The sequence below is a fragment of the Methanolacinia paynteri genome (genome assembly GCF_000784355.1).
GTDB classification, from domain to species: domain Archaea; phylum Halobacteriota; class Methanomicrobia; order Methanomicrobiales; family Methanomicrobiaceae; genus Methanolacinia; species Methanolacinia paynteri.
In genome coordinates this window covers 168,692-224,455 of sequence record NZ_KN360939.1, presented here as the reverse complement: position 1 = coordinate 224,455, position 55,764 = coordinate 168,692, and the positions used below count along the sequence as shown (strand labels likewise).

At 48.3% G+C, this 55,764-nt stretch carries 59 protein-coding genes and 1 tRNA gene (1 of these 60 running past the window's edge); 37 read left to right on the top strand and 23 right to left on the bottom strand.

Annotated elements, in window-relative coordinates:
- The 3 genes from METPAY_RS10955 to METPAY_RS10940 form a co-directional block, all read left to right on the top strand.
- Positions 1-198 (top strand): 4Fe-4S binding protein (locus METPAY_RS10955; protein ID WP_048152453.1); only part of this gene is annotated, 198 nt, incomplete at its 5' end.
- Positions 199-709: 511 nt separating this feature from the next.
- A complete protein-coding gene (locus tag METPAY_RS10945) occupies positions 710-904 on the top strand; it encodes a type II toxin-antitoxin system HicA family toxin (protein WP_013328415.1) in 195 nt (64 codons plus the stop codon).
- Positions 904-1,113, top strand: coding sequence for a type II toxin-antitoxin system HicB family antitoxin (locus METPAY_RS10940; protein ID WP_013328414.1), 210 nt, complete (start codon positions 904-906; stop codon positions 1,111-1,113). Before METPAY_RS10945 ends, METPAY_RS10940 begins: the two co-directional genes overlap by 1 nt.
- Positions 1,114-1,141: 28 nt before the next feature.
- Here the strand turns inward: METPAY_RS10940 and METPAY_RS10935 are convergent, their stop codons facing one another.
- Entirely contained in the window at positions 1,142-3,397 is a 2,256-nt protein-coding gene (locus METPAY_RS10935) for a hypothetical protein (protein ID WP_048152448.1), read from the bottom strand.
- A 162-nt stretch (positions 3,398-3,559) separates the two neighbouring features.
- On the opposite strand from METPAY_RS10935, the gene METPAY_RS10930 reads away from it, so the two are divergent.
- Positions 3,560-4,078 carry a hypothetical protein gene (locus tag METPAY_RS10930; protein WP_048152446.1) on the top strand — a complete coding sequence of 173 codons (519 nt, stop codon included), beginning with the start codon at positions 3,560-3,562 and terminating at the stop codon, positions 4,076-4,078.
- 187 nt (positions 4,079-4,265) lie between these two features.
- Here the strand turns inward: METPAY_RS10930 and METPAY_RS10925 are convergent, their stop codons facing one another.
- The gene (locus tag METPAY_RS10925) at positions 4,266-4,817 is read right to left on the bottom strand and encodes a winged helix-turn-helix transcriptional regulator (RefSeq protein WP_245611627.1); all 552 of its coding nucleotides are present in this window, start codon (positions 4,815-4,817) and stop codon (positions 4,266-4,268) included.
- 198 nt (positions 4,818-5,015) lie between these two features.
- Between METPAY_RS10925 and METPAY_RS15000 the strand changes: the two genes are divergently transcribed.
- The 8 genes from METPAY_RS15000 (at position 5,016) to METPAY_RS10885 (ending at position 11,149) form a co-directional block, all read left to right on the top strand.
- The gene (locus METPAY_RS15000; RefSeq protein ID WP_048152441.1) at positions 5,016-5,210 is read left to right on the top strand and encodes a hypothetical protein; all 195 of its coding nucleotides are present in this window, start codon (positions 5,016-5,018) and stop codon (positions 5,208-5,210) included.
- Positions 5,211-5,783: 573 nt separating this feature from the next.
- Entirely contained in the window at positions 5,784-6,893 is a 1,110-nt protein-coding gene (locus tag METPAY_RS10915) for a hypothetical protein (protein ID WP_169743666.1), read from the top strand.
- 11 nt (positions 6,894-6,904) lie between these two features.
- The gene (locus METPAY_RS10910) at positions 6,905-7,429 is read left to right on the top strand and encodes a hypothetical protein (RefSeq protein ID WP_084600833.1); all 525 of its coding nucleotides are present in this window, start codon (positions 6,905-6,907) and stop codon (positions 7,427-7,429) included.
- A 412-nt stretch (positions 7,430-7,841) separates the two neighbouring features.
- Positions 7,842-8,123 carry a hypothetical protein gene (locus METPAY_RS10905; RefSeq protein WP_157199069.1) on the top strand — a complete coding sequence of 94 codons (282 nt, stop codon included), beginning with the start codon at positions 7,842-7,844 and terminating at the stop codon, positions 8,121-8,123.
- A 22-nt stretch (positions 8,124-8,145) separates the two neighbouring features.
- A complete protein-coding gene (locus METPAY_RS10900) occupies positions 8,146-9,018 on the top strand; it encodes a hypothetical protein (RefSeq protein ID WP_048152429.1) in 873 nt (290 codons plus the stop codon).
- A gap of 203 nt (positions 9,019-9,221) precedes the next feature.
- Positions 9,222-9,797 carry a Yip1 family protein gene (locus METPAY_RS10895; RefSeq protein ID WP_048152426.1) on the top strand — a complete coding sequence of 192 codons (576 nt, stop codon included), beginning with the start codon at positions 9,222-9,224 and terminating at the stop codon, positions 9,795-9,797.
- A gap of 148 nt (positions 9,798-9,945) precedes the next feature.
- Entirely contained in the window at positions 9,946-10,524 is a 579-nt protein-coding gene (locus METPAY_RS10890; RefSeq protein ID WP_048152423.1) for a Yip1 family protein, read from the top strand.
- 64 nt (positions 10,525-10,588) lie between these two features.
- Positions 10,589-11,149 carry a Yip1 family protein gene (locus METPAY_RS10885; RefSeq protein ID WP_084600829.1) on the top strand — a complete coding sequence of 187 codons (561 nt, stop codon included), beginning with the start codon at positions 10,589-10,591 and terminating at the stop codon, positions 11,147-11,149.
- A 147-nt stretch (positions 11,150-11,296) separates the two neighbouring features.
- Here METPAY_RS10885 and METPAY_RS10880 read toward each other — a convergent pair whose 3' ends face one another.
- Both METPAY_RS10880 and METPAY_RS10875 read right to left on the bottom strand, forming a co-directional pair.
- Positions 11,297-11,512 (bottom strand): type II toxin-antitoxin system HicA family toxin, encoded by a 216-nt coding sequence (locus METPAY_RS10880; RefSeq protein WP_048152416.1) that lies wholly within the window; start codon positions 11,510-11,512, stop codon positions 11,297-11,299.
- Positions 11,509-11,745: a type II toxin-antitoxin system HicB family antitoxin gene (locus tag METPAY_RS10875; RefSeq protein WP_048152413.1), complete on the bottom strand. Its 237-nt coding sequence runs from the start codon at positions 11,743-11,745 to the stop codon at positions 11,509-11,511. The genes METPAY_RS10880 and METPAY_RS10875 overlap by 4 nt, the downstream gene beginning before the upstream one ends.
- Before the next feature lie 111 nt (positions 11,746-11,856).
- On the opposite strand from METPAY_RS10875, the gene METPAY_RS10870 reads away from it, so the two are divergent.
- Entirely contained in the window at positions 11,857-12,525 is a 669-nt protein-coding gene (locus tag METPAY_RS10870) for a class I SAM-dependent methyltransferase (protein WP_048152410.1), read from the top strand.
- Positions 12,526-12,600: 75 nt separating this feature from the next.
- Positions 12,601-13,425 (top strand): aspartate/glutamate racemase family protein, encoded by an 825-nt coding sequence (locus METPAY_RS10865; protein WP_245611625.1) that lies wholly within the window; start codon positions 12,601-12,603, stop codon positions 13,423-13,425.
- A gap of 37 nt (positions 13,426-13,462) precedes the next feature.
- Here METPAY_RS10865 and METPAY_RS10860 read toward each other — a convergent pair whose 3' ends face one another.
- The 3 genes from METPAY_RS10860 to METPAY_RS14330 are packed head-to-tail and all read right to left on the bottom strand — an operon-like array spanning position 13,463 to position 17,621.
- Entirely contained in the window at positions 13,463-15,532 is a 2,070-nt protein-coding gene (locus METPAY_RS10860) for a copper-translocating P-type ATPase (protein ID WP_052418787.1), read from the bottom strand.
- Between the two features lie 11 nt (positions 15,533-15,543).
- Positions 15,544-15,903: an SHOCT domain-containing protein gene (locus tag METPAY_RS10855; protein ID WP_048152408.1), complete on the bottom strand. Its 360-nt coding sequence runs from the start codon at positions 15,901-15,903 to the stop codon at positions 15,544-15,546.
- Positions 15,904-15,926: 23 nt separating this feature from the next.
- Positions 15,927-17,621, bottom strand: coding sequence for a sensor histidine kinase (locus tag METPAY_RS14330; RefSeq protein WP_052418786.1), 1,695 nt, complete (start codon positions 17,619-17,621; stop codon positions 15,927-15,929).
- A gap of 217 nt (positions 17,622-17,838) precedes the next feature.
- Between METPAY_RS14330 and METPAY_RS10845 the strand changes: the two genes are divergently transcribed.
- Both METPAY_RS10845 and METPAY_RS10840 read left to right on the top strand, forming a co-directional pair.
- Positions 17,839-18,546 (top strand): aspartate/glutamate racemase family protein, encoded by a 708-nt coding sequence (locus tag METPAY_RS10845; protein ID WP_048152406.1) that lies wholly within the window; start codon positions 17,839-17,841, stop codon positions 18,544-18,546.
- A gap of 70 nt (positions 18,547-18,616) precedes the next feature.
- Positions 18,617-19,069 carry a pyridoxamine 5'-phosphate oxidase family protein gene (locus METPAY_RS10840; protein ID WP_048152403.1) on the top strand — a complete coding sequence of 151 codons (453 nt, stop codon included), beginning with the start codon at positions 18,617-18,619 and terminating at the stop codon, positions 19,067-19,069.
- Here METPAY_RS10840 and METPAY_RS10835 read toward each other — a convergent pair.
- Positions 19,066-19,449, bottom strand: a complete 384-nt coding sequence (locus METPAY_RS10835) for a DUF3795 domain-containing protein (RefSeq protein ID WP_048152400.1) — start codon at positions 19,447-19,449, stop codon at positions 19,066-19,068. The two genes, METPAY_RS10840 and METPAY_RS10835, sit on opposite strands and share 4 nt — an antisense overlap.
- Before the next feature lie 429 nt (positions 19,450-19,878).
- Between METPAY_RS10835 and METPAY_RS10830 the strand changes: the two genes are divergently transcribed.
- Complete coding sequence (locus tag METPAY_RS10830) at positions 19,879-20,562, top strand: hypothetical protein (RefSeq protein ID WP_048152397.1); 684 nt, start codon at positions 19,879-19,881, stop codon at positions 20,560-20,562.
- Positions 20,563-20,601: 39 nt separating this feature from the next.
- Here the strand turns inward: METPAY_RS10830 and METPAY_RS10825 are convergent, their stop codons facing one another.
- Positions 20,602-22,224, bottom strand: a complete 1,623-nt coding sequence (locus METPAY_RS10825) for a GAF domain-containing protein (protein ID WP_048152394.1) — start codon at positions 22,222-22,224, stop codon at positions 20,602-20,604.
- Positions 22,225-22,413: 189 nt separating this feature from the next.
- Between METPAY_RS10825 and METPAY_RS10820 the strand changes: the two genes are divergently transcribed.
- From METPAY_RS10820 to METPAY_RS10805, 4 genes are all read left to right on the top strand, one after another.
- Positions 22,414-23,094 (top strand): DUF169 domain-containing protein, encoded by a 681-nt coding sequence (locus tag METPAY_RS10820; protein ID WP_048152391.1) that lies wholly within the window; start codon positions 22,414-22,416, stop codon positions 23,092-23,094.
- Between the two features lie 3 nt (positions 23,095-23,097).
- A complete protein-coding gene (locus METPAY_RS10815; RefSeq protein ID WP_048152388.1) occupies positions 23,098-23,943 on the top strand; it encodes a DsrE family protein in 846 nt (281 codons plus the stop codon).
- A 10-nt stretch (positions 23,944-23,953) separates the two neighbouring features.
- Complete coding sequence (locus METPAY_RS10810) at positions 23,954-24,283, top strand: DUF5400 family protein (RefSeq protein WP_048152385.1); 330 nt, start codon at positions 23,954-23,956, stop codon at positions 24,281-24,283.
- 364 nt (positions 24,284-24,647) lie between these two features.
- Positions 24,648-25,061, top strand: coding sequence for a winged helix-turn-helix transcriptional regulator (locus tag METPAY_RS10805; protein ID WP_048152382.1), 414 nt, complete (start codon positions 24,648-24,650; stop codon positions 25,059-25,061).
- A gap of 93 nt (positions 25,062-25,154) precedes the next feature.
- Here the strand turns inward: METPAY_RS10805 and METPAY_RS10800 are convergent, their stop codons facing one another.
- Positions 25,155-25,535 carry a winged helix-turn-helix transcriptional regulator gene (locus METPAY_RS10800; protein WP_048152379.1) on the bottom strand — a complete coding sequence of 127 codons (381 nt, stop codon included), beginning with the start codon at positions 25,533-25,535 and terminating at the stop codon, positions 25,155-25,157.
- Between the two features lie 110 nt (positions 25,536-25,645).
- Between METPAY_RS10800 and METPAY_RS10795 the strand changes: the two genes are divergently transcribed.
- The 3 genes from METPAY_RS10795 to METPAY_RS10785 are packed head-to-tail and all read left to right on the top strand — an operon-like array spanning position 25,646 to position 28,918.
- Positions 25,646-26,242 (top strand): DUF2115 domain-containing protein, encoded by a 597-nt coding sequence (locus METPAY_RS10795; RefSeq protein ID WP_048152375.1) that lies wholly within the window; start codon positions 25,646-25,648, stop codon positions 26,240-26,242.
- Positions 26,243-26,285: 43 nt separating this feature from the next.
- Positions 26,286-28,454 carry an adenosylcobalamin-dependent ribonucleoside-diphosphate reductase gene (locus tag METPAY_RS10790; RefSeq protein WP_048152531.1) on the top strand — a complete coding sequence of 723 codons (2,169 nt, stop codon included), beginning with the start codon at positions 26,286-26,288 and terminating at the stop codon, positions 28,452-28,454.
- Positions 28,454-28,918 carry a DUF2115 family protein gene (locus METPAY_RS10785; RefSeq protein WP_048152372.1) on the top strand — a complete coding sequence of 155 codons (465 nt, stop codon included), beginning with the start codon at positions 28,454-28,456 and terminating at the stop codon, positions 28,916-28,918. Before METPAY_RS10790 ends, METPAY_RS10785 begins: the two co-directional genes overlap by 1 nt.
- 58 nt (positions 28,919-28,976) lie before the next feature.
- Here METPAY_RS10785 and METPAY_RS10780 read toward each other — a convergent pair.
- The 4 genes from METPAY_RS10780 to METPAY_RS10765 all read right to left on the bottom strand — a co-directional run bounded on the left by METPAY_RS10780 (position 28,977) and on the right by METPAY_RS10765 (position 35,285).
- Positions 28,977-29,058, bottom strand: a tRNA-Leu gene (locus tag METPAY_RS10780).
- Positions 29,059-29,094: 36 nt separating this feature from the next.
- Entirely contained in the window at positions 29,095-30,390 is a 1,296-nt protein-coding gene (locus METPAY_RS10775) for a 4Fe-4S binding protein (RefSeq protein ID WP_048152370.1), read from the bottom strand.
- Positions 30,391-30,482: 92 nt separating this feature from the next.
- The gene (locus METPAY_RS10770; protein ID WP_048152367.1) at positions 30,483-31,121 is read right to left on the bottom strand and encodes a class I SAM-dependent methyltransferase; all 639 of its coding nucleotides are present in this window, start codon (positions 31,119-31,121) and stop codon (positions 30,483-30,485) included.
- 291 nt (positions 31,122-31,412) lie between these two features.
- The gene (locus tag METPAY_RS10765) at positions 31,413-35,285 is read right to left on the bottom strand and encodes a DNA-directed DNA polymerase II large subunit (protein WP_048152364.1); all 3,873 of its coding nucleotides are present in this window, start codon (positions 35,283-35,285) and stop codon (positions 31,413-31,415) included.
- A 95-nt stretch (positions 35,286-35,380) separates the two neighbouring features.
- On the opposite strand from METPAY_RS10765, the gene METPAY_RS10760 reads away from it, so the two are divergent.
- Both METPAY_RS10760 and METPAY_RS10755 read left to right on the top strand, forming a co-directional pair.
- Positions 35,381-36,103, top strand: a complete 723-nt coding sequence (locus tag METPAY_RS10760) for a DUF5714 domain-containing protein (protein ID WP_048152361.1) — start codon at positions 35,381-35,383, stop codon at positions 36,101-36,103.
- 1 nt (position 36,104) lies between these two features.
- Complete coding sequence (locus tag METPAY_RS10755; RefSeq protein WP_245611623.1) at positions 36,105-36,866, top strand: thymidylate synthase; 762 nt, start codon at positions 36,105-36,107, stop codon at positions 36,864-36,866.
- 45 nt (positions 36,867-36,911) lie between these two features.
- On the opposite strand, the gene METPAY_RS10750 is transcribed toward METPAY_RS10755, so the two are convergent.
- Positions 36,912-37,424, bottom strand: a complete 513-nt coding sequence (locus tag METPAY_RS10750) for a HEAT repeat domain-containing protein (protein WP_048152360.1) — start codon at positions 37,422-37,424, stop codon at positions 36,912-36,914.
- A gap of 135 nt (positions 37,425-37,559) precedes the next feature.
- Between METPAY_RS10750 and ilvD the strand changes: the two genes are divergently transcribed.
- The gene (gene ilvD / locus METPAY_RS10745; protein ID WP_048152358.1) at positions 37,560-39,203 is read left to right on the top strand and encodes a dihydroxy-acid dehydratase; all 1,644 of its coding nucleotides are present in this window, start codon (positions 37,560-37,562) and stop codon (positions 39,201-39,203) included.
- A 444-nt stretch (positions 39,204-39,647) separates the two neighbouring features.
- On the opposite strand, the gene METPAY_RS10740 is transcribed toward ilvD, so the two are convergent.
- Positions 39,648-40,079, bottom strand: coding sequence for a C-GCAxxG-C-C family protein (locus METPAY_RS10740; protein WP_048152356.1), 432 nt, complete (start codon positions 40,077-40,079; stop codon positions 39,648-39,650).
- A gap of 95 nt (positions 40,080-40,174) precedes the next feature.
- Here METPAY_RS10740 and METPAY_RS10735 point away from each other — a divergent pair, with 95 nt between their 5' ends.
- Positions 40,175-40,444: a hypothetical protein gene (locus tag METPAY_RS10735; RefSeq protein ID WP_157199067.1), complete on the top strand. Its 270-nt coding sequence runs from the start codon at positions 40,175-40,177 to the stop codon at positions 40,442-40,444.
- Positions 40,445-40,446: 2 nt separating this feature from the next.
- On the opposite strand, the gene METPAY_RS10730 is transcribed toward METPAY_RS10735, so the two are convergent.
- Positions 40,447-40,770, bottom strand: coding sequence for a zinc ribbon domain-containing protein (locus METPAY_RS10730; protein WP_052418784.1), 324 nt, complete (start codon positions 40,768-40,770; stop codon positions 40,447-40,449).
- 45 nt (positions 40,771-40,815) lie between these two features.
- The gene (locus METPAY_RS10725) at positions 40,816-41,337 is read right to left on the bottom strand and encodes a zinc ribbon domain-containing protein (protein ID WP_048152351.1); all 522 of its coding nucleotides are present in this window, start codon (positions 41,335-41,337) and stop codon (positions 40,816-40,818) included.
- A gap of 495 nt (positions 41,338-41,832) precedes the next feature.
- On the opposite strand from METPAY_RS10725, the gene METPAY_RS10720 reads away from it, so the two are divergent.
- On the top strand, positions 41,833-43,332 hold the full coding sequence (locus METPAY_RS10720) for an MFS transporter (RefSeq protein WP_048152348.1): 1,500 nt from the start codon (positions 41,833-41,835) through the stop codon (positions 43,330-43,332).
- Between the two features lie 94 nt (positions 43,333-43,426).
- On the opposite strand, the gene METPAY_RS10715 is transcribed toward METPAY_RS10720, so the two are convergent.
- The 4 genes from METPAY_RS10715 to METPAY_RS10700 all read right to left on the bottom strand — a co-directional run bounded on the left by METPAY_RS10715 (position 43,427) and on the right by METPAY_RS10700 (position 48,452).
- The gene (locus tag METPAY_RS10715; RefSeq protein ID WP_048152524.1) at positions 43,427-44,509 is read right to left on the bottom strand and encodes an FmdE family protein; all 1,083 of its coding nucleotides are present in this window, start codon (positions 44,507-44,509) and stop codon (positions 43,427-43,429) included.
- Between the two features lie 282 nt (positions 44,510-44,791).
- Positions 44,792-45,295, bottom strand: coding sequence for an acetolactate synthase small subunit (gene ilvN / locus METPAY_RS10710; protein ID WP_048152344.1), 504 nt, complete (start codon positions 45,293-45,295; stop codon positions 44,792-44,794).
- Positions 45,296-46,990 (bottom strand): biosynthetic-type acetolactate synthase large subunit, encoded by a 1,695-nt coding sequence (ilvB, locus tag METPAY_RS10705; protein WP_048152342.1) that lies wholly within the window; start codon positions 46,988-46,990, stop codon positions 45,296-45,298. It lies immediately after the preceding gene.
- Complete coding sequence (locus METPAY_RS10700; RefSeq protein WP_245611622.1) at positions 46,962-48,452, bottom strand: 2-isopropylmalate synthase; 1,491 nt, start codon at positions 48,450-48,452, stop codon at positions 46,962-46,964. The genes ilvB and METPAY_RS10700 overlap by 29 nt, the downstream gene beginning before the upstream one ends.
- Positions 48,453-48,789: 337 nt before the next feature.
- Here METPAY_RS10700 and ilvC point away from each other — a divergent pair, with 337 nt between their 5' ends.
- The 3 genes from ilvC to METPAY_RS10685 all read left to right on the top strand — a co-directional run bounded on the left by ilvC (position 48,790) and on the right by METPAY_RS10685 (position 50,440).
- Positions 48,790-49,779 (top strand): ketol-acid reductoisomerase, encoded by a 990-nt coding sequence (gene ilvC / locus METPAY_RS10695; protein WP_048152336.1) that lies wholly within the window; start codon positions 48,790-48,792, stop codon positions 49,777-49,779.
- A 69-nt stretch (positions 49,780-49,848) separates the two neighbouring features.
- Complete coding sequence (locus tag METPAY_RS10690) at positions 49,849-50,043, top strand: hypothetical protein (protein WP_048152333.1); 195 nt, start codon at positions 49,849-49,851, stop codon at positions 50,041-50,043.
- Positions 50,044-50,116: 73 nt separating this feature from the next.
- Positions 50,117-50,440: an acylphosphatase gene (locus METPAY_RS10685; protein WP_048152330.1), complete on the top strand. Its 324-nt coding sequence runs from the start codon at positions 50,117-50,119 to the stop codon at positions 50,438-50,440.
- A gap of 334 nt (positions 50,441-50,774) precedes the next feature.
- Here the strand turns inward: METPAY_RS10685 and cas1 are convergent, their stop codons facing one another.
- Positions 50,775-51,710, bottom strand: coding sequence for a CRISPR-associated endonuclease Cas1 (gene cas1, locus METPAY_RS10680; RefSeq protein WP_048152329.1), 936 nt, complete (start codon positions 51,708-51,710; stop codon positions 50,775-50,777).
- Positions 51,711-51,951: 241 nt separating this feature from the next.
- Here cas1 and METPAY_RS10675 point away from each other — a divergent pair, with 241 nt between their 5' ends.
- From METPAY_RS10675 to METPAY_RS10655, 5 genes are all read left to right on the top strand, one after another.
- Positions 51,952-52,758 (top strand): ABC transporter substrate-binding protein, encoded by an 807-nt coding sequence (locus METPAY_RS10675; RefSeq protein WP_048152522.1) that lies wholly within the window; start codon positions 51,952-51,954, stop codon positions 52,756-52,758.
- A 142-nt stretch (positions 52,759-52,900) separates the two neighbouring features.
- Positions 52,901-53,611 carry an amino acid ABC transporter permease gene (locus METPAY_RS10670; protein WP_048152326.1) on the top strand — a complete coding sequence of 237 codons (711 nt, stop codon included), beginning with the start codon at positions 52,901-52,903 and terminating at the stop codon, positions 53,609-53,611.
- Positions 53,608-54,360, top strand: a complete 753-nt coding sequence (locus METPAY_RS10665; protein WP_048152323.1) for an amino acid ABC transporter ATP-binding protein — start codon at positions 53,608-53,610, stop codon at positions 54,358-54,360. The genes METPAY_RS10670 and METPAY_RS10665 overlap by 4 nt, the downstream gene beginning before the upstream one ends.
- 7 nt (positions 54,361-54,367) lie before the next feature.
- Positions 54,368-55,036 carry an amino acid ABC transporter permease gene (locus tag METPAY_RS10660; RefSeq protein ID WP_048152320.1) on the top strand — a complete coding sequence of 223 codons (669 nt, stop codon included), beginning with the start codon at positions 54,368-54,370 and terminating at the stop codon, positions 55,034-55,036.
- Positions 55,037-55,397: 361 nt separating this feature from the next.
- A protein-coding gene (locus tag METPAY_RS10655) for a phenylacetate--CoA ligase family protein (protein WP_048152317.1) crosses the window boundary here: on the top strand, positions 55,398-55,764 show its 5' end (the start). Its footprint extends 926 nt past the window's final position; 367 of the gene's 1,293 nt are visible here — the first part of the coding sequence; its start codon is at positions 55,398-55,400; its stop codon lies off the right edge, out of view.

Below are 55,764 nucleotides of genomic sequence, written 5' to 3'. Positions count from 1 at the left end.
TCGAAGCCGGACCGCACGTGGGAGATCGACAGGTTCAGGTGCATCATTTGCAACTCGTGCGTCGAGGCCTGCCCGAAGGACTGCCTCTCGACTTCAAACGTGTATAAGGAGCCTGTTCTCTCCGGCCCGGTGAAGGATAAGGTGATTGGACCTGAGGTTGTTGAGGCTGAAAAAGAGGCTCCTGCGGGAGCTGAGTGATTTTTTAATTCTTTTTTTTGATTTTGTAACAGGTATCTCTCGATCACGTCTTTGGCAATCCCTCGCCACCCGACCCCTGAGCGAGAGATGCGGCAGATTCATAACGTGAAACAAGTTACCTCCAAAAAAAATTCTGTGTTATACGATTTATAGTTCTTTTAGTTGTGAGAAGAGATCATCCCTCCCTGGCGGGACTGGCGGAAGGACGGCGGGAAAAATAAATTAAGATCTCCTCTGCACAGGCGGAGATTTTTTGGAGCCGGAGGGATGCTTGTCCGTCCTTCAAAAACCAATTTTCAAAAATGGTGACCGGAGGTCGCCCAAGGAATCGATTGGGCTGATAGCCCTTCGGTCAGCGACATATCTCGATCGAGTGAGAGTTGAAGGGACGATTGCGATAACCATAATATCCTTTGAAATAGCGTGTATTGTCCTGCAAATAATCGAAATGATAATCATATCTCGGAATTAATGGAAAGATGATCAAAGTTCAGTGACCGGGGGCGAAGATATGAAGGTTAGGGAAGTCATAAAGATTATAGAAGTAGAGGGATGGTACCTTGTATCTGTAAGGGGAAGTCATAGGCAGTACAAAAATCCCAATATCCCCGGAAGAATAACGATTCCGGGCAACATGAACGATACCCTCGCACCCGGTACACTAAACAGCATATTGAAACAGGCAGGAATAAAGGAGAGAAAATAATGTTCAGGTTTCTGATTATTATCGAAAAGGCGGACGGAAATTATTCCGCATATTCCCCGGACCTTCCGGGATGTGTTGCGACCGGCAAAACCCGCGAGGAGGCGGAGAAGAATATGCACGAGGCGATTGCGTTTCACATTGAGGGGCTGAAAGACGACGGGCTCCCGATCCCCGAGGGGAAGTCTTCGGCGTCGTGGGTTTTGGTTTGAGTTGAACTAAAAAATAAAAAGAAAACTATTATCTGTCCTGACTATTGAAACTAGGGATTATGACTCCTTTTGGATATGATTTCGTCTTTTGATCAACATAGAAATATTTGCCAATGTCTATGATTTTTTCATTGAAAAGTATTTCTTTGGTTAATATGAAGATTGGATAATCTATCTCTTTTAATTCTAAATAAGTAATTAATTGATTAACTTCTGTTGAGTTTGCTCCTTTTAATGTAGAAAATATAATAAAATCAGCTCTCAATTTTTCTCTGATATTGAGAATTCTGTCAATTTGATTTTCTTCAAATCCGCGATCTGCTTTTACTTCAGAAATGCCTATCTTTTTTCCGAAAGTAAAAAGAATATCAATTTCTCCAATTGGTTCATTCTTTTCCAAAATTTCAACATCAAACATAAGTCGAATTCCAAGCCATTTTTGATGATGAATAAGATGAGATGTTAATAATACAGGTAGGACTCCTTGATCAACAGCATTACATATAAGCTGATTTAACTTAAAGGAGTCTTTTAAAGCTTTTTCTTCATTGTATATTGGAATTCTCAAGCTATTATTACAACAATAACACTTCAAATCATCTTTTAGATCAGAAATGGGATACCACAAACGAGAACCACATTGTTTGCATAACATTCCTTTTCCTCGTAAAAGCAAATTGGATGAATATAATTTTTCAATATTAGATTGAAAGGATTTTTTATCTTTAATTTTCTCATAACCTCCCGCACGAGAATAAAAATCATCTACAGTATAATCAGGTTCTGATTTAATTGGCGCAATATCTTCAAATTTTTCTTTAATTAGTTCTTCTAATATTTCATCATCAATTTTACATTTTAATTCTATAGATAAATCTTTTACAATTCTTTCAATTCTTTTAGGAGCGATTTCAACAATTAAATCATAAATCACCTCATCTTTTAGAATTTCAATATTATCATACCCCCCTAAGAGATTGATAACTTGTTTAGTAACTTGTGAATTTTTTGTTTCATTGTAAGTTAGATCTCTCTCAGCTAATATTCCATTAAAAATTTGGATTTCTGATGGAATTTTTAATATCTCTGATAACGGGGATTCTTCATATGGAACAAATTTTTCGAGTAATATTGCAAATCCCCTCGAACCAACTTTGGCAAAATACTGCTTAGAATGAGGATTATCTTCTTTGAATAATCTACCGAGATTTGTACTCTGAGGTAAAATTGTCTCTTCAATTCCATTAATTTCAAGTGCAATATTTACATTAAACCCGGATTTTGAAAATAGCTTCTCTTGTGGATGAATGATTCTCACATGATCATCATTGAAAGCGATGTTTTGTAAATATTCAAAACAGTCCCAACCGCCATATGAACCGTTAAAATAGTATCTATCAGGATTTATTTCTTCAAATTTTTCACATATTTGTTTTAATTTTTCTCTAAGTTCATCACTTTCTGAAAAAATACAAAAGTTACTAAATTGTTTGATTTGATTAAGATACTCATCAAATGATTCGATAGAAATCCAAAATAATTCTGAATATGGATATGTTGCTCTTGTGTTCCAGAAATATATTATACTGTCTAATTCATTTGGATTTCCAAATATAATTGCAGGTTTTTGATAAAAATAGCCCTTTTGATTATTGTTTATTGTGAAAACACTATCCAAAGGGTATGGCCGGTATATTAAGTTGTTAATGTACAGTATATTTGAATTATTCTCTCTAATTTTGAAAATGTTGAGATTACCAAATCTTATTGGGGCGTTATCGATTTCTATCCCTTGAAAAAGAGGATTCCTTTTAATATTGTTTTCTTCTTCCACTGAGTATGAACCAAGATTTACAAAATTTACCGAGTTCTCAGGTTTTTTAGAATTACTATTGCATAAAATAATTTTTTTAACCCTTTCAAGAAATACAGATTTTGCCAGATCTGGGATATTGTCTAAAACGCTGATTGGAATTGTATAATGGCCTAAATTAAAATTTTCCTTTGCTTTTGGGTCAATGACTCTAATCTTAAATTTTTCTAATAACAACTCATTTTCACGTTTTGAGTAATTTATGATAATATCAGGATCATGATATTTTATAAAGTCAAGAGTATTTTGAGAAAATAATTTGTCATCATTTAAGAGAATTAGGTTATAAAATCCTCCAATCTCTTCTGTGAATACATTGTTGATATGGCAAAAAAGGCCGAAATCATTGTCAATGATGCAGAGTTTTTTAATAGGCCTGACTTTTGTGGTTATGGTTTCAATTCTCGACATTATTCAATCACTTGTTAAACTGTAACTCAAACTTCCAAAAAGATCACCCGTGGAGTAACTAAACCAGGGATAAATGTGTTTCCAACAAGAATTTCTGTATTTTGGATCATCTCATTCGAAGGAGTTATTAGCCTATAATGTATTAAAATAATTCAATAGAATATGAATCCTGAGAATTCAGCAGATCCCGATGATGAGTCAGAGTTATTGAAGCCTGACCCTCCCGAGATTATTGAAGCAAATGAAAAATTCATTGAGATTTCGAGTAATCTTCTAGCTAAAGGAATTGATTTTGTCAAATGGACTACCACAATTTCAATTGGTGCGATAATTTGGATTGCAAGTAGTTCTAATGATAATAAATGGATTGTTTATTCTCTTGGATTTTTTATATTAGCAATAGTCATTGCAATTTTAATTGTTTATTACGTTTTCTCGTACTGGTCTTGGCAGGTTAAATCTAGTCAAAAATTGTTGAAATTATTAATCTCCAACGAAGAGAAATATCAAAAATCTCTTAAAATAACTAGGCCAAAAATCCTCTATAATATATTTGATTATCAAGAATCTAGGATTAAAGAGTCTAGATTTCGTGACCCATATTTTTTTGAGATGTTAATTGTGCTTCATTTATGTGCCATAATTGGAGGATTGATTTTTTATTTACGCTCTTTTTTTTAGATCCATTTCAATGAATTTCTTTCATATTTAAAAATCCAAAGGAAGAAATTCAAACCCCCGAACCGCTACGGACCGGCCCCTCCAGCGCCTTCGACCAGCAACCCTGGCATCAGCGGCGGAGGGTTTGTGAAAAATACTGAAGCCAGATTTTTCCTCACATGAAACAGCCAAGATCCCGTCATATGGATTATTTGGAGAAGTAATCTTTCAGATCATTTTCAAAAGTGGGATTCAGGGAATATTTCTTATATTTTCCTTCAGGGGAAGATTGAACAATGCCGGATTTTTGAAATTTTTTAAGGTGCCAGTGTATTGTACTCTTATTCATATCATGCTTCTCTGCGAGATCCATATTCGTAATACCAGGATTTTCCATAATACTTAACAGAAGTTTTCTCCCCGTCTCATTTCTCAGGTGTGATGCAAGTACTTTTTGCTGTTCATCAAAAATTCCGGAATTCTCGAAAATCCGTATAAATTTCCCGGATTTCACTAATGTAACTTTACTATCGGAGATCAGTTTCCCAATATGATATTTCGTCGAACCCCTGTTTATCCCAAGATTATTTGAGATGTCTGCAATTGAGCAACCTGGATTTTCAGATATAAAGACAAATATGTCTTTTCGGTTCTGGTTGTCAAAAAGATCCTCAAGCCTTCCCAGTATTACCGGAATAATTTTTATAGTTCCGAAAATTGCCGCCAGAATTCCGGCAATAAATGAGACCTTAATCAACAATGGAAGCTCCCAGAATGTAATGGTAGAATCGGCACCGCCTGAATCAATAAGTCCCTTATCAATGAGATCCTGGTTGTCTTCGTGGGATTTTACAATATAATCCTCTTCTGCAGCCTGAACTCCGGTGGCCATAAAAATTAAAAGAATGTAAAAAAAAAGAATGAATTTTGATACATTCTGCATGGATAACAATTCTATATGAGATTATATATAATAATCTTCTCTGCCGATAACACTGTAGCCATAGACTTCATAGTACCAGGTACCTTGTGCAATGCCGCCGGAATTGCAGATATCAATGTTGATCCTCCCGTCATCAGGTCTTCCATCGTCATCGTCAAAAAATACCCCAAGACACTGGTTGTCGGGAGTGTAGATCTTCAGCCTCAGTGAGTCCGTGGGATCGGCCCAGTTGAGGTCGACGTTGAGTACGGTTATCTGGGAATTGACATATTTTGTGTGCCAGTTAGTCTCGCCCTGTGTAATCGTGTCGAGGACGTATTTCGGACCAAGGTTTACGCCGGAATCTCTTGCAGGCGATATAATGTAGTCCCCGAATTCGCCTATGAGATCCTGATCTGATTTCTCTTCAATAGCCGCGCCGGATGCAAAAGATACGCAGCAAAGTATGATTAATGCAGCAATTAAAATCTGTTTTAACGTAAAATCACTCTCCTGATTTCTATGATTAATCTGTTGGAAAAAGACGTTATTTACGTTTTATGTCCAAATCGTCAAACTGAAAGGAGTTAGTTGCATGATTTGGACATAATCAATATATCGCGTAAAACGAAAAGTCATCCATGTAGCATCTAAAAGATGTTGCAGGGGGTTTTGCCCGGACCGATCAAGAACGGCTTAACCCCTGCGTGCCCGGGGGCATAAATGCATTAGGGCTTCCAAAATATATGAAACCTCTGGATTGACTGTCTCCGGGGGCATGAAAAAGAAATGGAGACGAAAAATATGAAAATGAAAAAAACAATGCGGGCTTTGAGCCTGCTCATGATAGTGGCACTCGCCGGAACAATGTTCGTTTCGGTTGTTAGTGCAGAATCTACAGAATTTGCAAAAGATTTTGTCACACCTTCATTAGATCTGGAATCTTCTGTCCCACTGAAAGAAGTTAATCTACCCCTGAGTCCTATTTCAGATGAATCAGTCCTTTCTATATCTCCGGGATCGATTATTTATCATACAGATGATGGTTTGACAAAAGTATTCGATCAAGAGGGAAAAGCATTATTCTATGCAAATGATAAAGATTCAGCGATGATCCCCACATCGGCAGGTGTCATAAAACCGGCAACATTTATTCATTTAGTTCCGACTGAGTCTCATTCATATCACAAAGGAAATCAAACTTTTGTAACTGATGAAAAAGGAAATTTGATACTTACTATAATCAATGAGAAAGCAATCGAACGATCTGGAACAGAAATTCAGTCAAATTCTAGGTCTAATGAATGGATAGAATGGGCTGAAGACGCTTCAATTAGTTCATTAACCCAGTTTGATGCATATTGGTATGTTCCAGACCATCCTCCAAGTTCAGAGAGCCTTGAGGTGATTTATTTGTTTAATGGCATTAGTCCTTATGGTGGGGGACCAGGAATAGTTCAGCCAGTACTGGAATGGAATCGTCCTGACACAGGCACATACTGGACAGCAGCAGCATGGGGCGCTACTCCATTAGGTGAGGATGATATTGGCAGCAGGATACAAGTTTCAGAAGGTGATCTGTTGAAAGGTCGATTGTATTGGAGTGATACTTACGATCAATGGTATGTACAGCTATCTGATCTAACAACAGGAACATCTTCAACGGTTTGGACTAACGTAGTTTCAGGCCATACCAACCTGGAAGCCTATGTTACCCTGGAAGGTTATTATTTTGATGACAATACAGATGTGCCTGGGGATACTGAGTTCTATAACATGGTATTTAAAAATGGAGGCAGTACAGTAACAATGTCATTCAGTGAATATTATGGATCAATGGCGCAACAACTACTGAGCGGGCTGGATGTAAACATCATATCCGGAACTGATGTAGAATTAAAAACAGCCAATTGAAAGTGAAAATAATGAAAATCTCTTTTTTTATTTTACTTCTGATGTTGCTTTTAATAGGACATGCCGCATGTTGTATTGATCAGGAAAGTAAAGGGCCAGACCAGCCTGTCATAAACAACACAACCAAATGTAATCTTTCCGACGAATGGATCTCCGGGGTTAATGTTTCGACTGTCCCCTACCTTGGCTCTGAATCGATTCGTACAAATGCATCTTTTGTAGCACGGATTGCCCTGTGCGATAAAAATGTGGCAGAAATGCTCAGTCATGGGAGCGGTATCAAAGGAGTAATTGATTTTATGCCATCCAGACCAAAAGGATGGAACCTGAGTTGCGGACCAACGCTTTGGGTTGTTTACCGGGGCATTGATGTTTATTTCTATGTCAATGAAACGCAGGAAATTGTTGAGAGATTTGAGGTTGTTATACCCGGAGATCTTTATGGAAAGGAACGACTGGAAAACTATACCAGCCTTATCGATGGGAATGGTACCGCTGTTTTTGCATTCAATAGTAGTGATATATGGTTTCCATAAATAAAACACAGATCACCATTATGCTTAATTAAATTCTCAAAATAAATTTTTGAAACGTTAGAATTAGTCTCTTGGCCAGTAAATTAAGACAATATCATAATGGAATTCCCCAAGTTAGTTTCGTCAGTTAATGCTGAAGTAAGAATGAATGATAATTTTACAGAATTCTGATTTGGGATCAAAGATTTCCGACTGGAAATGAACAGTTCGACGATTTGGACATAATCAATTTATTTCCCAAAACAAAAAGTCATCCATGTAGCACCTAAAAGATGTTGCAGGGGATTTTGCCCGGACCGAACAAGAACGGCTTAACCCCTGCGTGCCCGGGGCATAATGTAGCCAGGCTCAAAAACTAATTGAAACCTTTGATAGTCCTGTCTCCGGGGGCATGAAAAAATGGAGACGAAAAATGAAAGTTAAGAAAGGTATGCAGGCTTTGAGCCTGCTGATAGTTTTGGCACTTGCCGGGGCTGTTTTTGTACCGGCCGCCAGTGCATATGATAATAGTGGAAGTGAAAATTTGGTAACTTATGAATACGGTGAAAAAGTTGCAGAAGCACATTTAACCCAAATGTCTACAGACATTAGTAAATATTCTGCCTGGAATCGTGTAGACTTAACTCAAAATATAACTACAGCAAGTAATATTGCGTTTGGAAATAATGCAATAGCTGTTTATACACAGCCCTAAATCCATTTTTTTTGGAGGTATTATGGATATTATAACAGGAGTTTTTGGGGGAATTCTGGATTATCTCGTGAATTCTCTTATTCTTACCAGCATTATCTTTGCAGCGTTTTCAGTTTTAGTATACCTGATTTTGACAAGGATTAAAAATGAAAAATTTCAGCTGATTACAGGCATAACCCTGGGATTTTTCCTTATCGCATTATCCGCATTTGCTGCCGGAGGATTTGCAGGCTCCGCACTCCTTGTTATGGGAACGGCTTTTGTAATGGTATCACCTGCTGTTGCATTCAGGGAATACCTGAATAAAAAATATCTGCTTCCTGTGGTTTTTTTGGTAGCTCTGACTTATCCTATGTACTTCCTCACAACACAATACATGTGTGATTATTATTATCCATATCTTTGGATTTTTGGAAATTTTTCCGGCACTTTAATTCTTTCAGTCTCAGCGGTAGCTCTGCTGATATTTATTCAAAGATACTATGAAAATTTTAAATTTGATAAGCGTCTTTTGGTGCTTCTGCTGCTCTTAATTCCAGGGATCATTTGGTTTGGTGTTTCTGTTGCAGCTGCATCTCTTTCAGCATTGATACTTATTTTGTTAAATGAACTACAGAAGGAAGGTTATAAGATATCCGATCTGAGAATTCTGGAAGTTATGATATTTGCAACATTTCTTGTTTTACTTCCCTGGCCTTTTCTTACAACTCTCCCCTGTGTCCTGAACATTTTTCCTTTATGGATAATTCCGGTCATTGCAACGTCTTTAGTATCGGCCACTATTATATACTGCCTGAGATCGAAAATATCCGGGAAATGGATTGAGAGCAGTGCGTTTGTGCTGGGGTTTGTTATTTCTACAATATTTGTATATTTTACAGAATTCTTTCTATAAAAGGAATCAAAGCATGGAAAGGATTGTATTTTTTTAGAAATCCACTTCCCGGAGACAAAATGATATGTATCCTGAACCCATTCGACAGATATCATTTTTCCGCGTAAAACCCCCACGGGCGAGCAGGTATAGATTAAAAATCCGGGAGTCATTTTAAAGACATTCTCAGATTAACCAGGATGGAATGATATAAATTAAATTTAATGAAATATTCAGGCATTATGATCGACAGCATTGTTACAAAAATAAAAGGAATGCTTTTGGACCCCGTCGAAACACTCCAACAGTCAAAAGATGAGGAGCCAAAAGCGGTATTAGCCTACTATGTCGTTCTTGTCATAATCAATTCGATATTCTATACGATTATGTCAATAGTGGGATTGAATCCCGTCTCCGACACAATACCGGGTTCGGGGAACATATTCTTTATATTCGGATTCGCCATTTTCAGCTCCTTTATCCTGGCTGTTCTGTTTGTAGCATGGCTTCACGTCTGGGTGTATATTCTCGGCGGACGAAAGGGGATCTTTCAGACTGCAAAGACTTTTGTATATGCCGGCACCCCGTATTTTCTTTTGGGATGGTTACCGTATATCGGCTTTATCTTCCTTATCTGGTCGTTTATTCTCAGTATCCTGGGAATCCGGGACCTGCATGAGATTAGTGTTGCGAGAGCTGGAGTCGCTCTTGCAATCGCGATTGTGGTACCGCTCGTCCTCCTCGTCATCCTTGCGATGATTTTATTCGTCTCGTATATGACCGTAGCAAATATTGCATAAACTCCCGAATCTTTTTTTTGTTGCCGGAAAATTCAAAAAAATGTTTTTTCTTTTCAAATATTAATTTTGAACGATTATTAGAGATTTTTTTTCAAATCATAACAAAATAAAATGATTTAAATTGAACTTATGAGAATATTCACAAATTATGACAGATGTAGAGAGCATCGTTGCAAAAATAAAAGGAATTTTTTTAAATCCTGTAAAAACTTTCCAGGAGTCGCGGGATGATCCGCAGGGAATGATAATCACCTATTTCGCCGCCATTCTCCTGGTCAATTCGTTATTGCATACAATTGTCATATACCTGCAGGCTGGCTCGTACATGGGGGGACTTTCTCCGTGGGGACCGGGAGGCGTTTTCTTTATATTCGTCTTCGCGGTTTTAAGCTCCCTTGTCATGTCGGCCCTTTTTGTCTTGTGGCTTCACCTCTGGGTGTATATTCTCGGCGGACGGAAGGGGCTCATCCAGACTGCAAAGGCTTTTGTCTATGGCGTCACCCCCGGGTTTCTCCTCGGGTGGATTCCGGATATCGGCATTATATTTTTGATCTGGTCCATTGTTCTCGGCGTTTTGGGAGTCCGCGAGCTGCACGAGATCAGTACCGCAAGGGCGGCGGTGGCTCTCGTAATCGCGATCGTGATACCGCTTATCTTCCTTCTCTTCGTTTCGCTGTACCTGATCTCGCACCTGAACGCAATTCCTGCCGTGGCATATACTCCATAATTTTTTCCCAAATCAGAACAAAATAAAATGATTTAAGTTAAATTTGAAAGAATATTCAATAATTATGATCGACAGAATAATTATTAGAATAACGGAAGTCCTTTTGGACCCTGTCGAATCTTTTCAGCAATCGGAAAATGACGGGCCAAAGGAAGTATTAACTTATTTTGCCGTTCTTTTTATAATCAACTCGGTTCTCTTTACAATTGTCAAATATATTGGGATAGACGCCGAAACGATCGCACTGATACCGGGTTCGGAAAATATTTTCTTTATATTCGCCTTCGCCGTTATCAGCTCCCTTGTCCAGACAGTCATTTTTGTTATGCTGCTTCATTTCTGGGCATATATTCTTGGCGGAAAGGGAGGGGGCATGCAGACGATAAAAGCTTTTGTCTATGCCAGCACCCCGATGCTCCTTTTTGACTGGATTCCGGTTATCGGTTTCATTTTTATAATCTGGTCGGCTGTTCTCAATGTTCTTGGAATCCGCGAACTTCATAAGATGAGTACGGAAGGAGCGGCAGGAGCTTTTGTAGCCGCGATCATAATATCAGTCGGTCTCTTCATTTTTCTTATTGGAGCCTTGGTAATCCCGCTTATCGGTACGACAAACGTAACATGAACTCCCGTTTTTTTTTGTAGGTTTTTTTTTCAAGAAAGCCGGGACTGGTATGACTGTTGCAGATTTTTATATCCGGATATTTATCCTGAAAAAGATCCATTTCAAATTATCAATCTTTTTATTAATGCGAAAGAAGAGCTTTAAAAATTATTCCGCCAGATCATCCTTTTTTACTCCCGCCTGTTTAAGGATCTCCATCATGGTGCCTTTCGGAAGATCTTTCCTGTGAACAGGGACGACTACTCTCTGCCTTGTTTCAGGATTTATGTATATGTGATGGCTTCCTTTAACCCTGTCAAGGACAAAACCCCTGCTTTCAAGAATTTTTATTACCTTTTCCGGGGTTAAATTCGGAAGTTTCATGCCTGTGCTTTGATCTGGAGATTGTATTCCAGAACCTCGTCATCGGAAGGAACAGGTTCGTTATGCTCGATCAGGCTCTCGATGTACAGCTCGACAGCTTCACGGACCATATCCACGGCCTCGTCTATCGTCTCACCGTATGTTACGCAACCGGGAAGAGAAGGCACAAAAGCAGTATATCCTCCCTCCGGTTCTTTTCTGAGCATAATTCTGAAATTATAATTTTTTTCCATTGCAGGCACCCTGTTTAAATTATCAACACGGAGCTATTAAATTATTCGTCAGCCGGCTCCCGCATATGAATTTAAAAAGCAAATTTAAGCAGTCGAAATCGACTCTATATAATGGCAACATGGAACGAACTCTTTTTAGACGACAAATATATAGAAATCCTGCCCCAGCCGGAAGTCTACAAATTTATAAAAATGCTTGAAGGAGTTTTTCCCGGCGAAACTCTTTCGATCTGGGACTTCTGCTGCGGAGCAGGCAGGCATACCTTACTGGTATCCCAAATGGGGCACAATGCCTTCGGAAGCGACATATCCGAAAACGGGATTGCCAATACCCGGCAGCTGATTGAAGAAAAAGGCCTGACCGCGAACCTCAAAGTCGCGGACATGACTGAGAATCCGTTCCCTGGCCAGGTTTTTCACGGAGCTTTTTCATGGAACGCCCTGCATCACAACACAACTGAAAATATCGAAAAAGCCGTAGCCAACATCTACGACAGCCTTTGCGACGGCGGTATGTTCATGGCGTCCCTGATTTCGACAAAAGGAGGAGGGTATGGCAGGGGAAAAAAGATCGAAGAGGACACGTTCGTATCCGAAGAAGGCTACGAAGCAGGCGTGCCCCACCATTACTTCGATTATGCCGGGATCAAAGAGCTATTCGGCCGGTGGGAGATCGTCGGACTCGTGGAGCATGTCTCCACCTACATGGAAGCCGAAGAAAACTTCCATGATTTCAACCCGTTTCCGTATACGAAATGGAATATTATTGCCAGAAAATAATGTTCGCAGGATCAGACCGGGAATCGACCGGTAAATCCTAAAAATTATATAATCTCCCGTCTTTCATTCAGACATATGGATAAAAGGACCGGGCTTTTTCTTCCGGCAATAATAATCGCGGCGGCCCTGATCGTATGCGGGTGCACCTCCGGGATTCCCGAGGCAAAGGCAATCGATACGAACGATACCGGGATGAAGACGATCGGGGTCATCGGGGGGATCAGCTGGGTCTCGTCGGCCGAATATTATACGCTGATGAACGAGATGGTTGCAGAAGAACTCGGGGGGCTTCATTCAGCAGATATCCTCATGTACTCGATCGAGTTCGGGGAATTTTCCGAACAGGAGAGGCTTGCATCCGAAGGCGACTGGGAACCGCTTACGGAAACGATGGTCGATGCTGCAAAACGGCTTGAGAGAGGGGGAGCTGACTTCATCATAATCTGTTCGAATACCATGCATTCGACCGTCGACGACATAGAGGCGAATGTCGACATCCCCGTGCTGCACATCGCCGACGCGACAGGAGAGAAGATAAAGGAACAGGGACTTTCCAAAGTAGGACTTCTCGGCACGAAATACACGATGGAAGAGGGTTTCTACAAGGACAGGCTCATGGAAAAATACGGGATTGAGGTCATAATCCCGAACGAGACCGAACGCGAGATAGTAAACGACGTGATATTCGACGAACTCTGTGCCGGGAACATAAGCGATGTCTCAAGGGAGAAATACGTCCGGATAATAAAACACCTCGAAGAACAGGGTGCGGAGGGCGTTATCCTCGGGTGCACCGAAATCCCGCTGCTTGTAAAGCAGGAGGATGTGGACATCCCCGTCTTCGACACGATGACGATACATGCACAGGCTGCGGTTGATTATGCACTCGCTGAGACGTGATTGCAGGAAACCGGAAAAAATAGCGAATTATTTAATTTCAGTTCATCCTCAGGGTCCGGGCGTTGATCGCCACGATCACCGTGCTCAGGCTCATCAGGACCGCACCGGCCGCAGGAGAAAGAACAATCCCGTAGGCGATCCCCACTCCGGCCGCAAGAGGGATGGCAAAACTGTTGTAGCCCGTGGCCCAGATCAGGTTCTGGACCATCTTCGAGTACGTCCTCTTCGACAGCCGGATGATGTCGGCCACATCGCGAGGATCGCTCCTGACAAGAACTATATCGGCACTCTCGACTGCGACATCCGTTCCCGCCCCGATCGCGATCCCGACGTCGGCAGAAACAAGGGCTGGAGCATCGTTGATCCCGTCGCCGACCATGGCAGTCCGGTACTGTTTCCGGATCTCTTCGATCTTTTCGGCCTTCTGGTGAGGGAGGACACCGGCGAAAAACTCGTCCAGGCCGAGTTCGTCAGCCACCCATTTTGCAACGAAGCGGTTGTCGCCCGTGAGCATCATGCACCTGACATCCAGTGCCTTCAGGCGGGAGATCGCCTCGCGTGACTCCTCCCTGATTATATCGGCGAGGGCGAGGGCGCCGAGAACCTTCCCTTCTTCGAGGACATAGACCACCGTCTTTTCCTGCGATTCGGCCCTCCCGACCTCCGGGTCCTGGAATTCGATCCCCTTTTCCTTCATGTACTCCGGGCCAACGACCCTGACGAGCCGCCCGCCGATATTCCCTTCGACGCCTTTACCGGGTATCTCACGGAAATCTTCAGGCCGGGAGAGAACAAGTCCCCTTTCGGTTGCACTATGCACTATCCCGCGTGCAATCGGATGCTCCGAGCTGCTTTCAAGAGATGCGGCAAGTCCCAGGAATTCATCCTCCGGCATCTTCTCCGGCAGGATGATGTCGGTAATCCCGAACTTCCCGCTGGTCAGTGTTCCGGTCTTGTCGAATACGACCGCCTCGAGATCTCTCGCCCGCTCGAACGCCTCCCGGTCCCTGATAAGAAGACCGGAGTTTGCCGCAAGACTGGTCGAGACAGCAACGACGAGCGGAACGGCAAGGCCGAGGGCGTGAGGACAGGTAATTACCATGACGGTTGCCATCCGTTCGACCGCGTAATCGATTCCCGGCCCGAAGATGTACCAGGCGATAAACGTGACGGCGCCGACAGAGAGTGCGATTACCGTCAGGACGAGAGCGGCCCTGTTCGCCAGGTCCTGCGTCTTCGACCTGCTCTCCTGTGCCGATTTCACCAGTTCGATGACCTGGCTGAGATATGTATCCTTCCCTGTCTTCTTCACCTCGACCGTGAGCGAGCCCTCGCCGTTCACCGAACCGCCGGTTACAGGGTCGCCTGCCTTCTTCGAGACAGGCTTCGACTCCCCGGTCAGCATCGATTCATCCACGCTGGATCTTCCGTCCGTCACAATGCCGTCCACAGGAACCTTTTCACCCGGCTTTACCAGTACCCGGTCGCCGGGCTTCAGGGCTTCGACGTTTACATCCTCTGTCTCCCCGCCCTCCTTTAAGAGATGAGCGACGGAGGGCATGATCTTCACCAGCTCCTCCAGTGCACGGGAGGCGCCGAGAACCGAACGCATCTCGACCCAGTGGCCGAGCAGCATGATATCGATCAGCGTGGCAAGCTCCCAGAAGAACGGTTTGCCGGAGATCAGACCCAGGACATCGGCAGCACTGAAGACATATGCAACCGTGATCGCGACCGCGATCAGGGTCATCATCCCCGGCAGCCGGGAACGCAGTTCGTTCACGATTCCGGCGAGGAACGGATAGCCGCCGTAGAGATATACTACGGTGGAAAGAGCCAGGAGGATCAGATCCGAACCGGTGAATACAAAAGAAAACCCGAAGAAGGACTGGATGGAAGGGGAAAGGACGAGTATCGGGACGGTGAGAATCATCGAGACGATGAAGCGTTTCCTGAAGTCCTCCATCATATGGCGGTGGTGGCCTCCCGGCATCCCTTTTCCGTGGCCTCCGCCCATAGCTTCGGCTGATCCGGGCATGCCGCCGCCGTCCGGGCTATGGCCGGCATGTCCTGCATGATCTTCGTGAGTATTCCCGTCCATATCCATTTTTAGATCTTTCAGCGGGATAACTCTTCTTTCATCGCGTTGTATTCGTCGGTCGTAATCTCGCCGGCGGCGTAACGCTGGTCGAGGATCTCACGAGCGGATGCCGATTTTTCACTGCTTCCTTCTCCGGGGCTTCCGCTCCCGGAATCCAGCACGCGAAAGATGACGTAGAGCACCAGGAACAACCACCCGATAGCCGGGATGATGACAAGAATAAACCACAGGACAGGATTCGTCCCGTGTTCCTTAGCGTCCCGGAATATGAAGAACGCAACGATCAGCTGGACGATCCAGAAGACAGCCATCCAGATCCAGCCGCCGTACGGATACCCGTAGCCGTCGAACATGTAATAATGCATGTACCCGTCCATGAGCCAGTGATTGCGGCCGGGGATTATAATTGTTCCGGCCCTGTACCGGAGAAACGGTATGCGCCTTTGGGAACGGTCATCTCGAACCTTGCACCCTTCCCTGCTTCGCCGTTTTCAGTGATCGTAATCCCGGTGATCGCCAGGATCTCCCTCGAGAGGAAAAGACCGAGACCGGTGTGCTTCCCGAAACCTCTCTCGAAGAGGTGACTCCTTACCTCTTCCGGGATACCTGCACCGTCGTCGGCGAACACGACCGACAACCCGTCTTCCTTTTCGGTGCAGGAGACCGAGATCGTCGTAAACGGGGGTGCATACCTGAACGAATTGTCAAAGAAGTTATAGAATACCTTACGGAGGAGTGGGTCTGCGAATATCTCCGTATTTCCGCATTCGATATCCAGGGTGACATCCTTCATCTTAAATTCGGAAGCGGCCTCGCGGACGGTCTCTTCGACATTCTGCCAGGTGGCTGCATTGACGCCGATCTCCTGGTACTCGCGGGTGAACTCGATCTGGCGCTGTATCGTCTTCGCACTTACATCCAGGTGATCGAGATAATCTTTCAGCTTCGGACCGGCGGGCTCTTCGCGGGCGAGGCCGAGATACCCGGCAAGGACGGTGACTGTATTCAGGATATCGTGCCGTGTGATGCTGGAGAGCAGGTTTAACTTCCTGTTGGCCTGCTGAAGCGCCTGCTCCGCCCGCTTGCGATCGGTGATATCCCTTGTCACGCTGATAATACAGGGAACACCCTGCAGGGTTATGGACTTGGCGGAGACAATACATGTGATCTCGCTGCCGTCCTTTCGCCTCAGGATGGTTTCATAATTCTCGCAGAATCCTTTTTCAAAAATTTCATCGTAGACTTTCTGCCGGTCGGCAGGGTTTTTCCAGACATTGATCTTAAGGCTGGAGATACCGATGGTTTCGGACCTGTCAAACCCTGTAAGGTTTGTAAACCCGTCGTTTATGTCCAGGATGATACTGTTGTCAAGACGCGAGATGGCAATCCCGTCGGGGCTTGTGCGGAAGAAGAGTTCGAACTCCTCCTTTGCCTCGACCACGTCCGCATTAAGGCGCTGGTTGACCATAATGATGAGCCCGACTGTTAAGAGGAAATTTCCGCCGAAGAAGAACAGGAATGACACATACTGGATAATCGCCGGAGTGAAGATGGTTTCGATGGGTGTTATGAAGAGGACATACCAGCCACGGAATACCAGGAAACATGCGAGAGAGATTTCAACTCCCGCGACGAAACGGGCGGAGTCTTTTATAGCACACGGAACTTTTCCCAAAAGTGCCGCTGATGTAAGGAACATGTAAAAGGCCAGTGTTATAGACAGGATTGCAGTCCGCACGGTGATCTCGTCGCTTACATAGGTAAAATAAAGATACAGGCAGGTAAATATCGCAAAGACGGGGAGAACGATCCTGAGGTCCTCCTTCTTTTCGAGAAAATGCATGATCCCGGTGTATGTAAATATCGAACCGGCTACAATCAGTGCGTTTCCCAGGATTATCGTAACCAGTGGAATATCGACGGAATCCCGCATGAGCAGGAAGACGAACCCTAATGCAATAGAGGCGCTTCCCAGGACCCACCAGTTGATCCCGCGGTATTTTTTATTGATTGCATAGAGAAAGGTGATTGCAAACGCCTGGAATATATTTGCGATCACGACCACGAGAGAGAGCGTCCTTATATCAATATCCATTTTTTCACCGGGAAAATTCTATTTTATTCATACCTGAACGAACCGTAATCTGGTTAAGGGATCGCTCCATTTTGATTTCGATTGTAAGTCTATACAACATCATCGGCAAAAAAAAGGTTGTTTTGCATATGAGCGATCCATATACCAATCCAAATCCCGAAAAGATATTTGAATACAGAACCCGATTCTTCCATAAAGCAGGAGCGGGAAGCGATAAATGAAGATAATTGGTGTTATCGGCGGAATGAGCTGGGTATCATCGGCCGAATACTATAAACTGATGAACGAGATGGTCGAAGATAGACTCGGCGGCCTTCACTCGGCAAAGATCCTGATGTACTCGATAGAGTTCGGGGAGTTCTCGGAGGAGGAGAGGGAGGCATCAGAAGGCGACTGGAAGCCGCTCAGGAACACGATGATCGATGCGGCTGAGAGGCTTGAACGGGGAGGGGCTGACTTCATTATCATATGCTCGAATACGATGCATTCGAGTGCGGATGATATAGAAGCTAAAGTAAAAATCCCGGTGCTGCACATCGCCGATGCGACCGGCGAAAAGATCAGAACGCGGGGCTTTAAGACCGTCGGGCTTCTCGGCACCGAGTACACGATGGAGGAGGACTTCTATAGAAAAAGGCTCGAAGAGAGGTTCGGGATAAAAGTGATTATCCCGGATGAAGCGGAGTGTGAAATGATAAATACAATAATATTCGACGAACTCTGCGCAGAGATAATCAGCGATGACTCGAGGCGGAAGTTCATCGAAATCATTCGCCGCCTCAAAGAAAAGGGAGCCGAAGGAATAATCCTCGGGTGCACGGAGATCCCGTTTCTCGTAAGTCAGGAGGATGTCGAGATCCCGCTCTTCGACACGATGACGATACATGCAGAAGCGGCTGTTAAATATGCACTGGATGATGAGTGATGTCTGTTCTCCGGATCTGTTCGGCATTTCCCCGCACCGGCGTTCATAGGATACTAAAGGAGAGTTAATTATGGGAGAAGAGATCGCTGACAAAAAGGAGATTGAAGAGATATTGCTGGACTCACCCTTCCTGAGGCTCGGGATGTGCAGGGGCGATGTTCCCTATGTGGTGCCCATGGCATTCGGGTACAGGGAGGGGGCGATATATCTTCACAGTTCGAAGAAGGGTAAAAAGATCGAGGTCCTGGAGGAAAACGCGAACGTTTGTTTTGAGACGGAGACGGATTACGAGCTGATCCCTTCCAAACGCCCGTGTTCATACGATATGAAATACAGGAGCGTCGTGGGTTTCGGGACGGCGAAGATTCTGGATGATGAAGATGAGATCAGGGAGGGACTCGCTGTTATTGCCGGACGCTACCACAGAGAGGAGTTTGATCCAAAGAGCCTGAATGCCGGGGGTATTGCCGTTATCAGGATAGATATAACAGAAATGACCGGCAGGAAGAACCTGATCGACTAATCTCCGGGAGGAGTCGCCGGCGGCAGCCTTCCGTACGCACCCTTCCATTTGCCGGCCGCCTTGATGAACTCGTCATTCCCGTTCTTGCGAATGAACTCAAGCGATTCATGATATTTTTTGTATTTGTGGCCTTTCTTGTTGTGAAAACCGGATATTATCTCGCAGGTATCGTAATCAGGGCAGTCGGCGCATGTTTCAAGCCCTTTCTCACCGAAGCAGCAGACCTTGATCCTGCACCTTGCCTTCTGGATATCCCGCTCCCCGGAGTCGTATCCGAGTTTGCAGCCCCTGCATGCACCTTCGGCCGGCATCTTACAGGTTTTGCAGTACGCACCGCAGCAACCGATATACCTCGCGGGGTTTTCGCAGCCGTCTTTCATCACAGTTAATATAACAATGAGCCTGTTAACTCTTCCTTCAACATCCCGAACCGAATTATACTCTTTCGGATATTACATACATGACACTGCTGTATTGCTTACAGATCCTACTCAGGCAACCCCGGCACCGGCGGCCAGGCCGCCGGACGGCCCCTACCCAGGTGCCTTGCCCTGAGATAGTTCTCCCACGGCACGCTCAGGAGACCGACAAGGGTCCCCTGAGCTGTTTAATTTGGTTTTACATGAAAATCACGTTGTGATTTACATGAAACAGTCCATGAAACCTTTGTTTCATAAACGTTTTTTGGCATATTCCATTCCGTACAAGCCATGAATTTAACGCGTCTCACCGCTCAGGGGATACCCGCACAGATTAACGAAGAGCCAAATAAAAAATTCCTTCTATGATCTTCCCGAAAGATACTGTTAATGAAAAATACGCACATCATAGCCGCCATAACCTTCAGCCTCCTGTGTATCCTGTGTCTTCTTGCGGGAATCATTATCATCGGGGACGGGGATTCGGGAAATGAATCGTCGCCACCGGATGAGCAGGTGACGAACATTCTCGATTTATCCGCCCCGGCGGTTACCAAATGGAACGATATCAAAAAAACGAGCAATACCACGGATTTCAGCGACTTCCAGGAGTATATAGATTCTTACAATACTACATACGAACTCCGGAATTATGAGAGCGGGATCATAAGCCTGGACGATTTCCTCGGCCCGATCATATCTTTTATCGATGAAAATCCGACAGGTGCCGGTGAAATATCAGTGTACAAGGAATATTACAAATTATACTTCGAATTTGTGAATGGGAGCGGTGAGATTACGGGGGAAACGGAGTACAAATGCTACTCACCGGAGGAATGCTATAACGTCACATTGTTCATGGCCGGAAATCCGGAACTGGAAGAGATCTTCGGAGGGAACTGTGTCCCGGCCTATGACGAATACGAATATTTCTGCTACCTGGAATGCAGTTATGACTCAGGGGAAGAGGCGTACGTGGTATTCAACAATCACCAGGCCGTCTTCTATTACCAGGATGAAGAGCTGATGGAATCTTTCGATCGATGGTTTGACGCGGTTCCGGAATATCATTAATTTTTAGAATTGCAGGGGGAATGTTTTGTCTCCCCCGGTCTACTCTCCTTTTTTACTCTCTCTGCCGGCTTCACCAAGAGCGCTGGCAAGCCTCGATCTTTCGAGGGCGATGCCGAGCTGGAGCCCGATGGAGAAGAGGTTATCAAGACTTGTCTGAGTATAGTGCTTCTCCGCCCTACTGCCCATATTAACCAGCCCGACGATCTGGTCGCCGACTTTTATCGGCAGGATCAAAAGCGTCCTGACTCCGTTCTCCCGGATGGCACTGGGGACCAGGTCCTCGTACTCCGGCATCCCGGAGACTATATAGACAAGGGTTCGGTCACGGAACACACGATCGAACAGGCCGTCGTATATTCCGGCTATACACATCTTCCGGAGATGTTCGGGCATGTTCCGCTGGACCCGCGGCACCATTCCCTCGGCATCGTCCTTAAGGTAGATACAGCCCATATCAAAGCCCAGGGTATTAATGACCGCCTCGATCGATTTCTCAAGGATCGCTTCCTCGTCGGTTGCAGTATTCAGGATGGTGGAGATGGAGTTCATCGCAAGGAGAGTATTTACGAACTCCGCCCTTTCCCGGTCGAGCCGCTGCATCCGGAGGGCGCTTGCGATCTCGTCCGCGACGATCTCTATGTTCTCCAGCTCGGTTGCACTGATTGAAGACTCCGTCAGGAGCAGCATCACACCGGCGGCCCGCTCCTCGTCGATGATCGGCACTGCGACTGCATAGCGGAATGTCTCACCGTCCCTTTCTTCGGATACTGTCTCAAGCGAAGTCATACAGCGTTCGAGAATGGGAGATAAGTCCTGCAGCAGTTCGCCGGAGAGCGGCGCAGTAGTGCAGGCTACGTGCATGTCGGCCATGATGACACTTCCGTGGACGAAGGGAACTAGGCTCTCCCTCACCCCCCGGAGAGTTTCACGGAGGAGGTCTTCTTCATTCTGTGCAGTTGCAGCCGTTCTTATGATATAGAGAAGAGATTCGAGATGCCGCCGTGTCCTTCTCCCGCCTGAGAGGTCCTCGCCGATAAGGACCCGTGCGCCTGCCGGATCTCCGGGACCGGAGGAGACAAGGGTGAAACGGTAGGGACGATATATCCCTGCTCTCTCGATCAGGTCGAGTTCGATCGAGGCGGTTCTACCTGCATTCGCCGACCGGCAGAGATTTTCGAGTTTTGCAGCCTGGGACTGGTGAACGAGGCCGGAAAATTTTTCCGCCGCGGGGAAGAGCGATTCGAAGAGCCTGTTTCTTGCGATTATGAAAAGATCCTCCCCGACCGTAAGGACTACGGTCTCCGGGAGGTCCAGCGAGTCGCGGAGCTCCGCTTCCCTGAGAAGAAGATCGTGGAGTTCGAATGCGGCCTGCGCAGTCGTCCGGGCGCCCCGGGGCACGCTCTCCGGCTCCTCGCGGATGATTGTCTCAGCACCCGCTTCCTGCGGCTGTTTCATCATCCACAGCTTGTTCCGCCCGATCTCGCGGTAGTCGATGACTCCCTTCGCATGAAGCGTCCAGAGGTACTTGAGAGCGGTCGCCCGGCTCTTCCCGATTCCCATGGATATCTTGTCGAGCATGCACTCTTCAGGCGGATGCGATCGCAGGTATGCGACAATCAGGTGTTCGGTCCCGGCAAGATTCTCAATCTCTGTCGAAGTCATTTATACTATATAGTATAATTTCCCGGAAGATGATAAACATATCCCGGAGTGAAACGCCACCGCGTGTATATAATGTCCGGCAAAACAGGACCACAATCGCAACTTTAATATATTTTATACTATACAATATAGTTATACTAAGTCGACAAAATAGGTGCATCAATCCTGGTGTCGACCGGAGGAAAAAACATGTCATACGAAACAACCGGAAAAGAACTGATAGAACTGCTGGGGCTGAAGGGAAGCCCTGTCGCCGTAAAGATCGCAGAAACAGAGGCGGACGTGCCCGCCGGATACCAGAAGGTCCCGGAGAAGAGCAGGCACTGCCAGTTCGTGCAGGACGCAAGGCTCAAAGGCATGAAAGGATATGCCACACGGGACGAGCATCTCTGCAAGGGCGGGGCAGGCGTAATGGGAATCGAACCCCTTCCCGAGGCGGTCGCGACAGGCAAAATGTATCATACGCTCGGCAACTTCAAGACAGCCGAAGGAGCGCTCGACACCGTTTCCGCTATACCGAAATGCACTACAGAGTCCTATGCGTCGGTCTACTCGCCGCTCGAATCGGCGGAGTTCGAGCCGGATGTTGTAGTCATAGTTGCAACACCGAGACAGGCACTCAGGCTCAGTCAGGCATATCTATACGCGACCGGCGGAAGGATATCGAGCGATTACTCAGGCATCCAGTCGATCTGTGCGGACGCAGTCGTAGCAGTGAAGCAGCGTGGAGTTCCGAACATGACACTCGGGTGCAACGGTTCGAGGAAGAACTCGGGGATCGCAGAAGACGAGGTCATTCTTGGCATCCCACCGAAAGATCTGCCGGAGATAGTCGAGGCACTCAAATTGTTTGCAGAGAAGTGGGGTTGAAACATGGTGAAAACAATCCCGGCACGCGGGATTAAATCCCCCAACGCCTCGATCCTTGCTGCAAATATCATCAGACATTCCGCAGGGCCTAACGAAGAGATCCGGTTTCTCCTCAGCCCCGGTGCGGAGGAGGGCATGGATGCGGTTGCGGCAAAGTTCGGCTATAACATTGAGACCGGAAAGAACGGCAGCGATGTCGAGGTGCGGATGATTCCCCGCGGCACGAAGATGCAGGAGGTCGACGTTACAGGCGATACCTGTCCCGGCCCTGCCATCACAGTCGGAAACATCCTCGAATCGCTCGGGATCGGGGAGAGACTGAAGGTGAAGTGTGCGAACGGGTCCACTCTCGAAGATATCGCCCGTGCAGTAACATCGGGCGGTTCCCGCGTGATCGAAGAGGGGAGCGAAGGCGATCGCCGCTACCTTATCGCGGAGAAGGCAGAACGTCCTGCCGCAGGAGAAGCGTCAGCCCTGGCAGCGAACCTTAATTCCGTGGTGATCATCCAGAGCAACGGGATCAGCAACGCCGAAAGAGCCTATGCGACCTTCCTTTTCTCTAAGGTGGCACTTTCGATGGGAAAGACAGTCACAATATTCTTGCTCATGGACGGAGCCAGCATGGCAAGACAAGGGGCGGCGGCAGGCGTGAAACATCCTTCCTTCGATCGACTTGACAATCTCATGAACGAAGTAATCGAAGCAGGTGCGAAAGTATACGTCTGCGAACTTTCGGCACAGTTCCGCGGCATAAATGAAGGCAATCTCGTCAGGGGAATGAAAATCGCCGGAGCTGCGACTTATATAGACCTGATCAGCAATCCTGCCAACGCGGTGGTAAACTTCTGAGGTGAAAAGAATGGAATATACATATCTTGTAATTACCCTGGCGATCCTGCTGAGCAGCATAACTACGGGATTCATCACATTCCGGATGATCGGGATGCGTCTTGCAGTGCACTTCGGGTTTCTGATGCTCGCCTTCATTGCGACCATTGCAGCGATTGCGACCGGCCTCCCGGCAATAGTCCTTGCAGCCGCCGCCCTCCAGGTGCTGGCGACGATCACGGCATACACGCAGATCTGGCCGACGCTGAAATATTCGATCCAGACATCGCCGGGCTACGCCCCGCACCTTGCCCTCGTGACGATGCTGCCTGTGCTTGCTCTTGCCGCAGTACTGATGTAAAAATTCCTTTTTTTAAAATTGCTTAAGGGCATCTAAAAAAAATTATTTCATTTATTCATAACCGGACCGCTCAGCATATCTTCCTGAGTTCCCCGATCTTCTTCTCGATCATATCGAGTCTGGCCTGCGTCCGCTGCTTTGCATTCTCCAGTGACTTGATCTCGTCTTCAACGGAGAGCATCTGCATACAATCGCAGGAGCAGTGTCCGTGACCGAAATTATGACCCCGATCATAACCGTGGCCATGACAGTGCGAATTCTGAACTGGCATACACATCGCTTCTTTCACCTCCCTGACATTTGTATATAATTACAATATTTTGGAAAGTATTAATTCTATCAAGTTTATAGTAGTGAAGTGACTATGCACCACGATAGTAACAGGATCTGCCTCTGCCCGCTCGAAGGGATCATTACCACAATATCCAAAAAATGGGCCATTTTGCTCATCAGTATCCTCGGGCATCACGAAAAACTGCGGTTCAACGACCTCATGAATATTCTTGAAGGAATCAGCCCGAAGACGCTGACAGACCTCTTAAAAGAACTGCAAAGGACGGGACTTGTAGAGAGGGAGTCGTTTCCCGAAATTCCTCCCCGTGTCGAATATTCGCTGACCGACGACGGAAAAGAACTCTGCGAAGTGATTATTCCCCTGGTCAAATGGGCGGAGAAGAGGGACAACCTTCATGAAAAGAAATGCACGCTGAAGTGCCGGAGTTCCTGCTGTCCCTCAAGGCACTCTTCGGGCGAGGGAGAAAAATCAGGGGACGAATGATTTTTGAATAAATCTGATCCTATACGGGAGACTGTAGCAGGAGAACAGAAAATAATATCGTCCAAATCCAAATATTTTGCAATAAGCTCATGTCTAATTTTTTTCAGGATAGAGCTCTTCAAGAGTATGACTTTGACCATCCTCAAATACCTCGGCGGGATACCACTTCGCACCAAATTCCATGAAGGCAAGAAGTATTGATATGGTATCCTGACCCTTCTCCGTGAGATGCCATTCGACGACACGTGGATCTTCTCTGATAACTTCAGCATTAATAAATTCATTTTCCTCAAGTTCACGAAGCCTCATCGAGAGAACCCTTGGTGTGAGACCCGGAAGAGATCTTTTGATTTCACCAAACCTCCTGATATTTAATATTGCAATATCACGCAGTATCAGCAGAGTCCACTTTTTCCCGAGAACGCGGATAGCAACATGAGCAGGACAGCACTTGTATTTAAATGCAGGCTGCATTGGGAAATGAGCTTTTATCTTAGAGTAATCAGATTGCATGGTATACAATTTTGCTCTACGGCATTAAAGTAGTATTATTAGTATACCATATTGGAGTGGGTCGGACAGCCGTGCAGGAAGAAGAACTTGATCAAATCGGTTCGATAGCCCGGAAGATAGCTCAGGCAAAGACAAAAGGGGAACTCGGGTCAATTCTTGCTGCCGAGCTGGCTGGTTTCCGGAACACAGACCTGCAGGTGATCGGGGGCCGCCTCTACGCTGAACTCTGCAGACTGCCGTCTCCTTATAGGGAACAGGTTTCGCCTTACATAAAAGATCAGCTCCTCGGGGCGTACCACAGGCTCCTGCTCGATCACAGGAGAGCCGTATTTTCAGCAATGAACGAGCCGATCTCCGATCGTGAAATGTTTCTTGCTTTCTGTGAAATGATGCCTGAAGGATGCAGGCGTTGGGACGAATCAACGCAGAGACTGCCGTTCAGGTTCACTCCTTACCACAGGTGTTTCTACTATATCATCTCAGCCTTCACGATCTTTGTTCTTGAAGAACCCGGCCATCCGGTCGGAATGCCCTTCCCGGGCGGCTTCAAAGTCGAGGAAGAGAACGGAGTATTTCAGTGCCCGATACGTGACCGTGAAAAAGACGTTCCTTTTTCAATCTGCAATTTCTGCCCGGCCATCCAGGACGAAGGAATAAACCGGCTTTAAACGCCGGATAAACCTGAAAAATCTATTTATGGAGCCCAAATCAATGAGCACTTCGACAATTACGGACAACATCCTTTCTGCAAGATATCTCAGGAAAGGGGAAAAAAAATTTGAAGACATCTGCCGCCGCGTAGCCTCTGCCCTCGCAGCCGACGAAGAGGACTGCGAGCTGTTCTACGAGGCAATGACCTCTCTAAGATTCCTTCCGAATTCTCCAACGCTTATGAACGCAGGAACTGAAATCGGCCAGCTCTCCGCATGTTTCACCCTTCCGGTACCTGACTCCATCCCCGGAATATTCGATGCCATGAAGCAGGGTGCAGTCATCCATAAAACCGGGGGCGGGACCGGCTACAACTTCTCGCACATACGGCCGGAAGGTTCTCCTGTCAGGTCGACGGACGGGGTCGCCTCCGGACCGGTTTCTTTTATGAAGGCATTCAATGCGGCCACCGACGTTATTAAACAGGGAGGAAGGCGTCGTGGTGCAAATATGGGAATACTCAATGTCTGGCATCCCGACATCCTCTCTTTTATTACCTCAAAAAAAGAGGAAGGGAGCATTTCAAATTTCAACATATCCGTGATGGTAAATGACGAGTTCATGACTCTGGTCAGGGATCGGAAATTCGATGAAGTCTGGCTCACTCACCCGGTCACAGGCGCAAAAGTTACTATAGGCGAGATCTGGAATGGAATCGTCGACGGGATCTGGAATAACGGCGAGCCGGGAGTGCTCTTTTACGATGAAATAAACAGGCACAATCCAACCCCCGGGCTCGGGGATATCGACATCACGAACCCGTGCGGAGAGCAGCCGCTCCTCCCGTTTGAAAGCTGTGTCCTCGGGAGCATCAATCTCGCGGCGTGCATAAGGGAAGGGGAATTCGATGAGAAGCTTCTTGATGACACGGTCAGGATGGCGGTCAGGTTCCTCGACAATGTCATCAATGCAAATGTGTACCCCATACCCGAGATAGAAGAGGCGACGAAGAAGACCAGAAAGATTGGTCTCGGAGTTATGGGAGTACACGACGCTCTTCTCATTCTCGGGCTCCCCTACGACTCGCCGGAGGGGAGGAGATGGTGCGGGGAGATCATGCGGAAAATTACGGAAACCGCCGTCGAAGAGTCCCAATTACTCGCAGAAATGCTGGGAACATTTCCCGAATGGGAGAGGAGCACGTGGAGAGACAGGAAAGTGAGGAACGCGGCCATGACAACTGTCGCACCGACAGGAACCATCTCCCTTTTGGCGGGGTGTTCGAGCGGAATAGAGCCTGTATTCTCTTTCGCATATACACGGAAGAATACTTTAGGGAAGACATTTGTCATCGTAAGCCCGGTCTTCAGGGACGCTCTCCGCCGTGTCCTCGATGAAAACGGATACCCGGGGGACGAACTTGAAAAGAAAGAGAGCGAAGTCATTGAACATGTGCACGAGACCGGTTCGATCCAGGACCTTGAATGGCTGCCTGCCGGTTTCCGCTCACTTTTCAGGACCGCACTCGACATCTCCTACAGGGATCATATAGAGATGCAGGCAGTATTCCAGAAATATGTGCATGCCTCGATAAGTAAGACAATAAATATGCCAAACTCTGCGAAGAGGGAGGACTGCGAGGAGGCACTTCTTGCCGCTTGGACCCTCGGTCTCAAGGGCATCACGATATACAGGACGGGGAGCAGGGACTCCGTAGTTCTTTCTCTTGGTAATTCGGAAAAGACTGCACCGGCCCTGGGCCAGGGCATCGAACGTCCTAAAGAGCTGGCGGGCAGGACTTATATGTGCCAGTCGGGGTGCTGCCGCCTTTATGTAACTGTCAACATGCTGGACGGAAAGCCGATTGAGGTCTTCATAAGGACGGTCGGGAGCGGGGGGTGCGATGCAAACAACAGTGCACTCGGCCGTGCGATAAGTACGGGGCTCCAGAACGGAGTCCCATATATTAAGTTCGTCAGGCAATTTGCGAAGGTCAACTGCATCTCGGCCATCAAAAATTCTCAGTCCGAAGGGCTCTCATGTGCGGATGTGGTCGGCAGGTGCATCGACCTGACCGCAAACAATCAGACCATAACTACGCTCAGGGACTGGGAGATTAAGGAGATCAGCGGCAAGAGACCGTGTCCCGAGTGCGGCGAACCGCTGGACTTCGGAGAGGGATGCAACCAGGGGATCTGCAAGAACTGCGGTTGGAGCGGGTGCAGCTGATGAAGGCGACGGAACTTCTTGAAATCATAAAAGACGATCTGGCTGCCATCCCGGAATATATCGCCCGCACAAAAGAAATCCAGGAGACAAAATCAAATGTCTCCGACACAGCTGCCTCTCTTGTAGCCGAATACGACTATGCGGTGTACAGGGAGATCATGGACGAAACATGTCCTGCACCAGATATCACGATCGAACCTGGCCGCGTTGAAGAGTTCAGGGAAGCTCTCGAACGCTACTTTGACGAATATGCACCTGGAGAAAACAGCCTGAGGCGTTATATCATCAATATTTCACTATACCTTGTTTTTATAGCGAAAAGGCCGCTGCACCCGCCCGGCATCGACTTTCCGGATTTAAAGGTCATAAAAGGAGAGGACGGACAGTACTACTGCGGCAGAAAGGGAAGGATATTTGATGGAGAACCTACTCTCTGCCGGTACTGCATATGCAGGCCTCTATGAATTGTCAAGGATGTGATAGCAGTATATCCATGACATAAGCAATATTTTAAAAAAGCAATGCGAGGGGAGGGAGTCGAACCCGCGAACCACTAAGGACTCGATCTTGAGTCGAGCGCCGTTGACCACTTGGCTACCCTCGCAGAAAATGCAGTTTCATTATTTATCCTTTCACTAATTTAAGGCTCGCTTCTCTTCCCGAAGACTATCGCCGAATCTTTCGGGCAGACCTCAATACATCTTCCGCAGAGATAGCATTCCGCTTTCCTGCCATCCCTCCCTGCTTCAACCGTCGGGCAAACCCTCTCGCACTTTCCGCAGTCGATGCAGTCTTCGGTCCTCTTAAGCCCGAACCTCCCGAAACGGGAGGCTATAGAGAAGACCAGACCGTACGGGCACAGGAACGTACAAAACGGCCTGTATACGAACAGCGAAAGAACCAGTATGACCGCAAACACCACTGCCGCCGCCGAAAATATCGTCGCAAAGAAGTGCGAGACGCCGATGTACTCGAATGTATTTATCGACAACAGTGCCCCGGCTACAAGACCGGCAAATGCAATCAACCGTACTGCATTCGGAATACGCCTGTCACGGATCTTCAGTTTCGGCAGCGGCAACCTCGAGAGAAGTTCCTGGACCGCCCCCGCCGGGCACATATGCGCACAAAACACCCGCCCGAAGATCAACGAGATACATACCAGCAGGACAAGCCCGACAAAACCGAGCCCCGCGAACTGGAGAGTTGTAAGTCCCGATACCACGGAATAGAAACCATCCGGTGCTATCGGCAGCACCAGGAAGAAGCCTGCCGCAGTGGTCAATATCAAAACCGAGATTATCATCTCTCTTGAAACCGCGTTTTTGAGCCAAAGCCCGGCCATGACAAGAGCTCCGCCGAACATATACACTATCCCCGAATAGCGCTCCGCCATATCGGCAAATGCACCGCTGATTCCAAAAGATTCAGGATCGTTAAGGACTATGAGAACTGCAAGCAGAAGCGGAACCATCCCGGCATACAGGAATACCCTGCTGTAGAGCATCGGATTCTCCCTCCTGAGGTAACGCAGGATGAAATATGCTGAGAGGATCAGGACACCGGCAATAACCAGCCCAGAAGCAGTAAACAAAAGCGGGTTCAGACCTGAGTCTGATGATGATTCAGTTCCCCCTGACGGCGAAACAGTAGATTGGACAGTATCGGCGACCGATCCTCCCCTGTGCCTGTTACCCGAATCGGTTGCAGAACTGTTTGTTACCGTAACAGGATCGGCATCGGTTGCCGCCTGAGAAGTATCGCCGGGCGTATAATCGCAGATGGAATCCCCGTTGGAATCTACGTAGAGGAAGCAACGCCCAGGATAAGGACAATCTCCGATACCCTTGGGGCATACCGCCGCACATGCCGGCACTGCAAGACTCGCAGCCCCTGCAGCCGCAGGGATTATCCTTCTGATTCTTTTTCCTGCCATACCTGAACTAACGTGGGAAAACTTTTCTCAATTATGTTGAGATTTATGTAATATAAACATTACAATTAGTGCAATATTTTTTACACCAACCCCTATTTGTAGCCTACAACAACCCCGTAATATCCCGACCTGTAGGGCACAATCACTCTGCTAAAACCCGCCGCATAAAGTTCCGATGAAAAGGATTCAATAGTATTCTTCCCGCAAAAATCATCGAGAGGCGCGATCATATTCTCCGCTTCGGAAAGGGAGAGCCCGTTTGAGAGCATCAGGTCAATCCAGTTCTTTTTGTATAACTCATTTTCAAATTCGGTCCCCGGGGCGAACATATCGCCGGAGACGAACCTGCCCCCCTCGTCAAGCATGTCGCGGATCTTTGCAACAAGAATTCTCCTGTCGGAATCACCGATGAAAAATATCGCCTGCGTAACAACGACCGCATCATAACCGCTCCCGGAACAATCTCTCATATCACCTTCGATGAACCTGACACCGGAAAGTGCAGGTTTTTCACCGGCTTTTTCGATCATCCCCGCATCCATATCGACACAGGTAATCTCTGCACCCGGGCATTTCCCGGTGATCATCTCCGTAAGGATTCCGGTACCGCATGCAAGCTCAAGGATCTTCTTATCCTCCGGGAAGATGAAATCAAGAACTGTTCCGTAAAAAGCCTCAGGATATGGAACACATTTTAACGCGATCTCGTCGTAATCTTTCGCCCCTGCCATAAGTAGTCATTTTTATCCCCGACCTTATCAATACCGCAGTATAGCCCTGCAATATAAATCTATATAGCAGAAAAGAGATTATAGCATTTATTTGCGTCAGATTTAATAAACAGACCGTATATTCTACATTTGCCGGTCTTCTTCCGGCAGGAAGATGTGACGAGAAATCAAACCTGAAATGTGCCACAGGGCAATGCGACAGTAATGGAGATACCATTCATACCCAAAATCATACCAACATCACACCATCATCCAGCCAGTATCCCGGTATACGAAAGAGGGTTAAAAAACTCACATAAAATCCGCCAGACCCATCTGCTTCTCGGGCGGTTCGCCGAAGGTCGAAAGGACCGCCATCGAGAGTACCTCCACCCTCTGCCTCGTATATTCGGATACATTATATTCATCGCACATCTTCTGTGACATCTCAAGGTATTTCTTGACCGACCCCTCGTGGACGGTCGGGATCACCTTATTCCCGCACCTGCACTTCCCCGAAAGCGGCATCCTCCTGTACTTCGCATTGCACTTAGTGCAGCGCATCGACTGTTTTGAAAAAGAATTCAGGTTGCCCATAATATCGCGTATGAAATGCGTATTGAGCACCCTTTCCGCGACATCGTCGGCATCGACCGCACGTATGATCTTACCAAGTTCAAGTTCGGCCTCGAGCTTGTCGGTCATCGTTTTTAAGGTATTATAAGAGGATATAAGCGGGCCCGCAGATATGTCGGTTGTATCGTGGGTGAACATGATCCCTTCATACTGCCCCGGGGTCCCGAGACGGAGGGCGACATGGTCGATCTTCTTTTCAAGATCCTTCGGGTGAGTGTACTTCAGCGCTTCGAGATACAGCTCGAGCGGATACGACGGACATGCATCCACATTGTGGCACTCTCCGTCAACCTCCGAAGGATCTATCCTGCTCGTCAGGACGAGCGGGGCGTCCATCGAACCTCCCCTCGTCTCGGGAAGGAAACACTTGGAGAAGTTGATCAGACCGTCGAGAAGGAGCATCACGCAGTCTTCATCCCCGTCGCACTGTCCGGTAAAGATGCCGTTTGCAGGAAGGTTGTGATCCTGGTCCACGGTCAGGCAGAACACATAGTCCTCGGCGGATTCGAGGATCTCACGCCCGACTATCCTGTCGTTTATCATGCACGTGCCCTCGAATATCGGGACGAAATCTCCTTCCTTCAGTTCAAGGGCCTTGACCCTCCGCTGGTAAGCAAGATCGCAGACAAGCATCGTGTGTTCGGGGGTAACGGTTACCGATCTTCCCCGCGAGGTCTCGAACCGGATGAGAGTCTTCGGGGACCTGTGGACCGATACCGAAGTGACCCGCCTCATCCTGACCGCACCGGAGATATCGAGCGAGTGAACCCAGAAGGTCTTTGAGGGATCGGAATAATATGTCCCGACGAGATCGAAGTTTGTCTTCGAGATATCAAAGTTTTCGAGCACGAACTTTCGTATCGGAAGCGTCTGCCACTTCTCATTGTCATAGATCATAATCTCGGTCTCGCCCTGGAAACAGTTCCTCCTCTTCGCCGCGTGGAAATACGGGTGGCCGTATCCTACAAACGCCTTTGAAAAACCGAGAAGTCTCACCAGAACGCCGGCACTCGTATGCGGGGCAAGCCCCATGAGCAGCCGGCCGACGATGTCCTCTTTCTTCTCCGCATTATAGTAGGGAGGAAGATCGTAGAGCTTTCCGAGCATCTCGTCGATGAACATCGCAACCTTCAGGAGCCATTCGCCGCAGTCCTCGGAGACAAGAATGTCCTGGCATTTGAGCTCAAGTACCTGATCTTCGGATTCGAGCGGTTTCCCGTAGACATCCTTCGGGTAACCAAGTTCTATCAGTCTTTCAACCGAAGTCCCGATCTCCTTCGGTTTGAAATGGGTGAGCGGCAGGTCGATCATATCGTAGCGGAGCGTTCCGTCCTTGAATACGTACAGCTCCTTTGCGGCACGCAAAACCGCCTTTTCCAGCGGCTCGGCACATCTCTCCTTCGACATCATGCCCTTTACGCCTTTCACCAGCTTGGGCTCCAGGTCCCTGATCATCCCGAGATTCTTCAGGGCGGAATCATACTCCCCCTTTACGTCGATCTGGACCTGCTGGCTGCAGACTCCCTCCATCCCGCAGACAGGGCACTTTCCGCCGACAACGTTCCGCCCGCACTTGGGGCATACATACTCGGGTTCGGTATGGGTCCCGCACTCGCAGATATTCTTGTATGTTATCTTTTTGCACGAAGGGCACCGGCGAAGACCCATCTCTGCTGTAATCAGTCCCCCCTGCCTGTTCTCCTTCGACTTGGAAGCCTCCTGGAAAGAGCGCCTCGATCCGCCCTCGTCGCCGACAGGGAATAGTCCGTTTGGTGGAGGATTCATCTTACGCGGTTTGGATTTTCCAGGGCGGCCCATCCTTCCGCCGATTCTCGTCCCGGCTTTTGAACGCATCTTAAATCCGGACAGATATGATGCCGCCTCAAGACCGTTCTTGCATTCGGGAAGGTGTTCGCGGTTTTCTCTCTTCTCAAGATTCATCGTAAGGCCCAGGCATGCGAGAAAGACGATCGGGGATTCGATAACGATCTTTCCGTCCCTGACCTTATGGGGAAGGAGGAGAATTTCGAGAGTGCTCTTCAGCTGAAAATCGCCTGGGAGATACAGGGCGCCTTCTTTGATCTCTCCTTCGGCGGACACTGCATCTGCAAGGGCGACTACATCCTCTCCGGAGATATCGTCCCAGATATATGTATAATCCGGATGAAGATATGCACCGGACACGGCCATCTCGACCGCTTCCATCGCACTCTCCGGCCGCTTCTCACCGCCTTCGAGCATCCACCACTCGTGACAGTACGCGGACGGGACGAGGTTGTGGTTGTTCTCGAGGAACTCGCCGTATGAAACAAGCATCTCGCCGACATCGATGATTCTTTCGACCTGCGGACCGTACTTCAGCGCATCCTCTATCGTGTCGATCCTCATCACGTCCCCGTTTTTCAGGCGGACGGTCGGCCCCTCTACCGTATCGACCGGAACCACTCCCGCCGCCTTCCCGGGACGCTCGACCTTCATCTGGGTGCCGACCGCAAGGAAATCGCCGAGTATATGGAGTGTTGAAGGGTTGAATCCTGCAGCCGCAAATCCGGTATTTCTCGATCTGCCGTATCTCAGCCTGAAACCGCCGGCTTTCATAGGGTAGGAGAAGACCGGCCTTCCGCCGATAAGATCCTTGATGTATTTGTCCTTGGGCTTGAGGTGGAATCCCTCGTCCTCCTCTTTCTTCTCCTCTTTACCCGCCGAAGAAGTTCCGCCCGAAACAAGCTTGTCGAGCCATTCCCAGCCCTCCATCTTGACCTTGCGGACGACCTTCTGGATCTTCGGGGCCTTAAGCCCCATTCCCTCGGCGACAACGAGGGCCATACCGCCCCTGACGACATTGGTCTCAATGCGTTCGAGGTTCCTGAAACCCGATACCTCGACCTTCTCCGTCGGCTCGCCTTCGACGCATACAGGACAGTTCCTGACGATATACCTGAGATCGTCGTCCGGCGGAAGGTACTGGAGGCTCATTATATTGTTGTATTTCTTGATCTCCTCGACATACCTCTCGACCTCTTCGTCCCTCGGGATAAACGCCGACATACCGAGACCTTTTCGGACATAATCCCCGACAAGAACGGAGAGAGCCTGGGCCGTTCCGCCCGCACTCCTGATAGGCCCGGCATAATAGATCTTTAAATATTCGGTCCCGTCGTCATTCCTGCCGACGCCGATCTTTCCTATACCCTCGGTCGGGGCCGCAACGACACCCTCGGTCAGGAGAGCCATCGATGTTCTTATCGCGTGATCGAGGATCTCTTCCCTTGTCTGCTCGCCGAATTTCTTTGCAATAAAATCGTCGCCTATCTTCAGGGCGACCTCCTCGCGGGACATCGTCTCACCGAGTTCGCGGAGTCTCGCCGCTACTCCTTTGATGTCAAGCAGTGCCTCGACCCTGTCGGCAAGATCGTTTGCAATAGGGATCTCCACAATGGTCCTCGGATCGATTCCCTTCAGACGCGCCTGCTTTGCAACCTTTATTGCGGTTTCAAGCCCGGTCTGAAGCGATTTAAAATAGGCATCCATCTCCGGCGAGGTCTGCATGAACTATTATTCTGTCGGCATCGCTATAATCCATTTGGCATTGCCAATCATTATGGCGATCCTGAAGAGAACAGTATACACGAGTGGTGAGAAGAATGACCGATGAGAAGACCGGCTGCCTCATCTGCGGCGGGGAACTGGTCTACAGCGATACCGAAAAGGAGATGGAATGTTCGTTTTGCGGTAAGAAATTCAGGACGAACGTTGCATGCGAAAACGGCCATTTCATATGCGACGAATGCCACGGAAGAGAGGCTGAAGGAATAATAACAGCGTTTTGCCTGAATACGGATCTCAAAGACCCGATAAAAATTGCAATAACGCTCATGCGCCACCCAAGCATGCACATGCACGGCCCCGAACACCACTACCTCGTCCCGGCAGTACTCATCACGGCATACTATAATGAAATAAACGAGCCGGAAAAGAAGGAAAAAGCGCTGAAGAAGGCACTCAGTCGTTCGGAGCATATCAAAGGGGGTTTCTGCGGAACGCACGGAACATGCGGTGCAGCGATCGGAACAGGGATCTTCATCAGCGTGATCACGGGTTCGACCCCTCTTTCAGGTGAATCCTGGTCGCTATCGAACAGGATGACGGCAACGGCTTTAATGGCGATAGCAGATGCAGGAGGGCCGCGGTGCTGCAAACGGGATACATATCTCGCCATAATCGGGGCGGTTAAGTTCCTGGAAGAAAACTTCAAAGTCGCCCTGCCGGTTACAAAAGAGTTCTGCTGTGAATTTTCGGGACTGAACAGGGAATGCAGGAAAAAAGAATGCCCGTTCTGGTGCGGGCAATCAGACAATCTGAAATAGGTTGGCGAAAATACTCTTATCAAAGGGAGATGGTTTTAAGGTGTTCAACGTACGTGCATTTTCACTGGGCAAGGCACATGAAGAGGTTATCAAGACCATCCTGAAGCACGGGAAATATCTGGTCACGGAGGACGGAGAAAAGACGATAGAGCTTCCCGAACCGCTGAATATTCACGTTAAAAATCCGTTTGAGGACTACATGATTAGCCCGTTCAACATGTTCGGCGAAGGGGCGATGAAGCAGTATGTAAACGATCTCCTGAACGGGACCGAGAACGAGTTCGTATATACATACCATGACCGCCTCTTCGATTACCCGGTTGGAGATTCGGATTTCAGGGGGGATGGCGACGGGAAAGGGATCGACCAGGTGGAATACCTGATAGAAAAACTCAAAGCCGAGCCCAATTCACGCCGTGCCGAAGCGATCACGTGGTTTCCCCCGAAAGACGATCAATCGGACAATCCGCCGTGCCTCCAGAGAATCCAGTGCTTCGTCCGCGACGGGAGACTCAATATGCACGTAGATTTCAGGTCGAACGACATGCTCTCCGCACTCGGGGCGAACATGTACGCCCTCGTCCATCTCCAGAAGATGATCGCTGATCGCCTCGAAGCGGATGTCGGGTGGTACTCGCATACCTCGGTCTCGGCACACATGTATCACGAACGGGATCACGATGAACTCATGAAATATGTAAAAGGGCTCGGGCTTGAGGCAGACCTGAAGCATTACGAATCCTCAAAACTCATCACAGATTAAACAGAAACAAGAAACAATATTTTAAACAAAAAACCAAAAAAAAATTTAGAAATCTTTTCTAAGTACATTTTCAACCGCTTCCGGCTCGACAGTTCCCATCCTGTGAAGCGTCAGGACCGCACATCTTTCAACAACTCCGTCGGAATTGTCTATGAGATCCTTTAACGGCTGAACCGCCGGTTCGCCTACGCGGATAAGAGCCTGCGATGCATAGCCCCTGACAACCTTGTCGTCGCCGGAGAGCATCTCCAGAAGAATGTCTATCGATGGTTCGCCGATCGCACCGAGAGCAGCAGCGGCATACTTTTTTGCATCTCTTGAAGGGGTACTCTTCAGCAGATCGGAGAGCGGCCCGATGGCGGCAACCCCGATCTTTGCAAGTGCCGATGCGGCGTACCACATCGAATCGTTGTCACCGGATTCTTCGATGAATTCGCATAACAGGATCGCAGCAGGTTCACCGCACCCGGCAAGGGAGTCGACCGCACCTCTTTTTTCCTGGAGACTTCCGTTTTTTATCTGGTCTATATATCCGCGGATCTCCTCTTCACCACACATACAAATCAGGTGGAACCCGATAACTCATATAATTATCAGATTGCTGCAAGTGCCTGAAGGGTGCACCAGATCGGCATTTTTCCGTCCCCCGCAAGAATTTATTTGTATTTTACAATCCAATCATGATCGGTTACAATGCGGAGCGACGAAGCGAAATCGGGTTATGAAAGGGCTGCCAACAGGTCCCTGATCCGGGCTCTCGGGATATCCGACCGGGAGATGAAAAAACCTTTCATAGGCATAGCGAACTCGTGGAACTCGATAGTTCCCGGGCACACGCATCTTCGAATGATCGGCGAGCGTGTCCGCGAGGGAGTTGCTGCAGGAGGCGGAACCCCGTTCGAGTTCAATACAATAGGCATCTGCGACGGAATCGCGATGGGCCACGAAGGAATGACCTACTCCCTTCCTTCGAGAGAGAACGTTGCAGACGCAGTGGAGCTGATGATCCAGGCCCACAGGTTCGACGGTCTCGTATGCATATGCACCTGCGACAAGATAGTTCCGGGAATGCTCATGGCTGCGGTGAGATGCAATATTCCTGCAATCGTTATTACAGGAGGCAATATGCTCCCCGGCTATCACCACGGGTGCGAAATCTCGCTCACCGACGTATTCGAGGGTGTCGGGAAGGTTGCCGCGGGAAAGATGAGCGACGAAGAGCTCACAGAGCTTGAAAAGGCCGCGATGCCCGGATGCGGAAGCTGCCAGGGACTATACACGGCAAATACGATGGCATGCATGACCGAGGCGATGGGGATGTCGCTTCCGGGATGTGCGGCTGTTCCGGCGGTCGATGCGGAAAAGATGAGGCTTGCCTACGAAACAGGCGAGAGGGTTGTGGACCTTGTCAGGGAGAACATCCTTCCCCGCGATATTGTCACGGCAGAGAGCATGAGAAATGCAATAAGAGTCGATATGGCTCTCGGCGGATCGACGAACACCGTCCTTCACCTGATGGCCGTCGCAGAAGAGGCCGACATCCCGTTCGGTCTTGACGAGTTCACTGCAATCGGAGAGCAGGTTCCGCATATCTGCTCCATGCAGCCCGGCGGGCCGCATTCGATGCAGACTCTCCACCGTGCAGGAGGGATTCCTGCGGTTTTTAAAAGGCTTCTCCCTCTTCTTTCGGATGTAAGAACGGTTTCAGGAAAAACGGTCGTGGAGATCGCCGGTTCGGTCAGGTATATCGATGGAAATGTGATCAAAACGATCGAAACTCCGGTGCATGAAGCAGGAGGGCTCAGGATACTGAAAGGCACCCTAGCCCCGGACGGCGCCGTCATCAAATGTTCGGCTGTAAACGACGACATGTGGGTGCACAGCGGACCCGCAAGAGTCTTCAGGAATGAAAAAGAGTCTATGGACGCGATCCTGGGACGAAAGATCAACGAGGGCGACGTTCTCGTCATCCGCAACGAGGGCCCGATCGGCGGACCGGGAATGCCGGAGATGCTTTCGCCGACATCTGCACTAATGGGCATGGGATATACGAAGGTCGCACTGGTTACCGACGGCAGGTTCTCCGGCGGCACAAGAGGACCGTGCATCGGCCACGTCGCACCCGAAGCGATGGCAGGCGGCCCGATCGGTCTTGTGAAAGAGGGAGACATAATTGAGATCAACCTTCATGAGAGAAGGCTTGATCTTGCGGTAAGCCCTGAAGAGATTGAAAAGAGAAGAGAGGCTTATGTTCCCCCGAAGAGAGAGCTCAAGGGAGTTCTCGCACGATATGTGAAAATGGTCGGACAGGCAAACAGAGGCGCTGTTTTAAAATAATTTTTTTTGATCTTTTTAAATTTTAAGGCTAATTGCTCTTCCACCTAAGGTTCCAAAACAGACACCTTTCTCTCATCTGACTCAATTATTTTTCAAAGGTACCCAAAGGTCTTCCGTGGTTTCGAAATAAGTTGAATTTTTTTAGAGGCAACCCTTGCGCAAGTTCGCTTCGCGAACACGCCCTGTCCTCAGGGCTTTGCGCTATTGCGATAGCCCGGCCTGGACGCTACCCTTCCGGGTAGCCTCGGCCGGGGAGATGAAAGTAATCATAACATAATCCTTCTTTTGAAATTTCGAAATAAATGAGCTTCTTCATGGAGCAGGAGGGGATGCTTGTCCATCCCCGACTGCGACTTATCGCAACCGAGGGGGAGGGCCATAGGGAGGGGGAATCTTCCCCCTCCCTCTCTCATATCATACAATAACATTCCAAAAAGGAGATCGTCACTTCAGCATATCGTCAAGAATGCCGGCAGCAATACGAACATACTGGCCGCAAACAGATTTCGGCAGCTTATCGGCAGGGATGCTCTTCATTATTTCATGATTGTTTATGTCGTATCCCAAAAGATTGCGGCACACGAGGGAGCCCGTCTCTTTTGAAAAGCGTTTCTTGAACTCCCTCACCAGTTCATATGTTCTCTTTTTCGCCAGAGATGCATCGCCTTCGTCGCTGACATGGAGACTGATCGCCATTACGCCGCCGGACACTGCACCGCAGGTATCGCCCGTACCCATTCCGCTTCCGAATCCCCTTGCAATCCTTCTTGCGGTTCCGGGTTCGGCACCGAAATCACCGGCAAAAGCCATAAGAACCGACTGCGCACAGTTCAGCCCGCTCTTGAAATTCTCCTCTGCAATATCGGCTCGATTCATGGGATATTATTCAACGTAATGATATAGAACCCTTTTTTCAGGAACATAAAATGCGGGCAAAAGAATTTTATCTTATTACCTGGAAAGGACGGTCCATGAAAGAATATTTAGGCAGGGATACGGTAAGGAAAAAAACTGAAAACCTTTTTGAAAAATGTTCAGCGGAAGATTTTCAGGAACTGCAGAAAAGGCTGATAAATCTCGGCTATGTCCAGAGAGGATCCGATCCTGTCTCCGCAGAATTTCATCATACAGGAGCAGGACTCCTGCTTGACGTTCAGTTTGACAAAGACAGCGGAATACACTCCTACGAACTGCTTACGACGGAAGAGATGGAAGAAAAACACAGAAAATTCCGCTGGTGAATTCAGATTTCATTCACTCTCCAGCGTTTAAGTGTCGGAAGCAGTCTTGACATCATGTCAAGGGCGTCTTCGTATGTCACGAACCCGCTCTCCGCCATCCTTTCTGCACACCTGACTTTCATCTCCCCGAATGTAAGGGTCGGCATAACGAACTCCCCTTTCCAGTAGCATGAGCGGCAGTAATCGGCCGAGGGAGAACCGTCCTCTTCCGTCCCGAAATCCCCCTCGCACTTCATCGGCAGACCGCAGCTCTGGCAGAACGGACCTTCGAAATGCTTCTTTATGACCGAGCAGGTATATCCTATATAATCCTCAGGGATCTCCATATGAGATAGAAAACTCTCTGTCTATAAAAAAGATTGCAAGATGGCTCACTGCCATCTCGGGAGGGTCGAAAGATAGCTGTTCACCATCATCTTTGCCTTTTCCAGAGGCATACCGAGATGTTCTGCCATCATCGGGGCGTACTTCTCGACCGCCTCCTCCTTTGTGAGATCAGGCTCGATAAATTTTCCGTCCTTATAACAATAGATACAGTATTTATCGCTCTTCGATCCGTCCTCTTCCGTTCCGTAGTCTTCATCCTTTGCGAGGGGCATTCCACAGCTCTCGCAGGTCTTAATATCCCGTCCCGCCCATCTTTTCAGGCATGAAAGCTGTTCTTTCATGAATCCGACGGCTTTTTCGGCAGGGATCTCGAACATCTGTGACATAATCGCCCCGCCCTTTTCAGCCATCTCGTCCATTGTAATATCCGGTTCTGTAAAAGATCCGTTCTTATAACAGTACATGCAGTACTCAACGGAGGACGAACCGTCTGCTTCCGTGCCGAAGTCTTCCGGTTTGTTCATAGGCATTCCGCAGCTCTGGCATGTTTTCGCATTATATTTCATATTCAAATCTCCAGGGTTTATCCTACCCGCTACATAATGATTCTTTATGGACATGATAAATGGGTACTATAGAACGCGAAAGTGAAATCAGGTAAAAAAATAAAACCGCATGCCATTGCACCGGCGATTTATGGAGAAAATTTCTGTGGTCAGGGATTGATTAATACTGGTATCTTCTGCGGTACTTAAGCATCTGGGATATTCTTCTGTATTCGTCTTCCGAGAGCTTTTCTGCCTGTATTCCGGAAATCACATAGTCACCTCCTCTTCTGTTGTAATCTCCTTTCTGATATTCGGCCGGTATAATGGAGACCCTGAAAATATTATGAAACACGGGAAAACGAAGATCTTTACCTGCGGTATCCGGATACTCGAAACAAAACGACCTGACCGAAGTCTCCTGATCCTGAGATTGGTGACGGAAGGTTTTCCGAAGAGTACTAATGGCAAAAATTAATAAGAAATTTATTTTAGGCCTGCCCCGATAACTCAATTATGAAAGATTCCCCGGAAAAATCATCAGGCAAAAGTTACAGCCTCCTGATAATTGCAATATCGCTTGCAATATTTATGTCTTCAATCGACGGGACGATCGTCAATATCGCCCTTCCGACGATCTCCGAATCCTTCGACATCTCCTCGAGCACAGTCAGCTGGGTTGCGACCGCATACCTACTCGTAATGGCCGGCTGTGTCCTCATATTCGGGAAGATCTCGGACATAATCGGATTTAAGAGAATATTCCTGACAGGTTTCATCGTATTTACCGTCGGCTCATTTGCGTGCGGTTTCCTCCCCGACCTCCTTGATTCATTCGGGTCCCTTGTCGGATCAAGAGTGTTCCAGGGTGTAGGCGGCGCGATGATAACAGCCATCGCCCCCGCAATGGTTACCGCCTTTATCCCGATGAGTATGAAGGGAAAGGCCATGGGAATAATAATGACCGTGGCGGCGCTCGGAATGGCGATCGGCCCGACAGTCGGTGGTATTCTGACACAATATCTCTCGTGGCACTGGATATTCTTCATCAACGTCCCCATAGGAATCGTTGCGGTTTTGCTTGGTGCGAAGGTGATCCCGTCAACGGTAACAGGCAAAGATCGCGATCTCTCCGGATTCGACAAAAAAGGCGGCCTGCTCATCTTCGTCGGTCTTGCATCGCTTTTATTTGCAATATCCGAGGGACAGGAGCTGGGGTGGACATCCCCCGCGATAATCGTTACTATGATAATTGCAGTCGTCTCTCTCGCAGGTTTCGTCTGGAACGAGCTGAAGGTCTCCGAACCGCTCCTTGAACTAAGGCTCTTCAAGGGGAAAAACTTCTTCCTCTCAAACCTTCTGTTCGTCATCTTATTCCTGAGCTTCTCGGGAATCAACTATCTGCTGCCGTTCTATCTCGAATACGTGCAGGGATTCGATTCATCCACCGCCGGCCTGATACTTACATCGCTGTCGTTTGCAATGATGATCTCCGGACTGCTTGCGGGTGCGCTATTCAACAGGACGGGTGGAAGACCGCTCTGCATCGCAGCGGGATTCGTGATCCTTCTCGGCTATTACTTCATCACGCACCTTCACGCAGATACGACAACTGCATTTGTGGTTGGCTGCCTCCTGCTGATCGGCTTCGGCCTGGGGCTGATGGTCACACCGATCTCGAATATGATCATGAATTCGGTAGGAAAGCAGTACCAGGGAATGGTTTCGAGCCTGACGAGCCTCGAGAGGTTCGCCCCGCTGACGATAGGCATTGCGATATTCAACCTCATCTTCCTGCAGGGCGTCTCGCTTATTGCCGAGCACAGGGGCGTCACCTCACAGGCACCGGCAAATATGAAACTCGAGGTTCTTTCATCAGGGTTCGATCTTGCGTTCCTCGGAGCGTTTATACTATCAATTGCGGTACTGATCCTCTCGCTCATTGTAAAACAGGAGATCCACCCGGACTATCTTGAGGAAGGGCAGGAGACGGAGATCATAGGCGGGATGATTTAATCCCTTTTTTAATTTCAACAAACTCCATCGAACGAATAATCATACAATTTTTAACGGACATGGTTCTGCCACATCAAAAAAAGGAAAAATGATCTTAATTCATCATTCCTACAACTTCGTAGGGGTTGTTAAGCGGATTCTCAAGCTCGGCCAGCATATCGGAATCTACAGTGAACTCCTTCATCACTTCAACATAATCACCGGGATTATCAAGATTCTGCACCATATCCACGGTCTGGGATATTTTACTCCCCCAGGAAGGACCGGTCCATTCTGAAGAATCAAACCGGAATCCCAGAGCGATGCCCTTCCCGCTGTTCTCCTGGCTGTTCCAGAGAACAAATATTCCTGCAGGCCGGATACCATATTTGTCCGTCAGGTATGTCTGGTCTTCATCTGTAAATACAGCCGAATTATCCACTCCTCCTTTTCCGGGAGTCATATCCCACATAACGTTATATATATCTTCTTTGCACCATGTAGGGCTTGATACAACCACGTACGACGTATCATCAGTCAGCGGCATATTCTCCTCAACATACTTTGCAAGAATGTAACCGCTCGAAACCCCGGGGCAGAAATGGTTATGGAGCGATGCCGCATTCATCAGGTCGTAAGGAGCCCCGTATGCCCACGCATTCGCCAGAGAGAGGAGAGAAAATGCATCAGCACCAAGTACTTCCTGTGTTTTGTTCCCGGCATTTGTATCTTCAAGCATCTGGTAGAGATCCCCGGTAACTACTGCAATAGTCGAGAAGGCATTTTCAGGAGGCAATGATTCCACTGCTGCATCGGTGAGCCTGAAATAACTCTCTTTAGGCACAAGGTACAGTCCTTTTCCCGTATCCCTGTTATAGAAATAGAACCAGAGACCCTTCCACTCCGCACGGTTTATCTGGAATAATGTGCTGTCACCGTTTTGAAGGCCTGATACTTTAGTAATTCCCGAGACCGCCTTCTCTGTAGTCTGGCCGTCTACAACTACACGACCCGCATCTGTAAGTACCACGACATCGGAATCGCCATAATCAAAATCAAGCTCGTCCATTGCAATAGTTGCAGCAAATTCACCAAGTGCTTCCATATGATATGCATTTGTCGATGCTGAAACCGCAGGTACACACAGGACGAGTGCCAGACAAATACAGAAACACCACATTAAATGAACAAATTTCATCTTTATCATCTCCATTTCATGACAAATCCAGGCATATTGAATAGAATTAATATGACTGAACCGTGTGCGGCAGAGTACAACTTACATCTGCCCATCAAACCAATAATACATAATTTTTTAAATGTGTTACGATATTGATCGTCACACCACAGGTTTTCATACTCGTGCGAGGGAAAGCACTCTCAGAGTTCCCATTCCCGGCTAAAATGAGAAGATACAGGATTTTTTAGTCCATCTTATTATGAAAAAGATCTATGAAGAAAAAATTCAATTTAAAAAAAGTTATTTTCCGGGGGAGATCGTCGCGGCTCCTCTCTGGAGTGCGACTTTGCCCGTCCGGACAAGTTCGAGAATTCCGTAAGGAACGAGAAGCTCTTCGAGTGCACGGATCTTTTCCGTATCACCTGTAATTTCGAGAACCACCGTTTCCTGCCCTACGTCGATTATCTTCGCCCTGAAGATATCCGCGATCTGCATGACCTCGGACCTCGTCTTCCCCGGCTCTGCATTAACCTTAATCAGGACAAGCTCGCGCTCGACATGGCTCCTTTCGGTTATGTCGATGACCTTTATGACCTCGATCAGTTTGTTGAGCTGCTTTTTAACCTGCTCGATATGGGCATCGTCCCCGCAGGCGACGATCGTGATCCGGCTCATCCCGGGAGCTTCGCATGTCCCGACCGCAAGGCTTTCGATATTGAAACCGCGTCTTGAGAAGAGACCGGAGACCCTTGTCAGTACACCGGACCTGTTCTCGACAAGTACGCTGATGATATGCTGCTTCATTCAGTCATCCTCCTGCTCTACGTGCTCGCCGATCATGTCCTTTATCGCCGCCCCTGCAGGGACCATCGGGAATACGTTCTCTTCCCGCTCGATCCTGAAGTCGATGAGGAACGGACCATCAGTCTCGAACGATTCCTTCAGGGCGGGAACGATATCCTTTTCGGATTCTACAACCCTCCCGGGAACCCCGTAGGCCTTCGCTATCCCGACGAAGTCAACGAATGGAAGCTCGGTATACGAGTATCTCTTCTCATAGAAGAGCTCCTGCCACTGCCTGACCATCCCGAGATACATGTTGTTTAGGATCATCATCTTGACCGGGACCTTGTACTGGGCGACCGTTCCGAGCTCCTGGATGTTCATCTGGAAGCTTCCGTCCCCTGCGATCAGGACTATTGTCTCCTCCGGGCGTGCGAACCATGCGCCTATCGCCGCAGGGAAACCGTATCCCATCGTCCCGAGGCCGCCCGAGCTGATCCACTGCCTGGGTTTTTTAAAGCCGTAGTGCTGGGCCGCCCACATCTGGTTCTGCCCTACCTCGCTGACAATGATCCCGCCGCCGTCGAGGAGCGTGGATATCTCGCGGATGATCTGCTGTGGATGGAGCCCTCCGCCGTTTCCGCAGGTGAGAGGATGATCTTTCTTCCATTTACCGATCTCTTCAAGCCACGCGGTCCGGATAACCCTGTCCTCCGGATTGAGTCTCTCAAGAATATCGTCGAGAACGACCTTCGCATCCCCTACGATAGGGACATCAACCGCCTTGTTCTTCCCGATCTCGGCCGGGTCGATGTCGATGTGGATGATCTTTGCGCCGGGGGCGAACTCATCGATCTTCCCGGTTACCCTGTCGTCGAAGCGGGCACCGATCGTGAAGAGGAGGTCGCATCCTGTGACGGCGTAGTTCGCGAACTTTGTCCCGTGCATCCCGAGCATACCAAGGTTTAATGGATGATCGGACGGGATTGCGCCAAGTCCCATCATCGTTGTCGTAACCGGGATCTCCATTTCCTCCGCAAACCTACAAAGGGCCTCAGAGGCTCCCGATGCAACGATACCCCCGCCGGCATATATCACCGGCTTCTTCGATTCCCTCAGCAGGTCAAGCGCTTTTTTGATCTGACGCGGATGACCGTGATATGTAGGCTTGTACCCCTTCAGGTCCGGAATTCCCGGAAGGATCTCTTCAGGGGACACGCTCCTCATCAGGACATCCTTCGGAAGATCTACAAGCACCGGGCCGTACCTTCCTGTACCGGCGATATAGAACGCCTCGGCTATCACCTGCGGAATCCTGATCGTGTCGTTGACGAGGAAGTTGTGCTTTGTCACAGGCATCGTGATTCCGGTGATGTCGGACTCCTGGAACGCGTCGTTTCCGAGCATTCCTGTAGGAACCTGACCGGTGAGGGCGACGATGGGAACGGAGTCCATATTTGCGGTGGCAATCCCGGATACGAGATTGCAGGCGCCCGGACCGGAGGTGGAGAGACACACACCCACACGGCCGCTCGCACGTGCATAACCGTCGGCCGCATGCACAGCTGCCTGTTCGTGCCTTACCAGTATGTGCCTGATATCGGCATCATAAAGCTCGTCGTATATCGGGAGGACCGAACCCCCCGGGTATCCGAATATTATATCGACACCCTGCTCCTTCAGGTTGTCAATCAGAATCCGTGCTCCTGTTTTCATTCTCATTCCTCAATAGTCTGTTCATTCCCGAAACAACTGCCTCGACACTTGCCTCGATGATATCTGATCTTGCTCCTCTCGATGTTATTACCCTGCCGTCCCTGTTCAGCTTTACAGTGACGTCCACGACCGCGTCGGTTCCGCCTGTAATCGCATCCACATGATACTCCTCAAGGCGGATGTCGCCGACGACGGATACGGATTCCTGCAGGATCCTCAATGCGGCATCGACCGGCCCTGCACCGGTTGCAGCTCCAGTTATCTCCTGCCCGTTTACCTTCATGGTCACGGAGGCCGTGGGAATTATTTTGTTTCCCGAGACGATGGTAAACTGTTTCATCTCGATAACCGGCCTGCACTCGAGCAGCATCACGGCATCCGCGACTGCCATTACATCGGCATCGGTAACCCGTACGCCGCGATCACCGATCTCCTTGATCCTCCGGACGATCTCGTTCAACTGCTTGTCGTTCGGCTTGTAGCCGAGTTCGTTCAGTGCCGATTTGACCGAAGCGGAACCCGAATGCTTTCCAAGCACTATGCGCCTCTTTCGCCCCACTAGTTCGGGAGAGAGCGGTTCGTAGGTGCTGGAATCTTTCATCAGGCCGTGGGCATGGATCCCACTTTCATGGGTGAAGGCCATCGCGCCCACGATTGGCTTGTTCGTTGCAAGCGGGACCCTTGTATACTTCGATACGAGCGTGGAGAGCGGATAGATTTTTTCCTTCTTAATACCGGTATCATAGTTGTAGAGCCTTTCGAGAGCCATCACCACCTCTTCGAACGGGGTGTTTCCCGCCCTCTCGCCGAGCCCGTTTACCGTCACGTGGGCGCAGGTCGCCCCGCTGTTGAGAGCAGTAAGCGTGTTTGCGAGTGCAAGGCCGAGATCGTTGTGGCAGTGTATGCTCAGGGGCGCGTGACAGACCAGCGGTATGATCTCCGCTGTCCTTTCCGGGGTCAGCAGGCCGACCGTATCGCAGAAGCACAGTCTGTCCGCCCCGGCCGAAACTCCGTCCCTGAACAGGTTCGAAAGATAATCGATGTCCGCACGAGAGGCATCCTCGCCCGAAAGCTCCACGATTAAGCCTCTCTCCTTCGCGTAGGAGACGGCATCCATCGCCATATCGTATACGGCTTCCCGGTCCTTCCCGAGCTTCTTTGTGATATGAAGATCGGAGACAGGGACGACAAGATGAATCGAATCGACACCGCAGTCCGCGGCCGAATCGATATCGTCGCGCCTTGCACGCACATATGTACAGCATTCAGCCGCAAGTCCTGCATCCGAGATCAGCCTTATGGCCTCCTTTTCACCTTCCGATGCAACGGCAGTGCCGGCTTCTATAACATCAATTCCAATGTCAGAAAGGGCAGTCGCAATTTCAAGCTTCTGCTCGGGGGTCAGTGAAACTCCGGGCGTCTGTTCGCCGTCCCTGAGTGTGGTATCCAGAAAACGAAACATTTTATCGCCAAATAAAGCAATCACTCATTTCAGTCACTTCCATTATGAATAATGAACAAAACGATATTTAACTGTTATGTCAAAAACTGCGGGTTCGCACCAGATGCTGCGCCAAAACCCTCATGGGCGCACCACAACACATTGAGATCACCCACCCTTTGAACCGCATGACAAGAATGCTTATCTCTCACGACACCCAATAATTTATACCGGAAACACACCATATTCCGGCTTTAAACCGGCCTGCAATCTGCCGACACCCATGGCAGATAACAGCCTGAGCAAACAAAATAACATATAATCGCATATATTAAATCGTCATACAGGAGAGAAATCAATGATCAACAAATATTACGAATCGGACGCTGATCTGGGGAATTTGTCAGGAAAGACAATAGCCGTTATGGGATACGGCTCCCAGGGACGAGGACAGGCCTTAAATCTAAGAGACAGCGGTCTTGATGTCATCATAGGCATAAGACCCGGAAAAAGCAGGGATCAGGCAGTGGCGGACGGACTCGAAGCTCTCGACGTTTCAAAGGCCGCAGAGAGAGCCGACATCATCATGATCCTGCTCCCCGACGAGATGCAGGGGATCGTATACAAAAACGAGATCGCGCCATATCTCACAGAGAACAAATGCCTGATGTTCTCCCACGGGTTCAATATTCATTTCGGGCAGATCGTTCCCCCGGCCAATGTCGATGTAATTATGGTCGCGCCCAAAGGCCCCGGGCATATGGTCAGGAGGACATACGAGGAAGGAAAGGGTGTCCCCGCACTGATCGCTATCCACCAGGAATACACAGGAAAGGCAAAAGAGATCGCCCTTGCCTATGCTATGGGTATCGGCGCAACAAGAGCTGTCGTGCTCGAGACATCTTTCCGCGAGGAGACGGAGACCGATCTCTTCGGCGAGCAGGCGGTGCTCTGCGGAGGAACGACCTCACTTATTAAAGCAGGATTCGAGACTCTCGTCAAGGCAGGATATGCACCCGAGATGGCATACCTTGAGGTTCTTCACGAGATGAAGCTGATCGTGGACCTGATCTATGAGGGCGGGTTTACGAAGATGAGGGACTCGATCTCCAATACCGCACAGTATGGAGATATTACAAGGGGCCCGAGAGTAATCGGTGCTGAAAGCAAGGCAGCGATGGAGCAGATCCTGAAAGAGATCCAGTCAGGCGCATTTACAAAGGAATGGATGCTTGAAAATGCCGTCAACAGGCCGATGTTCAACGCACTCACAAGGGCCGATGAAGAGCACCTTATCGAGAAGGTGGGTGCAGAGATAAGAGGCATGATGCCCCAGTTCCGTAAATAAGTGAAACAAATCTAAACTTTTTTTTAACTCACCGGTACGTTTAATAATGCTCCGGGGAACAGGATAATCATGAACAGGTATGCGGCACTCTCGAAGGAGCAGATGAGAGATCTCAGGCAGTGCGAGGAATACCTGGGCCTGATCCTTGTTGCTTACAGTGAATTCGACTCATCGGGAAGATATTCATCGCTTTCAAAATGCGAACTCGAAAAGATCCATAAACTCGAAAATGAGTTTAAAGCCACCCTTGTGGCATTCGAGTGAAATATTGCGACCTTTTTACATTTATCCAAAATGACAGTTTTAATATGCAACCGGGATTAAAAACCATATGGCTATGGCTCAGGATACAGATGCTTCCGGGATTACTGAAGAGCAGAACCCCAGATTAAAAACAATAGAGGCATATGTTACCGGCAAAGTCCAGGGCGTGGGATTTCGGGCATGCGTCAGGAGGATAGCTTCGCAGCTTTCGATAACCGGCGAAGTCATGAATCTTGAAGACGGAAGGGTCTGCATCAGGGCGACCGGAGATGATATAATAATAGACAAATTCCTCTCTTCCCTCCGGGAATGCCCGAGAGCGCATATAAGAGATATAGACATCTCTGAAAAAGGCCCAATGGATTACGAAGATTTCGAGATCGTCAGGGTCTACTGAGAATTTTTTCTTTCCCTAAAATATTTTATGGATAGGATTTTGCAGAAAAAATTTATGGACATAAAGTAAGAAAGAATCGATTGGGGCGAAGATCTTTCTCTAAGTATATTATTTTTAAAAGTGACCGAAGGTCGCCCCGTGTTCCGAAAGGGGCGAAGTCCCTTCGGCCGGAAAAATCAACGAGACTTCAGGATCATATCTAAAATTTCAAGCGGACGGAAGAACTCATCTTGGAGCTAAAGGGGATGCTCGTCCATCCCCTTTGCGACTTATCGCGATCAGGGGGAGGGTCACAGGGAAGGAGAAAAACCCTCCCTTCTTCTACAAACTTGACTCAGTAAGAAAACTTCAGCGGTCTTCTGTTTATAAGTGAATCCCTGTAAGACAATACATTCTCTTCGATCTTCTTCTGATTGATAGACCTCTTAAGGGCATCGGATAATAAGCGCAGTGTCCCCTGGTCGAGATGGCATCTCTTCGTATTCGTCTCGTACATATCGGCAGTAAGATACTCGCGTGCAATAGAAAATACCACGGAATCAACCATAAACGGCTTCAAAGGATCTATAAGATCGAGAACCAGGGAATTTGTCCCCTCGCGAAGAATCCCCTTATCGATATCAAGGTATGCACCTACAAGCGGCACACAGCAATTGCCGAACAGGATCGAGTATCCAAGCGAAAGCATGGAGTTTACCGGATCAACATGCGGACGGGATGTTCTTCTTTTGAAACCGTGAGACGGACTCAGGCACCTCCCCATTATTTCATAATACATATCCGATGTAAATTTATGGATTCTCCTAAGCTCCTCCATCTTGATGAGATAATCGATCTCCTCCAGGCTCGTAAAGAGGATCTCATCCTCGCTTTTATAATAGAGCTCCCGGTCGATCTCCCTTCCCGCTTTTTCGATCATCATAATTCTCGCCTTAATTGATGACCTGACGATCTCTGCGGCGCTGTTATAGGACGAACCTTCGGCCTGGAGTTCCGCCATTTCCCTTTCGGTTTTTCTCCCGAAGGGCCTCAGAATTCCCAGAGGAGTCCCGTCGGCATCGAAGAACGATACAGATGAATTCTGTCTCAGGAGATGAATGATTGTGGAAGTGTGAATATTATGGCCGCCCACAACGAGAAGGTGGTCGACTGATTCTATAGGAATCTCTTCTACATCGGATTTTTTCCCGATAATAAGCGTAGTTGCCGTGGACTTGATATGACCCCCGAAACCCCATACCACATACCATGGAATATCTGGATTGCACATCGCAAAAGACTCCTGAAAACTCAATTAAATAAATCGGTAAAAAAATACATTAAATCATCGTTTGGATACAACAAACTTTTACCCCCTGTGTGATTCTGTCCGCACGGTGATCTTTAGATACAAAATGCCGGAATAACAAGGTTAAATAAATTTTTTTAACCTATAGCGGCTTATTTACATAATCTTTTAACGAAAAATCAAGTCAAAATGGTTATATTTCTTTTTGGCGATATTTCTCTTTATGACCGTGAAGGTTTATGGTGCAATTCTGGTGCTGGTTCTCGCACTGGCAATGGTCTTTTCCGGGTGCACAAGTACATCCGGTGATGACCAGACACCCGCGAACGGATCGAGCGTGGGAGAGACGACGACGTATATCGTCGGAATAGACGGTGAATACAAACCTTACAGCTATATCGATACCGACGGAAACCCGGTCGGCTTTGATGTCGAGTCCATAAAATGGATCGCTGAACAGAAGGGATTTGAAGTAAAGGTTATCCCTGTCGCATGGGACGGAATCATCCCTGCACTTATGGCAGGAAAGATCGATATGGTCTACTCGGGAATGACAATCACCCCGGAGAGACTGGAACAGGTCAACTTCTCTATTCCATACTGGAAGGTCAACCAGTCCGTGGCAAAGCACGATGACAACAATTTCACTATGGATGACTTCATGAGCGGACAGTACGTCATCGGCGGACAGAGGGGAACTTCAGGTGTGGAATGGATTGAGAACAATCTTATAGAGACCGGCATCATGCCCGAAAAGAATCTTCTGACATACGATACATTCCCACTCGTATCAGAGGACCTGAAGAACAAGAGAATCGACTTCGCAGTATATGACAAGCCGCCGATGCTTGAGGCAATCGAAGGAAAGCCACTGTCGGTCATAGGGGAGATCGATACAAACGAAGAGTATGGTGTTGCAATCAGGAAATCCGATCCCGAACTTCTTGAGACTATCAATGACGGCATCACCATGCTAATGGCAGACCCGTACTGGGAAGAACTCAAGACCAAGTACGGCATGGTAGATTAATTCTCAAACCATCTTTTTTTTGGAATTAAAATTATATTTCACGGTATTTTAAGATCGGCAGAATAAATACAGATTAAGTTTAAAATGCAGGCAAAGATACACTGCAGGAATATACCCCTGTCTGCTCTCAAGGGAATACCACATGGATATTATATCAATTCTTATCGACTGGTCACCCTACCTACTCTCAGGCATTCTTGTTACTCTCGGCCTTACTGCCGTCGGTCTGGGAATGGGGATGATTATTGGACTTCCCATGGCAATAGGCCAGGTGTATAGTACAGGAAGCAGATGGCTCGACCGAATCCTGAAGGGTTTTATCGGTGTCTTTGTCTGGTTCTTCAGGGGCCTTCCTATTCTTGTTCTTTTATTCCTGTTCTACTTCGGAATCTTCCCTCTTCTCGGGATGGGCGATCTCGCCCCATTCTTCGTCGGCGCAATCGTTTTAGGCCTGAGAGGTGCGGCCTACCAGTCGCAGATATTCAGGGGTGCCATCCAGTCAATAAACGAAGGACAGATGACCGCTGCAAGATCGCTGGGGATGACAAAGCTCTCCGCGATTAGAAATGTTATCCTGCCGCAGTCGTTTAGGATCGCTCTTCCCGGGTGGTCGAACGAGTACCCGAATATACTCACCGATTCTGCAGTATGCTATGCTATAGGTGTGGCCGAACTCCTGACAAGAAGTTCGCAGATCGCGTCGCAGACATATGAATATGCAATATATCTGGTATGCGCAGCCATCTTCATAATTCTCAACTATGCGGGGATGAAGGGACTTCTTATACTTGAAAATAAGGTTGCAATTCCAGGATTTTCCGGAAGCGGAGACGAAAACCAGGTGTTCCTATGAGCAACGATGAATATATCCTGAGAGTGGAGGACATCCACAAGAAGTACGGGAATATGGAGGTTTTGAAGGGTGTTTCATTCAATGTCAGAAAAGGCGAGACACTTGTATTCATCGGACCTTCAGGCACGGGAAAGAGCACGCTTTTGAGGTGCATCAACCAGCTGACCGTTCCCGAACAGGGGAAAGTGTTCCTCAGAGACGAAGAGGTAACCAACTCCGGGTCGAAAATCAACTACTTCAGGCAGAAGATCGGGATGGTGTTCCAGAACTTCTGTCTCTTCGACCACTTAACAGCGGTCCGGAACGTTGAGATCGCCCTGATTAAAGTCAAGGGAATGAAACCTGACGAAGCGAGAGAGAAAGCGCTCTACGAACTGAGGCAGGTAGGGATGGAGGACTGGGCGGATCATTACCCTGCCGAACTTTCGGGCGGACAGGCACAGAGGGTCTCAATCGCACGTGCGCTTGCCATGGACCCGGACGTAATTCTGTTTGACGAACCCACTTCAGCACTTGACCCTGAACTTACACGAGAGGTTCTCGAGGTTATGAAGAAGCTCGCACAGGAGGGCATGACTATGCTCGTGGTCACGCACGAGATGGGTTTTGCCTGCAACGTCGCAAACAGAATTCTGTTCATGGAGAACGGAAATATCGTCGAAGAGGGGAGCCCGAAGGACCTCCTCGAAGGCGAAGAGATCTCAAGAACGAAGAAGTTCATCGGCGGTCTCGGGATGAAAGGGGACTAGAAAGAATATGGACAGCCTTGCATTCACCGTAGACATACTTCTTCCGGCGCTCTGGACCGGACTGCTTGTCACGCTCCAGCTTATCGTAGTTTCGGCTCCTTTCGGCCTCCTTGCAGGAATAGGAGTTGCTGTCGGAAGGACATACGGTGGAAAGGGCACATCGTTCCTGTGCAAGGCTTTTACTATTTTCGTTAAGGGCTGTCCGCTCCTGCTTCTTCTGTTCATATTATATTTCACGCTTCCTTCGGTTGGAATCACATTCACGGCATTCCAGGCCTCAGTTATCGGCTTTATCATGTGCAATGCGGCATACAATTCGGAGTACATCAGGGGGGCGATCAAATCCGTCAAGGAAGGACAGATTATCGCGGCACGCTCCCTAGGAATGACGAAGTACCAGTCGATATTCCACATTGTCATGCCGCAGGCATTAAGAAGAGCGATCCCCGGGCTATCGAACGAGTTCATATACCTGATCAAATACTCCTCTCTTGCGTACATGCTGACTCTGGTTGAACTGACCGGAGCGGGAAAACTGATCGCAACCAAGTATTTCACATATACAGAGACTTTCATCTTCGTCGGCGCAATATACCTCGTGCTCGTAACCATTACGACAGTCGGGGCGGGAATGCTGGAGAAGAAGTTCGCTGTTCCGGGAACCCAGGGTCACTGATTTTTTTTGAAAAGGGAGAAATCTCTAGAGGGAGGGGGAACAAGTCCCCCTCCCTTATGAACCCACCCCCTGATAGCGATAAGTCGAAAAGGGGATGGACAGGCATCCCCTTTTCTCCACTGAAAATTTTTTCCACCTCTGTGAAAATCGGGAGATGTTATTAAACTCAATTCGTTTCTTTTCGGCCGAAGGCCGGCTTATCGCCAGCGCAAAGCCCTGAGGTCAGGGCGTGTTCGCGGAGCGAACTGCGCAAGGGTTGCCATATTGAAAAAACTTACCTAATTCGGTACTCTGTAATTATATCAAAAGGCACAATTCCAAACCTTCATGCCATGCCATAGCGTACCATACTTGGAAGAAAATGTTCTGGAACAAGGAGATGGAGACGCTTCGCGGAAATGCCCTTGAAGACCTTCAGGTCAAAAGGCTCCGCCAGACTATCAGGCAGGCTGAGAAAGTCCCCTTTTTTAAAGCAGTCCTGAAGGAAAAGAATGTCTCCGCGGATGATATCAATGAAATAACCGACGTATCTAAACTCCCCTTTACTACAAAAAAAGACCTGCAGGGGGGATACCCGTTCGGGTTCATGGCCGTCCCGAAAAAAGAGATCATACGAATCCACACAACCTCGGGAACTACCGGCAAGCCCACGGTCGTCGGATATACAAGAAAGGATCTTGATAACTGGTCCGAGCTTATTGCAAGAAACATGACGATGGTAGGCCTGA

Coding starts and splice junctions, on each gene's coding strand:
- METPAY_RS10880 (WP_048152416.1), bottom strand. CDS start 11,512: ATGAAACTTCCGAATTTAACCCCGGAAAAGGTAATAAAAATTCTTGAA.
- METPAY_RS10895 (WP_048152426.1), top strand. CDS start 9,222: ATGAAATATTCAGGCATTATGATCGACAGCATTGTTACAAAAATAAAA.
- METPAY_RS10875 (WP_048152413.1), bottom strand. CDS start 11,745: ATGGAAAAAAATTATAATTTCAGAATTATGCTCAGAAAAGAACCGGAG.
- METPAY_RS10900 (WP_048152429.1), top strand. CDS start 8,146: ATGGATATTATAACAGGAGTTTTTGGGGGAATTCTGGATTATCTCGTG.
- METPAY_RS14330 (WP_052418786.1), bottom strand. CDS start 17,621: ATGGATATTGATATAAGGACGCTCTCTCTCGTGGTCGTGATCGCAAAT.
- METPAY_RS10785 (WP_048152372.1), top strand. CDS start 28,454: ATGAAGGCGACGGAACTTCTTGAAATCATAAAAGACGATCTGGCTGCC.
- METPAY_RS10770 (WP_048152367.1), bottom strand. CDS start 31,121: ATGGCAGGGGCGAAAGATTACGACGAGATCGCGTTAAAATGTGTTCCA.
- ilvN (WP_048152344.1), bottom strand. CDS start 45,295: ATGAAGCAGCATATCATCAGCGTACTTGTCGAGAACAGGTCCGGTGTA.
- METPAY_RS10760 (WP_048152361.1), top strand. CDS start 35,381: ATGACCGATGAGAAGACCGGCTGCCTCATCTGCGGCGGGGAACTGGTC.
- METPAY_RS10830 (WP_048152397.1), top strand. CDS start 19,879: ATGAAAAATACGCACATCATAGCCGCCATAACCTTCAGCCTCCTGTGT.
- METPAY_RS10930 (WP_048152446.1), top strand. CDS start 3,560: ATGAATCCTGAGAATTCAGCAGATCCCGATGATGAGTCAGAGTTATTG.
- METPAY_RS10825 (WP_048152394.1), bottom strand. CDS start 22,224: ATGACTTCGACAGAGATTGAGAATCTTGCCGGGACCGAACACCTGATT.
- METPAY_RS10735 (WP_157199067.1), top strand. CDS start 40,175: ATGAAAGAATATTTAGGCAGGGATACGGTAAGGAAAAAAACTGAAAAC.
- METPAY_RS10670 (WP_048152326.1), top strand. CDS start 52,901: ATGGATATTATATCAATTCTTATCGACTGGTCACCCTACCTACTCTCA.
- METPAY_RS10815 (WP_048152388.1), top strand. CDS start 23,098: ATGGTGAAAACAATCCCGGCACGCGGGATTAAATCCCCCAACGCCTCG.
- METPAY_RS10660 (WP_048152320.1), top strand. CDS start 54,368: ATGGACAGCCTTGCATTCACCGTAGACATACTTCTTCCGGCGCTCTGG.
- METPAY_RS10870 (WP_048152410.1), top strand. CDS start 11,857: ATGGCAACATGGAACGAACTCTTTTTAGACGACAAATATATAGAAATC.
- METPAY_RS10935 (WP_048152448.1), bottom strand. CDS start 3,397: ATGTCGAGAATTGAAACCATAACCACAAAAGTCAGGCCTATTAAAAAA.
- METPAY_RS15000 (WP_048152441.1), top strand. CDS start 5,016: ATGAGATTATATATAATAATCTTCTCTGCCGATAACACTGTAGCCATA.
- METPAY_RS10750 (WP_048152360.1), bottom strand. CDS start 37,424: ATGTGTGGTGAAGAGGAGATCCGCGGATATATAGACCAGATAAAAAAC.
- METPAY_RS10775 (WP_048152370.1), bottom strand. CDS start 30,390: ATGGCAGGAAAAAGAATCAGAAGGATAATCCCTGCGGCTGCAGGGGCT.
- METPAY_RS10910 (WP_084600833.1), top strand. CDS start 6,905: ATGAAAATCTCTTTTTTTATTTTACTTCTGATGTTGCTTTTAATAGGA.
- METPAY_RS10790 (WP_048152531.1), top strand. CDS start 26,286: ATGAGCACTTCGACAATTACGGACAACATCCTTTCTGCAAGATATCTC.
- METPAY_RS10720 (WP_048152348.1), top strand. CDS start 41,833: ATGAAAGATTCCCCGGAAAAATCATCAGGCAAAAGTTACAGCCTCCTG.
- METPAY_RS10890 (WP_048152423.1), top strand. CDS start 9,946: ATGACAGATGTAGAGAGCATCGTTGCAAAAATAAAAGGAATTTTTTTA.
- METPAY_RS10945 (WP_013328415.1), top strand. CDS start 710: ATGAAGGTTAGGGAAGTCATAAAGATTATAGAAGTAGAGGGATGGTAC.
- METPAY_RS10730 (WP_052418784.1), bottom strand. CDS start 40,770: ATGGAGATCCCTGAGGATTATATAGGATATACCTGCTCGGTCATAAAG.
- METPAY_RS10845 (WP_048152406.1), top strand. CDS start 17,839: ATGAAGATAATTGGTGTTATCGGCGGAATGAGCTGGGTATCATCGGCC.
- METPAY_RS10805 (WP_048152382.1), top strand. CDS start 24,648: ATGCACCACGATAGTAACAGGATCTGCCTCTGCCCGCTCGAAGGGATC.
- METPAY_RS10800 (WP_048152379.1), bottom strand. CDS start 25,535: ATGCAGCCTGCATTTAAATACAAGTGCTGTCCTGCTCATGTTGCTATC.
- METPAY_RS10690 (WP_048152333.1), top strand. CDS start 49,849: ATGAACAGGTATGCGGCACTCTCGAAGGAGCAGATGAGAGATCTCAGG.
- METPAY_RS10685 (WP_048152330.1), top strand. CDS start 50,117: ATGGCTCAGGATACAGATGCTTCCGGGATTACTGAAGAGCAGAACCCC.
- METPAY_RS10725 (WP_048152351.1), bottom strand. CDS start 41,337: ATGAAATATAATGCGAAAACATGCCAGAGCTGCGGAATGCCTATGAAC.
- METPAY_RS10915 (WP_169743666.1), top strand. CDS start 5,784: ATGAAAATGAAAAAAACAATGCGGGCTTTGAGCCTGCTCATGATAGTG.
- METPAY_RS10865 (WP_245611625.1), top strand. CDS start 12,601: ATGGATAAAAGGACCGGGCTTTTTCTTCCGGCAATAATAATCGCGGCG.
- METPAY_RS10715 (WP_048152524.1), bottom strand. CDS start 44,509: ATGAAATTTGTTCATTTAATGTGGTGTTTCTGTATTTGTCTGGCACTC.
- METPAY_RS10675 (WP_048152522.1), top strand. CDS start 51,952: ATGACCGTGAAGGTTTATGGTGCAATTCTGGTGCTGGTTCTCGCACTG.
- METPAY_RS10905 (WP_157199069.1), top strand. CDS start 7,842: ATGAAAGTTAAGAAAGGTATGCAGGCTTTGAGCCTGCTGATAGTTTTG.
- METPAY_RS10810 (WP_048152385.1), top strand. CDS start 23,954: ATGGAATATACATATCTTGTAATTACCCTGGCGATCCTGCTGAGCAGC.
- METPAY_RS10665 (WP_048152323.1), top strand. CDS start 53,608: ATGAGCAACGATGAATATATCCTGAGAGTGGAGGACATCCACAAGAAG.
- METPAY_RS10835 (WP_048152400.1), bottom strand. CDS start 19,449: ATGAAAGACGGCTGCGAAAACCCCGCGAGGTATATCGGTTGCTGCGGT.
- METPAY_RS10820 (WP_048152391.1), top strand. CDS start 22,414: ATGTCATACGAAACAACCGGAAAAGAACTGATAGAACTGCTGGGGCTG.
- ilvB (WP_048152342.1), bottom strand. CDS start 46,990: ATGAAAACAGGAGCACGGATTCTGATTGACAACCTGAAGGAGCAGGGT.
- METPAY_RS10885 (WP_084600829.1), top strand. CDS start 10,589: ATGATCGACAGAATAATTATTAGAATAACGGAAGTCCTTTTGGACCCT.
- METPAY_RS10860 (WP_052418787.1), bottom strand. CDS start 15,532: ATGGATATGGACGGGAATACTCACGAAGATCATGCAGGACATGCCGGC.
- METPAY_RS10700 (WP_245611622.1), bottom strand. CDS start 48,452: ATGTTTCGTTTTCTGGATACCACACTCAGGGACGGCGAACAGACGCCC.
- ilvC (WP_048152336.1), top strand. CDS start 48,790: ATGATCAACAAATATTACGAATCGGACGCTGATCTGGGGAATTTGTCA.
- METPAY_RS10940 (WP_013328414.1), top strand. CDS start 904: ATGTTCAGGTTTCTGATTATTATCGAAAAGGCGGACGGAAATTATTCC.
- METPAY_RS10765 (WP_048152364.1), bottom strand. CDS start 35,285: ATGCAGACCTCGCCGGAGATGGATGCCTATTTTAAATCGCTTCAGACC.
- ilvD (WP_048152358.1), top strand. CDS start 37,560: ATGCGGAGCGACGAAGCGAAATCGGGTTATGAAAGGGCTGCCAACAGG.
- cas1 (WP_048152329.1), bottom strand. CDS start 51,710: ATGTGCAATCCAGATATTCCATGGTATGTGGTATGGGGTTTCGGGGGT.
- METPAY_RS10740 (WP_048152356.1), bottom strand. CDS start 40,079: ATGAATCGAGCCGATATTGCAGAGGAGAATTTCAAGAGCGGGCTGAAC.
- METPAY_RS10855 (WP_048152408.1), bottom strand. CDS start 15,903: ATGGACGGGTACATGCATTATTACATGTTCGACGGCTACGGGTATCCG.
- METPAY_RS10840 (WP_048152403.1), top strand. CDS start 18,617: ATGGGAGAAGAGATCGCTGACAAAAAGGAGATTGAAGAGATATTGCTG.